This is a genomic window from Stutzerimonas stutzeri (assembly GCF_013522825.1).
Lineage (GTDB): Bacteria > Pseudomonadota > Gammaproteobacteria > Pseudomonadales > Pseudomonadaceae > Stutzerimonas > Stutzerimonas stutzeri_AK.
The window spans coordinates 1-56,525 of the sequence record NZ_JAAMQZ010000032.1; the positions used below are offsets into that span (position 1 = coordinate 1).

The 56,525-nt window shown below is 61.4% G+C and carries 47 protein-coding genes, 3 tRNA genes and 2 pseudogenes; 38 read left to right on the plus strand and 14 right to left on the minus strand.

The window, feature by feature from the left end; translation table 11 throughout:
• Positions 1-455: pseudogene (locus G7020_RS17840) on the minus strand (IS30-like element ISPsp7 family transposase); the annotation flags it as partial.
• A gap of 485 nt (positions 456-940) precedes the next feature.
• Here G7020_RS17840 and G7020_RS17845 point away from each other — a divergent pair.
• The 5 genes from G7020_RS17845 (at position 941) to fliT (ending at position 5,432) form a co-directional block, all read left to right on the plus strand.
• Positions 941-2,122: a flagellin gene (locus G7020_RS17845; protein ID WP_181086488.1), complete on the plus strand. Its 1,182-nt coding sequence runs from the start codon at positions 941-943 to the stop codon at positions 2,120-2,122.
• Positions 2,123-2,157: 35 nt separating this feature from the next.
• Positions 2,158-2,571: a flagellar protein FlaG gene (locus G7020_RS17850; protein ID WP_423835666.1), complete on the plus strand. Its 414-nt coding sequence runs from the start codon at positions 2,158-2,160 to the stop codon at positions 2,569-2,571.
• 66 nt (positions 2,572-2,637) lie between these two features.
• Positions 2,638-4,023 carry a flagellar filament capping protein FliD gene (gene fliD / locus G7020_RS17855; RefSeq protein ID WP_181086489.1) on the plus strand — a complete coding sequence of 462 codons (1,386 nt, stop codon included), beginning with the start codon at positions 2,638-2,640 and terminating at the stop codon, positions 4,021-4,023.
• 674 nt (positions 4,024-4,697) lie between these two features.
• Positions 4,698-5,078, plus strand: a complete 381-nt coding sequence (gene fliS / locus G7020_RS17860; protein WP_181086490.1) for a flagellar export chaperone FliS — start codon at positions 4,698-4,700, stop codon at positions 5,076-5,078.
• A gap of 66 nt (positions 5,079-5,144) precedes the next feature.
• Entirely contained in the window at positions 5,145-5,432 is a 288-nt protein-coding gene (gene fliT, locus G7020_RS17865) for a flagellar protein FliT (RefSeq protein WP_181086491.1), read from the plus strand.
• Positions 5,433-5,516: 84 nt separating this feature from the next.
• Here the strand turns inward: fliT and G7020_RS17870 are convergent, their stop codons facing one another.
• The 4 genes from G7020_RS17870 to G7020_RS17885 all read right to left on the minus strand — a co-directional run bounded on the left by G7020_RS17870 (position 5,517) and on the right by G7020_RS17885 (position 7,070).
• Entirely contained in the window at positions 5,517-6,215 is a 699-nt protein-coding gene (locus tag G7020_RS17870; RefSeq protein WP_181086492.1) for an RES family NAD+ phosphorylase, read from the minus strand.
• Positions 6,209-6,613 (minus strand): antitoxin Xre-like helix-turn-helix domain-containing protein, encoded by a 405-nt coding sequence (locus tag G7020_RS17875; protein WP_181086493.1) that lies wholly within the window; start codon positions 6,611-6,613, stop codon positions 6,209-6,211. The genes G7020_RS17870 and G7020_RS17875 overlap by 7 nt, the downstream gene beginning before the upstream one ends.
• A 131-nt stretch (positions 6,614-6,744) precedes the next feature.
• Positions 6,745-6,821 (minus strand) — tRNA-Met (locus G7020_RS17880).
• A gap of 172 nt (positions 6,822-6,993) precedes the next feature.
• Positions 6,994-7,070, minus strand: a tRNA-Met gene (locus G7020_RS17885).
• A 198-nt stretch (positions 7,071-7,268) separates the two neighbouring features.
• On the opposite strand from G7020_RS17885, the gene G7020_RS17890 reads away from it, so the two are divergent.
• On the plus strand, positions 7,269-7,571 hold the full coding sequence (locus tag G7020_RS17890; RefSeq protein ID WP_181086494.1) for a hypothetical protein: 303 nt from the start codon (positions 7,269-7,271) through the stop codon (positions 7,569-7,571).
• Positions 7,572-7,639: 68 nt separating this feature from the next.
• On the plus strand, positions 7,640-8,608 hold the full coding sequence (locus tag G7020_RS17895; RefSeq protein WP_181086495.1) for a tRNA dihydrouridine synthase: 969 nt from the start codon (positions 7,640-7,642) through the stop codon (positions 8,606-8,608).
• Positions 8,609-8,690: 82 nt separating this feature from the next.
• Here the strand turns inward: G7020_RS17895 and G7020_RS17900 are convergent, their stop codons facing one another.
• Positions 8,691-9,437 (minus strand): SDR family oxidoreductase, encoded by a 747-nt coding sequence (locus G7020_RS17900; protein WP_181086496.1) that lies wholly within the window; start codon positions 9,435-9,437, stop codon positions 8,691-8,693.
• Between the two features lie 115 nt (positions 9,438-9,552).
• Between G7020_RS17900 and G7020_RS17905 the strand changes: the two genes are divergently transcribed.
• Entirely contained in the window at positions 9,553-10,002 is a 450-nt protein-coding gene (locus G7020_RS17905) for an Hsp20 family protein (RefSeq protein WP_181086497.1), read from the plus strand.
• Between the two features lie 30 nt (positions 10,003-10,032).
• Here G7020_RS17905 and G7020_RS17910 read toward each other — a convergent pair whose 3' ends face one another.
• A complete protein-coding gene (locus G7020_RS17910; protein WP_181086498.1) occupies positions 10,033-12,939 on the minus strand; it encodes an EAL domain-containing protein in 2,907 nt (968 codons plus the stop codon).
• Between the two features lie 72 nt (positions 12,940-13,011).
• Positions 13,012-13,923 (minus strand): LysR family transcriptional regulator, encoded by a 912-nt coding sequence (locus G7020_RS17915; RefSeq protein ID WP_181086499.1) that lies wholly within the window; start codon positions 13,921-13,923, stop codon positions 13,012-13,014.
• Between the two features lie 217 nt (positions 13,924-14,140).
• Here G7020_RS17915 and leuC point away from each other — a divergent pair, with 217 nt between their 5' ends.
• From leuC to G7020_RS17985, 14 genes and pseudogenes are all read left to right on the plus strand, one after another.
• Entirely contained in the window at positions 14,141-15,568 is a 1,428-nt protein-coding gene (gene leuC / locus G7020_RS17920) for a 3-isopropylmalate dehydratase large subunit (RefSeq protein WP_181086500.1), read from the plus strand.
• A gap of 11 nt (positions 15,569-15,579) precedes the next feature.
• On the plus strand, positions 15,580-16,230 hold the full coding sequence (gene leuD / locus G7020_RS17925; RefSeq protein ID WP_181086501.1) for a 3-isopropylmalate dehydratase small subunit: 651 nt from the start codon (positions 15,580-15,582) through the stop codon (positions 16,228-16,230).
• 118 nt (positions 16,231-16,348) lie between these two features.
• Positions 16,349-17,431, plus strand: a complete 1,083-nt coding sequence (gene leuB / locus G7020_RS17930) for a 3-isopropylmalate dehydrogenase (protein WP_181086502.1) — start codon at positions 16,349-16,351, stop codon at positions 17,429-17,431.
• Positions 17,432-17,495: 64 nt separating this feature from the next.
• The gene (asd, locus tag G7020_RS17935) at positions 17,496-18,608 is read left to right on the plus strand and encodes an aspartate-semialdehyde dehydrogenase (protein WP_181086503.1); all 1,113 of its coding nucleotides are present in this window, start codon (positions 17,496-17,498) and stop codon (positions 18,606-18,608) included.
• 138 nt (positions 18,609-18,746) lie between these two features.
• Positions 18,747-18,842, plus strand: a pseudogene (locus G7020_RS17940) (aspartate-semialdehyde dehydrogenase); the annotation flags it as partial.
• 131 nt (positions 18,843-18,973) lie between these two features.
• Entirely contained in the window at positions 18,974-21,727 is a 2,754-nt protein-coding gene (locus tag G7020_RS17945; protein ID WP_181086504.1) for a FimV family protein, read from the plus strand.
• A 2-nt stretch (positions 21,728-21,729) separates the two neighbouring features.
• Positions 21,730-22,590: a tRNA pseudouridine(38-40) synthase TruA gene (gene truA / locus G7020_RS17950; RefSeq protein ID WP_181086505.1), complete on the plus strand. Its 861-nt coding sequence runs from the start codon at positions 21,730-21,732 to the stop codon at positions 22,588-22,590.
• Between the two features lie 76 nt (positions 22,591-22,666).
• Positions 22,667-23,290 (plus strand): phosphoribosylanthranilate isomerase, encoded by a 624-nt coding sequence (locus G7020_RS17955; RefSeq protein ID WP_181086506.1) that lies wholly within the window; start codon positions 22,667-22,669, stop codon positions 23,288-23,290.
• A gap of 225 nt (positions 23,291-23,515) precedes the next feature.
• The gene (gene accD / locus G7020_RS17960; RefSeq protein ID WP_181086507.1) at positions 23,516-24,409 is read left to right on the plus strand and encodes an acetyl-CoA carboxylase, carboxyltransferase subunit beta; all 894 of its coding nucleotides are present in this window, start codon (positions 23,516-23,518) and stop codon (positions 24,407-24,409) included.
• On the plus strand, positions 24,406-25,710 hold the full coding sequence (gene folC / locus G7020_RS17965; RefSeq protein ID WP_181086508.1) for a bifunctional tetrahydrofolate synthase/dihydrofolate synthase: 1,305 nt from the start codon (positions 24,406-24,408) through the stop codon (positions 25,708-25,710). The genes accD and folC overlap by 4 nt, the downstream gene beginning before the upstream one ends.
• Entirely contained in the window at positions 25,676-26,326 is a 651-nt protein-coding gene (locus tag G7020_RS17970; protein WP_181086509.1) for an SPOR domain-containing protein, read from the plus strand. Before folC ends, G7020_RS17970 begins: the two co-directional genes overlap by 35 nt.
• Before the next feature lie 584 nt (positions 26,327-26,910).
• Positions 26,911-27,423, plus strand: a complete 513-nt coding sequence (locus tag G7020_RS17975; RefSeq protein ID WP_181086510.1) for a CvpA family protein — start codon at positions 26,911-26,913, stop codon at positions 27,421-27,423.
• Positions 27,424-27,511: 88 nt separating this feature from the next.
• A complete protein-coding gene (purF, locus tag G7020_RS17980) occupies positions 27,512-29,017 on the plus strand; it encodes an amidophosphoribosyltransferase (protein ID WP_181086511.1) in 1,506 nt (501 codons plus the stop codon).
• A gap of 46 nt (positions 29,018-29,063) precedes the next feature.
• The gene (locus G7020_RS17985; RefSeq protein WP_181086512.1) at positions 29,064-30,275 is read left to right on the plus strand and encodes an O-succinylhomoserine sulfhydrylase; all 1,212 of its coding nucleotides are present in this window, start codon (positions 29,064-29,066) and stop codon (positions 30,273-30,275) included.
• A gap of 14 nt (positions 30,276-30,289) precedes the next feature.
• On the opposite strand, the gene gspD is transcribed toward G7020_RS17985, so the two are convergent.
• The gene (gspD, locus tag G7020_RS17990; protein ID WP_181086533.1) at positions 30,290-32,551 is read right to left on the minus strand and encodes a type II secretion system secretin GspD; all 2,262 of its coding nucleotides are present in this window, start codon (positions 32,549-32,551) and stop codon (positions 30,290-30,292) included.
• 4 nt (positions 32,552-32,555) lie between these two features.
• Positions 32,556-33,164, minus strand: coding sequence for a type II secretion system protein N (locus G7020_RS17995; RefSeq protein WP_258189386.1), 609 nt, complete (start codon positions 33,162-33,164; stop codon positions 32,556-32,558).
• Positions 33,165-33,510: 346 nt separating this feature from the next.
• Here G7020_RS17995 and G7020_RS18000 point away from each other — a divergent pair.
• From G7020_RS18000 to G7020_RS18020, 5 genes are all read left to right on the plus strand, one after another.
• Positions 33,511-33,587 (plus strand) — tRNA-Asp (locus G7020_RS18000).
• Positions 33,588-33,767: 180 nt separating this feature from the next.
• A complete protein-coding gene (locus G7020_RS18005) occupies positions 33,768-35,207 on the plus strand; it encodes a cytochrome ubiquinol oxidase subunit I (protein WP_181086514.1) in 1,440 nt (479 codons plus the stop codon).
• A 2-nt stretch (positions 35,208-35,209) separates the two neighbouring features.
• On the plus strand, positions 35,210-36,217 hold the full coding sequence (gene cydB, locus G7020_RS18010; protein ID WP_181086515.1) for a cytochrome d ubiquinol oxidase subunit II: 1,008 nt from the start codon (positions 35,210-35,212) through the stop codon (positions 36,215-36,217).
• Between the two features lie 23 nt (positions 36,218-36,240).
• Positions 36,241-36,390, plus strand: a complete 150-nt coding sequence (locus tag G7020_RS18015) for a DUF2474 domain-containing protein (RefSeq protein WP_181086516.1) — start codon at positions 36,241-36,243, stop codon at positions 36,388-36,390.
• An 18-nt stretch (positions 36,391-36,408) separates the two neighbouring features.
• The gene (locus tag G7020_RS18020) at positions 36,409-36,561 is read left to right on the plus strand and encodes a hypothetical protein (RefSeq protein WP_181086534.1); all 153 of its coding nucleotides are present in this window, start codon (positions 36,409-36,411) and stop codon (positions 36,559-36,561) included.
• Between the two features lie 2 nt (positions 36,562-36,563).
• Here the strand turns inward: G7020_RS18020 and G7020_RS18025 are convergent, their stop codons facing one another.
• Together G7020_RS18025 and G7020_RS18030 are read right to left on the minus strand one after the other, a co-directional pair.
• Complete coding sequence (locus G7020_RS18025) at positions 36,564-37,601, minus strand: AraC family transcriptional regulator (RefSeq protein WP_181086517.1); 1,038 nt, start codon at positions 37,599-37,601, stop codon at positions 36,564-36,566.
• The gene (locus G7020_RS18030) at positions 37,598-38,608 is read right to left on the minus strand and encodes a carbon-nitrogen hydrolase (RefSeq protein WP_181086518.1); all 1,011 of its coding nucleotides are present in this window, start codon (positions 38,606-38,608) and stop codon (positions 37,598-37,600) included. The genes G7020_RS18025 and G7020_RS18030 overlap by 4 nt, the downstream gene beginning before the upstream one ends.
• A gap of 222 nt (positions 38,609-38,830) precedes the next feature.
• Here G7020_RS18030 and G7020_RS18035 point away from each other — a divergent pair, with 222 nt between their 5' ends.
• The 3 genes from G7020_RS18035 (at position 38,831) to G7020_RS18045 (ending at position 43,441) form a co-directional block, all read left to right on the plus strand.
• A complete protein-coding gene (locus G7020_RS18035; RefSeq protein WP_181086519.1) occupies positions 38,831-40,861 on the plus strand; it encodes an NADPH-dependent 2,4-dienoyl-CoA reductase in 2,031 nt (676 codons plus the stop codon).
• Between the two features lie 273 nt (positions 40,862-41,134).
• Entirely contained in the window at positions 41,135-42,487 is a 1,353-nt protein-coding gene (locus G7020_RS18040) for a chromosome partitioning protein ParA (RefSeq protein ID WP_181086520.1), read from the plus strand.
• Positions 42,488-42,490: 3 nt separating this feature from the next.
• Positions 42,491-43,441, plus strand: coding sequence for a 1-aminocyclopropane-1-carboxylate deaminase/D-cysteine desulfhydrase (locus G7020_RS18045; protein ID WP_181086521.1), 951 nt, complete (start codon positions 42,491-42,493; stop codon positions 43,439-43,441).
• 41 nt (positions 43,442-43,482) lie between these two features.
• Here G7020_RS18045 and chrA read toward each other — a convergent pair whose 3' ends face one another.
• Together chrA and G7020_RS18055 are read right to left on the minus strand one after the other, a co-directional pair.
• Complete coding sequence (gene chrA, locus G7020_RS18050; protein ID WP_181086522.1) at positions 43,483-44,694, minus strand: chromate efflux transporter; 1,212 nt, start codon at positions 44,692-44,694, stop codon at positions 43,483-43,485.
• 67 nt (positions 44,695-44,761) lie between these two features.
• On the minus strand, positions 44,762-45,706 hold the full coding sequence (locus tag G7020_RS18055; RefSeq protein ID WP_181086523.1) for a DUF1853 family protein: 945 nt from the start codon (positions 45,704-45,706) through the stop codon (positions 44,762-44,764).
• A 165-nt stretch (positions 45,707-45,871) separates the two neighbouring features.
• Here G7020_RS18055 and G7020_RS18060 point away from each other — a divergent pair, with 165 nt between their 5' ends.
• The 8 genes from G7020_RS18060 (at position 45,872) to G7020_RS18095 (ending at position 56,339) form a co-directional block, all read left to right on the plus strand.
• Entirely contained in the window at positions 45,872-46,759 is an 888-nt protein-coding gene (locus G7020_RS18060) for an NAD(+) kinase (protein WP_181086524.1), read from the plus strand.
• Entirely contained in the window at positions 46,759-47,718 is a 960-nt protein-coding gene (locus tag G7020_RS18065) for a metallophosphoesterase (protein WP_181086525.1), read from the plus strand. Before G7020_RS18060 ends, G7020_RS18065 begins: the two co-directional genes overlap by 1 nt.
• Complete coding sequence (locus G7020_RS18070; RefSeq protein ID WP_181086526.1) at positions 47,719-48,573, plus strand: rhomboid family intramembrane serine protease; 855 nt, start codon at positions 47,719-47,721, stop codon at positions 48,571-48,573.
• Between the two features lie 209 nt (positions 48,574-48,782).
• On the plus strand, positions 48,783-49,058 hold the full coding sequence (locus G7020_RS18075; protein ID WP_181086527.1) for a YeaC family protein: 276 nt from the start codon (positions 48,783-48,785) through the stop codon (positions 49,056-49,058).
• Positions 49,058-49,897 (plus strand): DUF2797 domain-containing protein, encoded by an 840-nt coding sequence (locus G7020_RS18080; protein ID WP_181086528.1) that lies wholly within the window; start codon positions 49,058-49,060, stop codon positions 49,895-49,897. Before G7020_RS18075 ends, G7020_RS18080 begins: the two co-directional genes overlap by 1 nt.
• Before the next feature lie 72 nt (positions 49,898-49,969).
• Complete coding sequence (gene pepN, locus G7020_RS18085; protein ID WP_181086529.1) at positions 49,970-52,627, plus strand: aminopeptidase N; 2,658 nt, start codon at positions 49,970-49,972, stop codon at positions 52,625-52,627.
• Between the two features lie 236 nt (positions 52,628-52,863).
• Complete coding sequence (locus G7020_RS18090) at positions 52,864-53,967, plus strand: YCF48-related protein (RefSeq protein ID WP_181086530.1); 1,104 nt, start codon at positions 52,864-52,866, stop codon at positions 53,965-53,967.
• Entirely contained in the window at positions 53,964-56,339 is a 2,376-nt protein-coding gene (locus G7020_RS18095; RefSeq protein WP_181086531.1) for an efflux RND transporter permease subunit, read from the plus strand. Before G7020_RS18090 ends, G7020_RS18095 begins: the two co-directional genes overlap by 4 nt.
• Positions 56,340-56,525: the final 186 nt, after the last annotated feature.

Consider the following 56,525-nt stretch of genomic DNA (forward strand, 5'->3'; position numbering starts at 1 on the left):
CCACCAGAGCGCGGCCGGCGCGTCGTCTTGCCTTGGCGCAGACAGATGATCAGCTCCTTACGCAGCTCACCCACTGGCAGGGCATAGATCGCGTTGTAGATCGTCTCGCGACAGACGTAGGCATCTCGCAGGTTGGGTATGTTCATGCTGCGCAGCTTGCCGGCAATCTGCTCGGGAGACAAATGCTCACGCAGCATATGGGTCACCAATTCGAAGCGCTCGCTACCCGGCAACAGTTTTCGCATCGGTCGACAAACCTGGCGGCGGGCCTGCATTTGCTGCTGGGCCAGGCGGGCCGAGTAGCCACCCCAAGCACCTCGGTTACGGCGCAGCTCACGGCTGATGGTCGAAGGGGATCGGTTGATCAAGCAGGCAATCCTGCGCAGGCTGAAGCCTTGGGTACGACCGATTTGAATGGTGGCGCGCTCTTCAACGCTGAGTTCGGTATAAGACATAGGGGCAGCACCGTACCGGAAAGGTCAGGTGTTGCACTCAGTTTTTGCCGCCGCCCGGTCTAAGCCTGGATCAGCTCCCTGAGGGGCTCCGGGTGTCGTCCTGCGACTTCCAACAAAGTCTGCGCCGCTCCAGATGGGGTCATTGGTAGGTTGAATGAGCCGAAGGCGTAATCCGACAATCCGCAGGCACGATCCGACGTTTTGACGTGGCCCTGCTCGTCGGGTCGGTGAAGCGTGACTCGACCTACGGGCTTGCTTACGATTTGGCTCAGGTTTTCTGCATGCCTGCCGAAATGCTGTATGCATGGCCGGCAGTCATGGGGAAGTCAAGCGAGCAGGAAAATTTTTCTCGCCACTCCCCTAAAGCTTTCGAGGTCAGCGCCGAAATAGAGATTGAATGCGAACTTTATGGGTGCCTGGGTAAGTTCCCTCCCCAAGGTCGCACACTCAGGCAAACAAGCTAGGTCCGATGGAGGACACATATCATGGCTTTGACCGTCAATACTAACGTTGCTTCCCTGAACACTCAGCGCAACCTCAGCAACTCCGCCAACTCCCTGCAGACCACCATGCAGCGCCTGTCCACTGGTAGCCGCATCAATAGCGCCAAGGACGATGCCGCCGGCCTGCAGATTGCCAACCGTCTGGGCAGCCAGATCAGTGGTCTGAACGTTGCGGTGAAGAACTCCAACGACGGCATCTCCATGGCGCAAACTGCTGAAGGTGCTCTGCAGCAGTCGACCAATATCCTGCAGCGTATGCGTGATCTGTCACTGCAGGCTGCAAACGGTTCTAACAGTGATTCCGAGCGTACCGCTCTGAATGACGAAGTCACCCAGCTGAAAAAAGAGCTGGATCGTATCAGCAATACCACTACCTTCGGTGGTCGTCAGTTGCTCAATGGCGACTTCGGAACTGCCAGCTTCCAGGTCGGTGCGGCTGCCAACGAGATGATCAGTGTATCCATCGGCGAGATGAGTTCCAAATCGCTTGAGGCCACGCACTTCGAAACGACGCTCGAAGCTGCGACGATTAGCGATACAGGCGGGAAACTGGCTGCAAGTGGTTCAGTCACGGTAGGGTTCTCGGTCAACGGTAAAACGTATAGTGTAGATGCCAATTTGAAGGCCGGTGATACTGCCAAAGACGTCAATCAGAAGATTGCTGCGGCAATCAACGATACCAACTCGGGCGTGGGTGCTTTCGTCAGTGATGCTGGCGAGATAACTATTGTCTCCAAAGGCAGCGATGCAGATGCTACTCAAGCAGCAGTAAGCGGTGTGACCGTTACCACTACCGGAGCTGCAACGGTTACAGCGGGTACCGCGACTGACCCGGTTGGCGGTACTCAGACTACGATAAAGGAAATCAATCTGACGACTGCTCAGGGGGCTCAGATTGCCGTATTGGCGATCGACGAGGCGATCAAGTCCATCGACTCACAGCGTGCCGAGCTCGGTGCGGTGCAGAACCGCTTCGAGAACACCATTGCCAACCTGCAGAACATCGGCGAAAACGTCTCGGCAGCAAAAGGTCGTATCCAGGATACCGACTACGCCGCTGAAACTGCTGCGCTGAGCAAGAACCAGATCCTGCAGCAGGCCGGTACGGCGATTCTGGCCCAGGCCAACCAGCTGCCGCAGGCGGTGCTCAGCCTCCTGCAGTAAGCGAACAGGTAGGTCTGCAATAACTGCGGGAGGAAGTGCTTGAGCGCTTCCTCCCGTTTTGCCGTTGCGAGGTGATAAAAATGGATATTGCGATTTCAACCCGGCTGCCGACCCAAACGGCCCAGGCGCAGGGGCAGCAGGAGGCGCCGCGAGGTGTTACGGGCAGGCAGAGCGATTCCGCGGTTGCCGGTAATGCTGCTTCAGCCGAACAGCAGCAGGCGGTTAGCGTCGAATCGCTTGGTGAAGCCGTTGCGAGCATCAAGGATTTCGTACAGACCATTCGCCGTGATCTGAATTTCGATCTGGATGATTCCAGTGGCAAGATGGTCGTCAAGGTGACGGATCGTTCTACGGGCGAGGTGGTGCGGCAAATTCCCACTGAAGAAGCGCTGCGTCTGGCCGAAAACCTGGAAGAGGCACGCAGTCTGTTGTTCAAGGCCCAAGCGTAGCGGCGCGATTCTTGCTGTTGCTGGGCTTTGGCTTTCAAGCGTCAACCCTATGACGAGGTGATGGAAATGGCAGGTATCACAGGTATTGGCTCAGGCATGGACATCGATGCGATGGTCGGTGCTTTGGTTGCAGCGGAGAAGGCGCCAAAAGAGGCGCAGTTGGCCCGCCTGGAGACTGCCAACACCACCAAGATTTCCGCATTGGGTACGCTGCGTACGGCCTTGAGCAGCTTCCAGACGGCGCTCAAGGATCTGAACGACATCAAACTGTTCGAGAACCGTTCCGCCAAATCGTCCAATACCGATCTGCTGACCGCTACGGCCAGCAAGACTGCCCAGTCGGGCACCTACAATGTCAAGATCGAACAGTTGGCCACAGGTAGCAAAACGGCTACTTCCGCGCTGGCCAGTGATTTCGAAACGTCCGCCGCCGGCACTTTGACGGTCAAGGTGGGTGACGGACAAGGCATTGATGTTGCAATCGGCGAAGGTGCTTCGCTGACGCAAGTGAAGGATGCGCTGAATGCGGCGCTCAAGGATTCGGGCGTTACCGCCAATCTGCTGACCGATCCCAGTTCGGGGGAGACGCGTCTGGTGATGTCTTCCACCAATACGGGGGTGGGCAAGGACGTTTCCATCAGCGCCAGCGAAGGGCTGGAAGAACTGGACATTGATACATCTGAAGGGTCGGCTCATGTGCTGGAGCGCGCGCAGAACGCCAAATTCAGCATTGACGGTTTGGCGATGCAAAGCGCGGCCAACAAGATTGAAAACGCCATTCCCGACGTGACGCTGAATCTGGTTGCGGCGGATGATAAAAAGACGATTAAGGTCACGGTTGCACAGGACAAGGATGGTGTGACCGCCAACATCAAGAAGTTCGTCGATGCCTACAACAATCTGATCAAGACAACCAACTCGCTGACCAGGGTGACCAAGATCGGTGAGGACGGTATACCGTCGACTGGGGGGCTGGTGGGTGACTCCAGCGTTCGCAGCATACTTTCCGGCATCCAGAACGAGCTGATTTCGGTTGGAGGGGAGAATGGCGGCGTGCGGATTTTGTCCGATCTCGGCATCACCACCCAGAAGGATGGTACGCTGGCGATCGATGACAAGAAGTTGAAGACTGCGCTCGAGAATAATTTCGATGCCGTCGGGAGCTTCTTTACCGGTGAAGCAGGGTTGATGAGCCGTCTGAATAATCGGGTCGATGGTTTCAATCAGACCGGGGGTATTCTGGCGCAGCGGGTTTCCGGCCTGGAGGCAACCAAATCCGATATCGCTGCCCAGCGCGAGAAGCTGACGCTGCGGATCGAGTCGATGACTGCTCGTCTCTATTCCCAATTCAACGCCATGGACAGCATGGTCGCGCAGCTTTCCAATACCAGCAGTTGGTTGGAATCTACTCTTTCCAGCCTGCCAGGCGTGGTCAAGAAGAGCAGTAAATAAGCGCTCTCGACCGTAAGGCGTAGCGCCGCTCTTGCCCTTGTAGGCGCGAGCTGGCCTGTTCCCACGGAGCCCTGCGCGCACCGCACATCCTGTGCAAGCGGAGGCCACTTGGGTGCTTTGGGCTTTTTGCTGTCGCCGCGCAATCTTCGGGTTTTCTGTAGGGCCGAATTCATTCGGCCACGGTTTCGAGAAGGCCGAACAAGTTCGGCCCTACGAGGCTCGTCGGGAGTTGGACGAACTTGTCTGCGAAGCGGTGCCCGAAGCATCGGTGTGGTTCCGTTCGCGGCCAAGGCCTCTCCCACGAAGGCCACGTGTATACCGATCCTGTGTGAGAGACTCGTAGCCTGGATTAGCCGAAGGCGTAATCCGGGGAATTGGTTTTTGTAGCCCGGTAGGGTGGATCACGCTTTACCGATCCACCGAGGCGGAGTCGCGGTGGATGTAAAAAGCGACATCCACCCTACGCGTTTTGTAGGAGCGAGCCATGCTCGCGAACAAAAGCCCATACTTCGATACGGAATCACTTCGCGGGCATGGCCCGCTCCCACGAAGGCAAGAGCCCAGCATGTCTGTAGCGTGAAACCTGCTCCGGAACTTTATTGACCGCCCCGTTAAAGCTACGGTGAGGCATGCCGATAAAGGGTTATTCCCGCCACAAATGGAGCGCAATTCCCATGTATGCAATGGCAGCCATGAAGCAGTATCAATCGGTCAATACCAATGCGCAGCTTGTGGATGCGAGCCCGCACCGTCTCATTCAGATGTTGATGGAGGGTGGCCTTACTCGTCTTGCCCAGGCGCGTGGTGCGATGGAGCGGGGCGATGTGGCGCTGAAGGGCACACTGATCGGCAAAGCAGTGGATATCGTTGGAGGGCTGCGTGAGGCCCTGAACCAGGAGGCGGGCGGCGAAGTGGCGGCTAATCTGGATAACCTCTACGCTTACATGACTGCTCGCTTGCTCGAAGCGAACCTGAAAAACGATTCGACAATTCTCGATGAGGTAGCCGGGTTGTTGCGTGAAGTCAAAGCCGGCTGGGACGGTATTGCCCAATAGGGCTGGATATCAGCGACCTGTTAATGACGAGCGCATCGTCAACTGTTGGACTCTCGGAAGGCACGTATGCAACCTATTATTCAGTCACTTGAAGCGCTCCAGGCAGATTTGCGTGAAGCGCTGGCTCAGCGGGACTGGGAAGCGATAGGCGCGCTGGATGTGCAATGCCGCGAGCTGGTTGGCGAAGTAGGTGACAATGGCGACCCTGCACTGCGCGAGCAGGTCGAGGCCCTGTCGAAACTCTATGCCGAGCTGCAGCACGCAGCTCGGGAAGAGCGTGAAAGAATCGCCGCTGATCTGACCAGGCTCAATCAGTCAAAGCAGGTCAATCGGGCATACGAGAGCCTTGGCTGAAGGCTGCCGAAACTATCGTCCCTGTAGCTCGGATTAGCCGTAGGCGTAATCCGACAGCTATGCCGGCTTCAGAGAGATGAAGGTCTACAGGGTCAGTGTCGTGATTTGATTGACACTGATGATTTGGCCGCTCCAGATCATCTCGTAATGGGCGGTCTGAATCATCGATGTCACAGGCCTTGGGGTCATCAGAGCCCAGCAGACGTTGCCTGGAGAGCGGACCGAGTTGTAGCGCAAGCCAGGGCATCCTTCCCGTTTTGTTTCGTGCCCCAGTCGTCGAGAGTGACTGTAGTCATCCGGGGCGTATACCGGATCGGTCAGCGGTATCACCGTGGCGTCTCTCATCCGGGCATCGCTAAAGCTGCAGCTCAGGCCTCTGAAGGTAAATCGCTCGTAATTCAGCCCCTGCACCTTCGACCAGTAGCGCCCTTGATGATGACGCACCTCGGCAATCGCGGTGTCCATCCTGTCGGCCAGATAAAGTATGCCGAAGCTACCATCGCTGAAGCGTGACCCGTCCGGGTTTACGTGGGTGAAAGGGGCTGTTGCATAGGAGCAGCCAGGAATGTCGAAAGGGATTTCGTCGCGAGCAACCAGCTCCAGTCGGCCAATTTCGTTCTGCAGCCTTGGGTTCGTGATTGCCTGCAGCTGGTATATCGCGTCGAAGTCCCTGGCATCAGCGACATCATCGAACAAGGCAATGGGCGGAAACCTGGAGTTGACCAGGCGGTAAGCCTGCAGGCTCTCGCCGCTTGAAACGGCGAGGCTGCCAAGAGTCACCATTGAGCGCTCCTCAGGGCGTCGATCCGCCTGAACGTTTCGTACAGGGAGATCATGTCGCCCTGAGCCATGATGTCCAGCGGCGTGCGCCCATTGAAGAATTCATTGTGGTTTTCCATCGAAGGGAAACCATAGACATTTTCGGGATTATCGAAAATGAGGCGAAGCGCTGCATGGATATTCAACACCATGCTGATGCGCTGCAGTTGGTCGGCGTCCAGTCCGACGGACCACTCGGAATCCCGTTGCCTGGCGCGGGTGTAGGTGCTGCGTGAAATACGCAGGATCCGGCAGGCCTGCTCGGACGAGGCGGTCCATTTGTCCAGGATATGCAGTGCTGCACGCAGGCCGGCAACACATTGCTCTTTTGAAAAGTCGAGAGCTTGAATGGCTGTTGTCATGGCTGCCCCTTGGTAATGCTCTGTAGACTCGAAAGTATATTAAATGAGTCTATAGATCAATTGCCGGGGTGCTCTAGAGTATTCATTGCCCAATAAAAAAGGCCACCCATTTCTGAGTGGCCTTTCGTATTTGGTTGCGGGAGCCGGATTTGAACCGACGACCTTCGGGTTATGAGCCCGACGAGCTACCAGACTGCTCCATCCCGCGTCTGTGGGCCGGCATTTTACAGGCTGCCGTGCTTCTGTCAACTCACTTTCGCCGGAAAGCGTTTCTTTTCAGGCGCTTAAGCTTAGCGTTCAGTCGGGATGCAGGTGCATTGTTCGACCTGGCGCACCCCGAAATGCAAAAGGCCACTCATTTCTGAGTGGCCTTTCGTATTTGGTTGCGGGAGCCGGATTTGAACCGACGACCTTCGGGTTATGAGCCCGACGAGCTACCAGACTGCTCCATCCCGCGTCTGTGGCCGGCATTCTACAGCTTTCCGAACTGTTGTCACGGTTTATGTTTGGAAAAGTATTTAGCCATCAAATGCTTGGATGATTGCCGAGCCTTCGTTACGGCAAAGTGCTGCGCCGATCAATCCGATCTGGTGCGTGGCGCACTTGCTGGCCGTTTGCTTGCCTAAGCATTCAGGTGAATGGTGGAGGTGTGCTCATGCGACGCTTTCTTGTATGTACGTTTGGCTGTGCAGCGATGCTTGCGGCCATGGGGATAAGCGCTCAGGAGTCTGTGGCGCAGAATACTGGACCGGTCGACCGTGGGGCAGGCAATGGTTCGATGGGGATGGGGGACGGTATCGGTTATCCCGCCGAATCTTCCAGGGATGCAGATGCCCCTGACAGACAGAAGCCTAAATGGATCGATGCGCAGAATCCTGACCCCAAGGCCGAGACGGGCCATGGTGGTAATGAGACGGATATGGAACATCGTCGTCGCCCGAGATTGGGCGATGACTGAGCGGATGAATTCAATCGCACAGGCAGACCCCGTACAATGCCGCTCTTTTTCGGCGAGCATCGTGACCCATGCAGATTGCCCTGGCGCCCATGGAGGGGCTGGTTGATGAGATCCTGCGCGACGTGCTGACCCGTGTGGGCGGTGTGGACTGGTGCGTAACCGAGTTTATCCGCGTGTCGGATCGGCTGTTGCCGAACTCAAGCTTTCGCAAGCTGGCAGCGGAACTCGATAGCGGTGCGCGAACACGCGCCGGTACGCCAGTGCGGGTACAGTTGCTGGGCTCCGATCCGGCCTGCGTTGCCGATAATGCGGCGCGCGCATGCAGCCTTGGCGCCCCGGCTATCGATCTCAATTTCGGCTGCCCGGCCAGAACGGTGAACAAGTCCCGTGGTGGCGCCGTGTTGCTCAACGAGCCCGAGCTGTTGCATGCGATCCTGCGCGAAGTGCGGCGGGCCGTGCCGGCGGATATTCCGGTTACGGCCAAGATGCGCCTGGGTTTCGACAGCCCGGACGGTGCACTGGATTGCGCGCGTGCCCTGGTTGCCGGGGGCGCCGAGCAACTGGTGGTGCATGCGCGCACCAAGACCGATGGCTACAAGCCGCCGGCGCACTGGGAGTGGGTGGCGAAGGTGCAGGAGGTGGTTGCGGTGCCGGTGTTCGCCAATGGCGATATCTGGTCGCTGGATGACTGGCGGCGTTGCCGGGAAGTGAGCGGCGTGGAGGACATCATGCTGGGGCGCGGGCTGGTCTGTCGGCCTGATCTGGCGCGACAGATCAACGCCGCCAGAAAGGGTTTGGAAGTCGAGCCCATGAGCTGGACCTGCCTTCAGCCTTTACTGGCCGATTTCTGGCTGCAGGCGCGGCGCAAGATGTCCCCGCGCTATGCGCCGGGCCGGTTGAAGCAATGGGTTTCCATGTTGACGCGCAGTTATCCGCAGGCCGTTGCGCTGTTCGATCAGTTGCGCCGCGAGAGCGATTGCGAGCGAATCGACCGGCTGCTGGGGCTGGAGGAGAGTCCTGTGGGGCATTACCCGTAGGGTTGAATTCATTCGACCGCAGAGGCGAAGGCCGAACAAGTTCGGCCCTGCGAGCCCTGCCTAAGTCTGCCTTCGGAATCACTTAGCGCCCACCGCTGACATCCAGCAATGCTCCACTGGTGTAGCTGGCCTTTTCGCTGGCCAGCCAGAGAATCGCTTCGGCCACTTCTTCAGCGCTGCCACCGCGACCCATGGGCACGCTGGTGCTGACGCGCGCAACGCGGCCCGGTTCGCCACCGCTGGCGTGAATGTCGGTGTCGATGACCCCCGGTCGCACGGCATTGACGCGGATGCCCTCGGTGGCGACTTCCTTGGCCAGGCCCAGGGTCATGCTGTCGATGGCGCCTTTGGCAGCGGCGTAGTCGATGTATTCGTTGGGTGCGCCAAGCCTGGCGGCGATGGAGGACACATTGACGATGGTGCCGCCGTTGCCGCCATGCCGGCTGGACATGCGCTTGACCGCTTCACGGGCGCAGAGAAAACTGCCGGTGACGTTGACGGCGAAGACACGCGCCAGGCGTGCGGCGTCTATTTCGTCCAGGCGCATCTGACGCTCCAGCATGCCGGCGTTGTTGACCAGGACGTCGAGCCTGCCGAATTCGGCGTCCAGGGTGGCGAAGAGCCGGATGACCTGAGCTTCGTCCGCCACGTCGGCGGCTACCGCGATGGCGTGTGCGCCGGTGCTTTTCAGCTCTTCGAGCAATTGCTGTGCGGCATCCTGGCGATGATGGAAGTTCAGGCACAGCGCATAACCTTCAGCGGCAGCGCGCCTGGCAGTGGCGGCGCCAATCCCGCGGCTGGCACCTGTGATCAGCATGACTCTGGGCATAAAAAGCTCCGACGAACGGTCTTGAAATGAACCGAGCAGTTCCTATCTAGGGCAACACAGGATGCCGAATTCGGGTTCTGTGGCAACCACTCGCTGAATATCAGGAGATCGCAAAATGACCAGTTTTTCCATGGCTCCACTGTTTCGCCAATCCATCGGCTTTGATCGTTTCAACGATCTGTTCGAGTCTGCCCTGCGCAACGATGCGAACAGCTCATTCCCGCCCTACAACGTGGAGAAGCACGGTGACGACCAGTACCGCATCATCGTAGCAGCTGCAGGCTTTCAGGAGTCCGATCTGGACCTGCAGGTCGAGCGGGGCGTGCTTACCATCAGTGGCGGCAAGCGTGAGAGCGGTGCGGAAAATGTCACCTATCTGCACCAGGGCATCGCCCAGCGAGCCTTCAAGCTGTCGTTCCGCCTGGCCGATCACATAGAAGTCAAAGGCGCAGCGCTCGACAATGGCCTGCTGAGCATCGACCTCGAACGCATCGTGCCGGAAGAGGCCAAGCCCAAGCGCATTCCGATCAGCGCCGCTGGCAAGCGTCCTGCGCTCGAAGGCTGAACTGTCGAAAGGGCGTCGCAAGACGCCCTTTCAGTTTTGAATGTCTGACTGCGTACGCAGCAACTCCGCGAATTGTGTGTATGGCAGCGGGTGGCTGAACAGATAGCCTTGATACAGATGGCAGTCCTGCAATTGCAACAGGTCCAGTTGCCCCTGCTGCTCGACGCCTTCGGCAATCACTTCCAGCCCCAGGCTTTTGGCCATGCTTACAATGGCACGGATGATCTCGGCGTCGTTGCCATCGTCCAGTGCGTCACGCACGAAGGATTGGTCGATCTTCAGCAAATCAACCGGCAGCCGTTTGAGGTAGGTAAGGGAGGAATAGCCCGTGCCGAAGTCGTCCATGGCAAAGCTCACGCCGTGCCTGCGCAGGCGATGCATCTTGACGATGGTGTCGTCCAGATTCTCGATGACGATGCCTTCGGTGATTTCCAGTTTGATCATCTGCACCGGCAAGGCGGTTTCATTGATTGCTGCGAGAATACGTTCAACGAAGTCGTTCTGTCGGAACTGGCGCGGGCTGATGTTGATGCACAGGCTGAACGCATCGGCGCGGACCAGACCAGACGCCAATAGCGAGGCCGTCATCCGACAGACTTCGCCGATGACCCAGGCGCCGACCTCGATGATCAGGCCGCTGTCTTCCAGCACATCGATGAAATGCGCAGGTGAGCGCAGACCCTGCTCGGGATGCTGCCAGCGCAACAGTGCCTCGGCTCCGATGATCGTTCCTGAGCGCGAATCGACCTGTGGTTGCAGGTACAGCTCGAACTCGTTGTGCAGCAGCGCCAGGCGCAGTTCTCCTTCCAGCTGCAGACGGGTGCTGGCGGCTTCCTGCATGGTGCTCTGGAACAGTTGAATGGCGTTGCGCCCGGCATCCTTGGCCCGATACAGCGCGATATCGGCTCGTTTGAGCAGGTCAGCCGGCGTCTCGCCGTGATCAGGAATCAGGGCGATGCCGATGCTGGGCGTGACCTGCAGCCGGTTGCCCTCGCAGACCATGGGGTCGGCCAGCAGTTTTCGCAGCTTTTCGGCGACCTCGCGTACGTAGCGAGTGATTTCTGCGCGTTTACCGCTGAGGCCAGTCAGTAGAATCACGAATTCGTCGCCACCGAGGCGGGCAACGGTATCTTCCTGGCGAATGCTGGTTTGGAGGCGTGCGGTAATGGTCTTCAGCACTGCATCGCCAACCGGATGGCCGAGCGAATCGTTGATGTGCTTGAAATGATCGAGATCGAGGAACAGCAGTGCGCCGCGCAGGCTGTGGCGTTTGTGCAGTGCGATCTGCTGCACCAGGCGATCCATGAGCAGCGCACGGTTGGGAAGGTTGGTCAGTGGGTCGTGATAGGCCAGGTGATGAATCTGCGCGTGGGCGGCCTTCAGTTGGCTGGTGTCACGTGCCGTCAGCAGGATGCATTCGGTGCCGTTGAGCTCGATGACTTCTACCGATACCTCGATGTGCTTGAGCTGGCCATGACGGTCCTGGGCATGTATTTCCTGGTTGCATACGCGACCGTCACGCTCAAGCACTTCGAGAATCTGCTGGCGCTGCTCGCCGGGCCAGATGGCGAGTTCGGCGGCGGTGCGTCCGATGACTTCGTGCGGACGGTAGCCGGTGAGGCGATGAAAGCCTTCGTTGACTTCGATGAAACGCCCGCTGCTGCGCTCGCTGATGGTGATGGCGTCGGGGCTGGAATGAAACGCCTTGGCGAATTTGGTCTCGCTGGCCCTGAGCGCTGCCTCGGCCCGCTGCCGCGTGGTGATATCACGAAAAGTGGTGATGATGCAGAGCCGCCGCTCGATGCGAATGAAGCGGCTGGATACCACACAGGTGACGGCAGCCCCATCGCGGGTGCGGAACTGGGCCTCGACGTTGTCCAGATGCTGGTCGCGGCTGAGCTGTTGGTAGAGGACCTGCCGTTGCTCGTCGTCCTGCCAGAAACCGATCTGTGGCGCGTCGAGCCCGATGATTTCGCTGGCTGGCCAGCCGAAGGTCCGGGTGAAGCTGGGGTTGACCTCAAGGAAAATGCCATCGCGAATGCGCGACAGACTGATGGCGTCCGGGCTGCCCTGGAATAGGGTCGCGAACTTGGCTTCCGAGGCTGCCGCTTGCTGTTCGCGCAACACCCGCTCGGTGATGTCCATGACGATGCCGGCCATGCGCAGAGGCGCGCCGTGCTCGTCATAGTAGAGTTTGGCGATACTCTCCAGGTGGCGCACCGTACCGTCGCACAGCTGTGCCTGATAGATGACCTGGTAATCCCGGCGCTGACCGGCCAGCAGCTCGCGATAGGTCTGGCGCATGGTCTGACGGTCTTCGGGAAGAATGCAGGCGAAAAAATCCCTGAAAGGCCCGTGATAGGGGCCTTCGATAACACCCTGCAGTTCGGAGGCGCGGGCTGAGGCATAGAGGGTATCGCTGGGAATGTGCCAGTCCCAGGTACCCAGTTCGACCGAGTTGAGCGCCAGGCTGAGGCGCTCCTGGCTGTCTTCCAGTTCTTGCGCCTGGTGAATTTCTTCGCTGATGTCGCGCACTACACCGACCAGTATGGGCTGGCCAGTTTCGTTGCTCTGACGTTGCCCGCGCAGCTCCAGCCAGCGCTGTGAGGCATCGGGCCAGTGGATGCGGTGACGGATGATGAAATGTGCGTTCTGCTCGCTCAGCGCCATGCGAAAGCGCTCGCGGACCATCGGGCGATCCTCCGCAGCTACCAGGTGTGAATATTCGGTGTCGATGGGGATCTGCCGCTCGGCACCAAACCCGAAGAGCCTCTGGGTGCCTTCAGACCACAACACCGACCCGGTATACGGGTCCCATGACCAGACACCGAGATTGGCTCCATTGAGTACGCTGGCAAGGTGAGCGGTATTCTGAAAAGCCTCGCTTGATCCGGTCGTGCAGAGGTAAGAGCGGGGCGAGCGTTTGTCGAGGGGCATGAGTAACGATTCCGTGATGTGCCGCACCAACGCATCCCGGCGGCTACGGCGCGGCCATACGCCATATTTATTCTAGTGCGCGACGTTAGCCGTAGATGATGGCAATATGCAAGCATCCCGTTCAGAGTCGAGCAACGCCATGAATGCTCTGGCAGCATTGGACAGGGTTCGTTCGGTATGGACGATGTAGCCGAGCTGGCGTTCAAGCTGCACGCTGGGGACAGACAGGCGCACCACCTGTTCGTCCAGCATGGTACGCGGCAGCACGCTCCAGGCGATGCCGATGGAGACCATCATCTTGATGGTCTCCAGATAATTGGTGCTCATGGTGATATTCGGTTGCAGCTCTTCGCGCTCGAAAAGTCGTTGAGCGATATGGTGGGTAAAGGTGTTGTCGCCCGGGAAAACCGCTGGATGGTTGGCCACGTCTGCAAGCGAGACCTCGGGCATCCGCGCCAATGGATGTTCGGGCGCCACGACGAAATCCAGCGGATCGTCCCATACCCGGCTCGCACGTACCGGTGGTGCGGTGTGTGGCGCTAGGGTAATGACCGCCAGTTCGGCGCGGCCATGCAGCACGTCTTCGTAGGCGATTTCCGAGTCGAGAAAGCGAATGTCCAGCGTCACTGCAGGATGGGCGCGGGTGAAGGTGCGCAGCAAGGGCGGCAGGCGATGCAGGCCGATGTGATGGCTGGTCGCCAGGCACAGCCGACCGCTGACGTCACCGTTGAGGTTGGTCAAGGCACGCCGCGTGTCGTCCAGTACGCTGAGAATCCGGTAGGCGCGCGGCAGCAGGGCGCGCCCGGCTTCGGTCAGGCCGATCTCCCGGCCCAGGCGATCGAACAGGCGCACGCCGAGTTGGGATTCCAGGGCCGCAAGACGTTTGCTCACGGCGGGCTGAGTCAGGTGCAGGCGCTCGCCGGCCAGGGAAAAGCTGCCGGTTTCGGCGATGGCGATAAAGGCGTTGAGGTTGGCCAGGTCCATGTTTCCCTCATATCTCCCACTTGCTCGGCCTATTTGTAGGTCGAATTAGCCGCAGGCGTAATCCGACGACTTCTGCGCCCAAAGCCTATACCGATTCCCTAATGGAATGCATCGGATAAAAAATATGAATTTGAGTAATCGCGTGTAAACCCATAGCATCACCCCATAAGCGAAAGGGCTATTTGCCCCGCATAAAAAAGCAGATGAGGAAAGTCCGATGGCCGGCAAAACGCTCTACGACAAGCTCTGGGAAATGCACGAAGTGAAGCGGCGCGACGATGGTTCGTCGCTGATCTATATCGATCGTCACATCCTCCATGAAGTGACTTCGCCGCAGGCGTTCGAGGGGTTGCGTCTGGCCGGGCGCAAGCCGTGGCGCATCGACGCCAACATCGCCACCCCCGACCACAACGTCCCGACCACCAGGGGCGAGCGCCAGGGCGGCCTGGAAGCCATTGCCGATGAGGTTTCGCGTATTCAGGTGCAGACCCTGGACGAGAACTGCGACGAGTTCGGCATTCTCGAATTCAAGATGAACGACGTGCGCCAGGGCATCGTCCACGTGATCGGCCCGGAGCAGGGCGCAACGCTGCCCGGCATGACCGTGGTCTGCGGTGACTCGCACACCTCCACCCACGGCGCGTTCGGTGCGCTGGCGCACGGCATCGGCACTTCCGAAGTCGAGCATGTGCTCGCGACCCAGTGCCTGGTGGCCAAGAAGATGAAGAACATGCAGGTGCGCGTCGAAGGCAAACTGCCATTCGGCGTCACTGCCAAGGACATCGTGCTCGCCGTGATCGGCAAGATCGGCACCGCTGGCGGCAACGGTCATGCTCTGGAGTTCGCCGGTAGTGCCATCCGCGAGCTGTCCATGGAAGGCCGCATGACCATCTGCAACATGTCCATCGAGGCCGGCGCCCGTGTGGGTATGGTGGCCTGTGACGAGAAGACCGTCGCCTATGTCGAAGGCCGTCCTTATGCGCCCAAGGGCGCGGACTGGCAAAAGGCGGTCGAGGCCTGGAGGGATCTGGTGTCCGACGAAGACGCGGTGTTCGACACCGTCATCGAACTGAAGGCCGAGGACATCAAGCCGCAGGTCAGCTGGGGCACGTCCCCTGAAATGGTTCTGGCCGTCGATCAGCAGGTGCCGGACCCGGCTGCCGAAACCGATCCGGTCAAGCGTGATTCCATCGAGCGCGCCCTGAAATACATGGGCCTGCGCGCCAGCCAGCCGATCACCGATATCCAGCTGGACCGCGTGTTCATCGGTTCCTGCACCAACTCGCGCATCGAGGATCTGCGTGCGGCTGCCGAGGTGGCCAAGGGGCGCAAGGTAGCCGCCACGGTCAAGCAGGCGATGGTGGTACCGGGCTCGGGCCTGGTCAAGCAGCAGGCCGAAGCCGAAGGGCTGGACAAGGTTTTCCTCGAAGCCGGCTTCGAGTGGCGCGAGCCGGGCTGCTCCATGTGCCTGGCGATGAATCCGGACAAACTGGGCAGTGGCGAACATTGTGCGTCCACGTCCAACCGCAACTTCGAGGGCCGTCAGGGCGCTGGCGGGCGTACCCACCTGGTCAGCCCGGCCATGGCCGCGGCTGCGGCGGTGACCGGTCATTTCATCGACGTTCGCGAACTGATCCAGGCCTGAGGAACAACAGCATGAAAGCATTCACACAACACACCGGCCTGGTCTGCCCGCTGGATCGTGCCAATGTCGATACCGACCAGATCATTCCCAAGCAGTTTCTCAAATCCATCAAGCGCACCGGTTTCGGTCCGAACCTGTTCGACGAGTGGCGCTATCTGGATGTTGGCCAGCCGAATCAGGACTGCTCCAACCGCCCGGTGAACAAGGAGTTCGTGCTGAACTTCCCGCGCTACCAGGGTGCCAGCGTGCTGCTGGCACGTGAGAATTTCGGCTGCGGCTCGTCGCGTGAACATGCGCCCTGGGCACTGGATGAATACGGCTTCCGCGCGATCATCGCGCCGAGCTTCGCCGATATTTTCTACAACAACAGCTTCAAGAACGGTCTGCTGCCGATCATCCTCGCCGAAGCCGAGATGGATGAGCTGTTCGAGCAGGCCGAGGCGACCGAGGGTTATCAGCTCACCGTTGACCTCGCCGCCCAGACCGTGACCCGCCCGGACGGCAAGCAGTACGGCTTCGAGGTCGACGCCTTCCGCAAGCACTGCCTGCTCAACGGTCTGGACGACATCGGCCTGACCCTGCAGGACGCCGACGAGATCCGCGCGTTCGAGGAAAAACACCGTCAGAACCAGCCCTGGCTGTTCGGCGCAATCAAGGCGTGAAGCCGAAGCCTTCGGCTTTTAGGGCTGAAGGCTGGAGGCTGGACGAGAACGCGGACAGCTCTTTCGTTCAGCCTTCCAGCCTCCAGCGACATAACTCATCGAGATGACGGATAGCGATATGGCAAAACAGATTCTGATCTTCCCCGGCGACGGTATCGGCCCGGAAATCATGGCCGAGGCGGTCAAGGTGCTGCAGCTGGCCAACGACAAGTTCCAGCTCGATTTCGAACTGAGCTATGACGAGCTGGGCGGGGCGGCCATCGACAAATACGGCGTGCCGCTGGCTGACGAAACCCTGGAGCGTGCGCGTGCCGCCGATGCCATTCTACTGGGGGCTGTCGGCGGCCCGAAATGGGACACTATCGACCCGGCCATCCGCCCGGAGCGCGGCCTGCTGAAGATTCGATCGCAGCTGGGGCTGTTCGGCAACCTGCGTCCGGCGCTGCTGTATCCGCAATTGGCCGAAGCGTCGAGCCTGAAGCCGGAGATCGTTGCCGGCCTGGATATCCTCATCGTGCGTGAGCTGACCGGCGGCATCTATTTCGGTCAGCCGCGCGAGAGCAAAGTGTTGGAAAATGGCGAGCGCATGGCCTACGACACGCTGCCCTACAGCGAGAGCGAAGTTCGGCGCATCGCCAAGGTCGGTTTCGACATGGCCATGGTGCGTAACAAGAAGCTCTGCTCGGTGGACAAGGCCAACGTGCTGGCGTCCAGCCAGTTGTGGCGCGCGGTGGTCGAAGAAGTCGCCCGGGACTACCCGGAGGTGGAGCTGAGCCACATGTACGTGGACAACGCCGCCATGCAACTGGTCCGTGCACCCAAGCAGTTCGACGTGATGGTCACCGACAACATGTTCGGCGACATCCTCTCGGATGAGGCTTCCATGCTTACCGGTTCCATCGGCATGCTGCCGTCCGCTTCGCTGGATGCCAGCAACAAGGGCATGTACGAGCCATGCCACGGCTCGGCGCCGGACATCGCCGGTCAGGGCGTCGCGAATCCGCTGGCGACCATCCTCTCGGTGTCGATGATGTTGCGTTACAGCTTCAGTCAGGCGGCTGCAGCGGACGCCATCGAGCGGGCAGTCAGCGATGTGCTCGACCAGGGTCTGCGTACCGGAGATATCTGGTCCGAAGGTTGCACCAAGGTCGGTACCCAGGCGATGGGCGATGCAGTAGTCGCGGCGCTCGCGAAGTTGTAATCTCTTGGCCCGCCTCGACGGTCTGTGAAGTGGGCGGGCCACTTTTTATATAGGTGTAGTTGCGATGAAACGTGTAGGTCTGATCGGTTGGCGCGGCATGGTCGGTTCCGTGCTCATGCAGCGGATGCTGGAAGAGCGGGATTTTGACCTGATCGAGCCGGTGTTCTTTACCACTTCCAACGTGGGCGGTCAGGGACCTTCCATTGGCAAGGACATCGCGCCGCTGAAGGATGCCTACAGCATCGAAGAGCTGAAAGGCCTCGACGTTATCCTGACCTGTCAGGGGGGCGACTACACCAATGAAGTCTTCCCCAAGCTGCGTGAAGCCGGCTGGAAAGGCTACTGGATCGATGCGGCTTCCGCCCTGCGCATGCAGGATGACGCGGTAATCGTGCTCGATCCGGTCAACCGCAAGGTCATCGACCAGCAGCTCGATGCCGGTACTCTCAATTATATCGGTGGCAACTGCACCGTCAGCCTGATGCTGATGGGGTTGGGTGGTCTGTTCGAGAATGGCCTGGTCGAGTGGATGAGCGCCATGACCTATCAGGCCGCATCCGGTGCCGGTGCGCAGAACATGCGTGAGCTGATCCGGCAGATGGGCAGTATCAACGCGGCGGTGGCCGACGAACTGGCCGATCCGGCCAGTGCGATTCTGGAGATCGACCGCAAGGTTGCCGAGTGCCAGCGCTCGGAAGCCTTCCCGGTGGACAATTTTGGCGTGCCGCTGGCCGGCAGCCTGATTCCCTACATCGACAAGGAACTGCCGAATGGCCAGAGCCGTGAAGAGTGGAAGGCGCAGGCTGAAACCAACAAGATTCTGGGACGCTTCAAGAACCCGATTCCGGTCGATGGCATCTGCGTACGCATCGGCGCCATGCGCTGCCACAGCCAGGCGCTGACCATCAAGCTGAACAAGGATGTGCCGATCTCGGATATCGAGGGAATGATCAGCCAGCACAACCCCTGGGTGAAGCTCGTTTCGAACCATCGGGACACCAGCATGCAGGAGTTGAGCCCGACTGCCGTGACCGGTACCCTGAGCGTACCGGTAGGGCGTCTGCGCAAGCTCAACATGGGTTCGCATTATCTGGGTGCCTTCACCGTCGGTGATCAATTGCTGTGGGGAGCGGCCGAACCGCTACGCCGCATGTTGCGCATTCTGCTGGAACGATAAAAAACAGTGGTTAACAGAAAAGCGCCCTGGCTTTGCCATGGCGCTTTTTTTATGTGAAGCCGGTCGATAGTTTTTTGCAACCTTGGGGCAGAATGCCATCCCGTAGGGGGCAATGCCTTCCAGTGGTTGTCAGGGCGTGAACTCAATTTGTGGATTGTGTCTGATAACGTGGCAAAAGGCGCAGCGGGCAACGCCGTGCGGTCCGGGCAGTTGTTGATAAAACACTATCTGTAAAAGATACTTGCTGGAAATTCGAAGAAATTTTCTAGCTGACATACTGTTCAGGCTTGTCGCTGACGGGGACCGTCTCTGGCAGTACAAGGCCCCTCTCGAAAGTCCGAGAAAGCAAAACAAGGGATTACATAATGGTTCGGGTTCGCAATCTGGTGCTGGCAATCGCGGCTGCTACCGCACTGACATCCGAAATGGCATATGCGCTGGGAGTGGGGGAGGTCACGCTGAAGTCGGCGCTGAACCAACCCTTGGTTGCTGAAATCGAGCTGCTGGATGCGAAAACATTGGCCCCAGGCGAAGTGATTCCGGGGCTGGCATCCGTCGAGGAGTTCAATCGGGCGGGTATCGATCGTCCGTATTTCCTGACCGACCTGACCTTTACCCCTGTTTTGCGTCCGGATGGCAAGAATATCATCCGGGTTTCATCGACCAAGCCGGTTCGCGAACCCTATCTGAATTTCCTGGTTGAGGTCCTCTGGCCAAGTGGTCGTCTGCTGCGCGAATACACGCTGTTGCTGGATCCACCGCTCTATTCACCCGAAACGGCTGCAGCTGTCGCGCCCCAGTTGCCTACTGCTGCACCGGTTGCCCGGCCAACTGCAGCGCCGCGGGCGGCGTCTCAGCCAGCTCCGGTCCGCTCATCTGCTGGGGCTTCTTCGCCAACCGGCAATGAGTACCGGGTCACCCCGAATGACACGCTCTGGGAAATAGCCGAACGCACGCGGCAGGGCGGCACGGTCCATCAGGCCATGCTGGCCATCCAGGACCTGAACCCGGACGCTTTCATTGGCGGCAACATCAACCGGATGAAGAATGGCCAGGTGCTGCGCCTGCCCAGTGCCGAGCAGATCGCCAATCGCTCCCAGGCGGAAGCTGTCGAGCAGGTCGCTCGGCAGAATGCCAGCTGGCGTCAGGGGCGTGCCCAGCCTGCTGGCAGTGAACGTCAGCTCGATGCCAGGCAGCGCAGCGCAGCGGGTGCCGCGCCTTCGCGCAGCGAGACAGGTGACAGTCTGCGCCTGGTGGCGCCGGAAACCGGCAGGTCTACTACTGGCAGCGATACCGGCACCGCCGATGATGCCAGGGCACTGCGAGACCGGCTCGCAGGTGCGGAAGAGAGCCTCGACTCCAGCCGTCGCGAGAATATTGATCTCAAGGATCGCTTGAACGATCTCGAAGGCCAGCTGGAAAAACTGCAACGACTCATGCAGCTCAAGGACGACCAGCTTGCCAAGTTGCAGGCACAGCTGGCCGGCGGTGGCGAGCCCGGTGCCGAAGCCGCCATGCCAGAAAATACTGTACCCGATGCTTCCGAAGAGGCCGGAGTGCCCTCGGCAGACGGCGCAGCCGAGCCTGAAGCCGCAGCTGAGCCCGAGGCCGGCGTTACCCCTCCCGCGGCAGAGCCGGAGCCAGCCGCCAGGCCCGCACCCGCCGCTACACCAGCCCCGGCCACGCCTGTCAGCCCCTCCGCAGAGCCAGCGTCTGACAGTTATCTCCAGCAACTGATGGCCAACCCCTTGCTGCTTGCCGCTCTGGGTGGAGGCGCCCTGCTGCTGTTGCTGGTCGCTTTGATGGCCCTGTCGCGCCGTAACGCCATGAAGGAAGCCGAGCTTCAGGAGAGCCTGCTGGTCGAAAGTGAGCCGGATAACCTTTTTGTAGACAAACCGGCCCTTTCCGTTGCTGATCACGAAGTTGCCGGTCAGAGTGCTGTGCCTGCTGCTGATGATGCGATGGACTCCATTGCCGGCCTGGCCAATGACCCGATTGCCGAGGCGGATATCTACATTGCCTACGGTCGTTTCAACCAGGCCGCCGACTTGCTGCAGAACGCACTGAACGACGAGCCACAGCGTAGCGATCTGCGTCTGAAACTGATGGAAGTCTACGCAGAGCTTGGTGATCGTGACGGGTTCGCCCGGCAGGAAGCGGAGTTGCGTGATATCGGTGGCTCTTCCGCAAGTATCGATCAGCTGAAAGCCCGCTACCCGGCGATGGGCTTCGCGGCAGTGGCAGGTGTGGCGGCAGCAGCCGCGACCGACAATACCGATTTCGACAGCTTCAATCTGGATGACCTTGAACTTGATCAGCCTGCGCCAGCCGCAGGCCAGGACCTCGATGATTCGTTTGATCTGAGCCTGGATGATCTGGAGCTCAGCGATGACTTTGCGGCGCCGGCTGCATCGCTGGCCGAGACCCGCGACGAGAGGCTAGATGCGCTGGACGAACTGAGTTTTGACGAGCTGAATCTTGAAACTGCGGCAGACGAGCAGGCTGCGGACGATTTCTCCTTTGATCTGGACGAGCTTTCCAGTCCCGCCGGTAACGCTTCCCTTGCAGACGAACTGGCCAGCTTCTCGCTGGAGCTGGATGAAGACCTGCCGGCTGCATCGGACAGCGATTTCAATCTGGATGATGTTGCTGCTGAGCCTGCTCCGGTGGTATCTGAGCCGGTCGACTCCCTTGACTTCGATCTGCCCGAGCCTGAACAGCCCCAGAGCATGCCCGAGGAGTTCGATCTTTCTCTGGAAGAGGAGTTGAGCGAAGATGCGCAGTCAGAAACTTTCGTCTCCGAGTTCGACGAGATAGAGGCTGAACTTGGGAATATCTCTCGCGATCTGGAAGTGCCGCTCCAGCCGGAAGTCAGTGCCGAACCGGCCCCGATGAATCTGGCTGACGAGCCTGCGAGCGAGCCGCTCGAAGAAATGGGCGACGATGATTTCGACTTCTTCGCTGAAACCGACGAAACCACGACCAAGCTGGACCTGGCTCGCGCCTATATCGATATGGGTGATGCCGAAGGCGCACGCGATATCCTCGATGAGGTGATGGCCGAGGGCAGCGACACACAACAACAGGAGGCGCGCGAGATGCTCGCCAAACTCGCCTGATCATGACTGAAGCAGTACCTGAAGCGGCAGCCACCTCGGCTGCCGCTGGCGTTTCCAGAATCGCTCTGGGCGTCGAATACAAAGGCTCGCGCTATCGTGGCTTTCAGCGCCAGCGCGATGGTGTGCCTTCCATCCAGCTGTCACTGGAAAATGCGCTGAGCAAGGTTGCCGGTGGTCATCCGGTCACCCTGAGCTGCGCCGGGCGCACCGATGCGCTGGTGCATGCCTGCGCGCAGGTCGTGCACTTCGATACCCCGGTGACGCGCTCCATGCATGCTTGGGTGATGGGTGCGAACATGAACCTGCCCGGCGACATCAGTGTGACCTGGGCCAAGGAGATGCCGAAGCATTTCGATGCGCGCTTCAGCGCCATGGCCCGGCGCTATCGCTATGTCATCTACAACGACCAGATCAGGCCGGCGCACCTGGCCGAAGAAGTGACCTGGAACCATCGCCCGCTGGATGTCGCGCGCATGCGCGAGGCGTCCAGAGCGTTCGTCGGTACCCATGACTTCAGTGCATTCCGTGCGCGCCAGTGCCAGGCGAAGTCGCCGATCAAGACCATCCACCATCTGGAATTGCTGGAGTTCGGGCGGCTGATCGTTCTCGACGTGCGGGCCAATGCTTTTCTGCACCATATGGTGCGCAATTTTGCCGGAGTGCTGATGACCATCGGCGCGGGCGAGCGCCCGGTGGAATGGGCGCGGGAAGTGCTGGAGACACGCATCAGGCGTACAGGCGGGGTCACGGCGCATCCCTACGGGCTGTATCTGGTACAGGTGGATTATCCCGAGGAGTTCGAGTTGCCCGACCGCTATCTGGGGCCGCATTTCTTGTCGGGACTGCCTGATGTGCGCGGCTGACAGCGGCTGATGATGCCACTTGCAGCAGGCGACGCTTTTGTTACCATCCGGGGTCTTTTCTCGCAGGTATCTGCCGTTGCCTATCGTCCGTAGCAAGATATGTGGAATCACCAGCGTTGCAGACGCGCTTGTGGCTGCCGAAGCCGGTGCCGATGCCATCGGCCTGGTGTTCTACAGCAGGAGCCCGCGAGCCCTGAGTATCGCTCAGGCGCGTGAAATCGTCGCCGCGCTGCCTCCCTTTGTGACTACCGTCGGATTGTTCGTCAACGCATCGCGTTGTGAAATCAACGAAACCCTCGATGCCGTTGCGCTGGATGTGCTTCAGTTTCACGGTGATGAAACGCCAGCCGATTGCGAGGGCTTTCACCGGCCCTGGTACAAGGCGCTGCGGGTTCGGGCTGGTGACGATATCCGCGCTGAGGCTGCGCGTTATGCCGGAGCCCGTGCGGTTTTGCTGGATACCTTCGTTGCCGGCGTTCCGGGTGGGACAGGCGAGATGTTCGACTGGTCGCTGGTGCCTGCCGATCTGCCCAAACCACTGATTCTTGCAGGTGGGCTGACCCCGCAGAATGTGCAGCAGGCCATCGAGCGGGTGCGCCCGTTCGCGGTGGATGTCAGTGGTGGGGTGGAGTTGCGCAAGGGAGTGAAGGATGCCGCCCGCGTGCGTGAATTTGTTGGCCAGGTTCGCGCCAGTATGTGACGAGCAGGGAGTCCTTGCCGTCCAGTTACCATTCGCTGGTTGGCGAATCCCTCTGTTTGATTGATACCCGTCATGTCCGGCGGGGTCGAGTTTCAGCGATAGCGCCTTCTGGCGTATCGCCCAGGCGACGCAGTGAGCTCCGGTTGGAGGCTGGTCGCGATGATGAATCCGCCTGATGCGTGCAGTGATTACGCGCGGGACTGACAAGCTGTGGAGAATAAGAGCATGAGCAACTGGCTGGTAGACAAGCTGATCCCTTCGATCATGCGTTCGGAAACGCAGAAGAGCTCGGTACCTGAGGGGCTGTGGCACAAGTGTCCATCCTGCGAGGCGGTCCTGTATCGCCCGGAACTGGAGAAAACCCTGGATGTCTGCCCCAAGTGCGAACATCACATGCGTATCGATGCGCGCGCGCGCCTGGATATCTTTCTCGACAAGGAAGGCCGTGAAGAGATCGCCGCCGACCTTGAGCCGGTGGATCGCCTGAAATTCCGCGACAGCAAGAAGTACAAGGATCGTCTGTCCGCTGCACAGAAGCAGACCGGAGAAAAGGACGCGCTGATCGCCATGCGCGGCACCCTGATGAACAACCCGGTGGTGGCCTGTGCCTTCGAATTCTCCTTCATGGGCGGCTCCATGGGAGCCATCGTCGGTGAGCGTTTCGTGCGTGCGGCGAACGTCGCCCTTGAGCAGCGCTGTCCGCTGGTCTGTTTCTCGGCTTCCGGCGGTGCGCGGATGCAGGAAGCACTGATTTCCCTGATGCAGATGGCCAAGACCTCGGCGGTACTGGCACGTATGCGTGAGGAAGGCCTGCCGTTCATTTCGGTGCTCACCGATCCTGTTTACGGTGGTGTGTCGGCCAGTCTGGCGATGCTCGGCGATGTCATCGTGGCCGAGCCCAAGGCGCTGATCGGCTTTGCCGGCCCACGTGTGATCGAGCAGACCGTGCGTGAAAAACTTCCGGAAGGTTTCCAGCGCAGCGAGTTCCTGCTCGACCATGGCGCCATCGACCTGATCATTCCGCGTGCCGAGCTGCGTGCTCGCCTGTCCCGTCTTCTCGCTCAGTTGCAGCGGCTGCCGGCCATCGCCGAACCGGCTCTGGTAACGGCTGACGCATGACCTCCCGGCGTTTGCAGGACTGGCTCGACTATCTCGAGCAGCTGCATCCCACGGCCATCGACATGGGGCTCGATCGCTGCCGCGAGGTGGCGACAAGGCTTGGCCTGACGAGGCCGGCGCCACACGTCGTGACGGTCACCGGTACCAATGGCAAAGGTTCGACCTGTGCCTTCATCGCGCAGATGCTGGCGGGGCAGGGCAAGACCGTCGGTCTCTACAGCTCGCCGCATCTGCTGCGCTATAACGAACGCGTGCGTATCAATGGCGCCGAAGCCGCCGATGAGGCGCTTTGCGAAGCTTTTGCCGCCGTCGAGGCCGCGCGCGGCGAAACCTCTCTGACCTATTTCGAGATGGGCACGCTGGCAGCCTTCTGGCTGTTCGAGCGCGCGAGGCTGGATGCCGTGGTGCTGGAAGTCGGCCTTGGCGGACGTCTCGATGCGGTGAATCTGGTCGATGCCGATGTGGCGGTGGTGACCAATATCGGCCTGGATCATGCTGACTGGCTGGGTGACAGCCGCGAAAGCGTCGGTTTCGAGAAGGCTGGGATCTTCCGCTCGGCGAGGCCTGCCGTGTGTGGTGACCTTGAACCGCCTGCAACCCTGATCGACGCTGCGGCCCGTCTGGAAGCACCCTTGCTGCTGCGCGGTCGTGATTTCGATCTGCTGGTCGAGACGGATCGCTGGCATTGGCATGGCCGAGATCGTTCCGCTCAGCCACTGGAATTGCGTGACTTGCCTCTGCTCGATCTGCCCCTGGAAAATGCCGCGCTGGCGCTGCAGGCCTTTGCCCTGCTCGACATGCCCTGGCAGCCGGGCTCGCTGGCTGCGGCGCTGCTTGCTACGCGGGTTGTCGGCAGGCTCGATCGCCGGGTGATTCAGCACAGGGGCCGCGAGCTGTCGATCCTGCTGGATGTCGGGCACAACCCGCATGCAGCGACCTTTCTGGCCCACGCTCTGCAAAGACAACCACTGGGCGGGCGGCGGCTTGCGGTGTTCGGCCTGCTGGCGGACAAGGATCTGCACGGCGTGATCGGGCCATTGCTGCCTGTCGTCGATGACTGGGCCGTTGCGCCCCTGTCCACGCCACGTGCGCGTTCTGGTGCGCAATTGAGTGAGGCATTGATGGAACACGGAGCCTCGGTCACTATCTACTCCTCAGTATGCGAGGCGCTCGACGCGCAGTGCGACCGGGCGGTTGCCGGGGACGAAATACTGTTGTTCGGGTCTTTTTATTGCGTGGCCGAAGCGCTGGACTGGCTTGATCGGCATGCGACGGAGCGAGGGCAGGGCATTGGTGGATAAAGGGCTGTTGCAACGTATCGTGGGGGCGCTGGTGCTGTTGGCGCTGGCGGTGATCTTCGTGCCGATGTTGCTCAATCGTGAGGATGACGGTCCCCAGGTGAGCATGGATGCTCCGGCGATGCCCGATACGCCCGCAGCCCCGGTTATCGAACCGCAGCCAGTCGAGGTGCCGATACCCGAGAGCGAGCCGTTCCCGGAGGAGTTTGAAATCATCGAAGAGGCGCCGGTAGCGGCTGTTGAAGCCCCGGCAGCCCCGATTGAGCCGGCTCCGACCCTTGCCGAGCCGCCGGTTGCGCCTGCCGAGCCGCAAGCCACTCCGGCTCCGAGTACTCCGCCAGCTGCCGCGACACAGGAGCAGCGGCTGGATGCGGCCAATCTGCCAGTCAGCTGGTCGGTGCAGCTGGCCAGCCTGTCCAGCCGCGAGAATGCCGAAAAGCTGCAGACCACCCTGCGCTCCCAGGGCTATAACGCCTACATACGCACAGCAGGTGGGATGAACCGGGTATTCGTCGGCCCGCTGGTCGAGCGCGCCGAAGCCAATCGATTGCGCGATGTGCTGCAGCGCCAGCAGAAACTGGATGGGTTCGTCGTGCGCTTCGAGCCAGAAAAGGGCTGAAGAGCGCTTGTTTTCAAGGCTGCGTCGGCATGTGAGTGTGCACCTCTGTAGGGGCGGGCCATGCCCGCGAATCGATACTCTTCACCGGCCCGACGGGCAGAGTCGAGGTCATTCGCCGAGTTGTGCCCCGCAACGTCGGATTACGCCTTCGGCTAATTCGACCTACAAAGCCAAAGCGGGCTCTGCGTTGTCGTAGGTCGGGTCACGCCTTATCGACCCGACGGGCGGAGTCGAGGTCACTCGCCGGGTTGTGCCCCGCAACGTCGGATTACGCCTTCGGCTAATTCGACCTACAAAGCCAAAGCGGGCTCTGCGCTGTTGTAGGTCGGGTCACGCTTCACCGGCCCGACGGGTGGAGTCGAGGTCATTCGCCGGGTTACGCGCAATGTCGGATTACGCCTTCGGCTAATTCGACCTACAGGAGTCTGCACCTCGGATATTCGCGCTTGAAGCCGTTTCCACAAAGAACTCCTCCCTCACAGGCCCGCATCACATCATCGGGACATAGCCTTTTTCAACGACCTGTTACTCCTCGGCAGTCGCTCTGCTAAAATGCGCCGCTTTTCCCCTGTGCAGGAAACCCCGTGACGTTCACCTGGGTCGATTGGGCGTTTGTCGCCGTTGTAGTCATCTCCAGCCTGATCAGTTTGAAACGCGGTTTCATCAAGGAAGCGCTTTCCCTGCTCACCTGGATTGTCGCTGGTGTGGTTGCCTGGATGTTCGGCGGTGCGCTGTCTCACCATCTCGCCGCATACATCAGCACGCCTTCGTTCCAGGTCATCGCGGCTTGCGCGATTCTGTTCGTGGTGACACTGCTGGTAGGGGCGCTGATCAATTTTCTCATTGGTGAACTGGTTCGAGTGACCGGGCTGTCCGGCACGGATCGTTTTCTTGGAATGGTTTTTGGCGCGGCCCGAGGCGGGCTGCTGATCGTGGTGCTGGTGGGCCTGCTGAGTCTTGCACCTGTACAGCAGGATCCCTGGTGGCGCGAGTCGGTGCTGCTACCGCATTTTCTGTTGATTGCCGACTGGTCGAAGAACCTGATTCTCGGGTTCGGTAGCCAGTGGATGACCGGCTCGCTCGATACCTCCGGTTGAGACGAGCATCTTTTTTACCACGGCCCGCCGCCGGGTTTGCGCCCGGCGTCCTGTCCGGATCAGCCTGTAATAACTGAGAGGTCCCTGCATGTGTGGCATTGTCGGCATTGTCGGTAAGTCGAACGTCAACCAGGCGTTGTACGACGCACTCACCGTATTGCAACACCGCGGACAGGATGCCGCCGGCATCGTGACGAGTGACGGCGACAAACTGTTCCTGCGCAAGGACAACGGGCTGGTCCGCGATGTCTTCCAGCAGCGTCATATGCAGCGCCTGGTCGGCAACATGGGCATTGGCCATGTCCGCTATCCCACCGCTGGCAGCTCTACTTCGGCGGAGGCGCAGCCCTTCTACGTGAACTCGCCCTACGGCATCACCCTGGCGCACAACGGCAATCTGACCAATGTCGATCAGCTGACCAAGGAGATCTACGAGTCGGACCTGCGGCATGTCAATACCAATTCCGACTCGGAAGTGCTGCTCAACGTCTTCGCCCATGAACTGGCGGTGCGCGGCAAGCTGCAGCCCACCGAGGAAGACGTGTTCGCCGCCGTGGCCAAGGTGCATGAGCGCTGTGTCGGCGGCTATGCCGTGGTGGCCATGGTTACCGGCTATGGCATCGTCGGCTTCCGTGATCCCCATGCGATCCGCCCGATCGTGTTCGGCCAGCGCCACACCGATCAGGGCGTCGAATACATGATCGCCTCCGAAAGCGTCTCGCTGGATGTGCTGGGCTTCTCCCTGATTCGCGACCTGGCGCCCGGCGAGGCGGTCTATATCACCGCCGATGGCAAGCTCCATACGCGCCAGTGCGCGGCCAACCCGCAGTATGCGCCGTGCATTTTCGAGCACGTCTACCTGGCGCGCCCGGACTCTCTGATGGATGGCGTCTCGGTCTACAAGGCGCGCCTGCGCATGGGCGAGAAGCTGGCCGACAAGATCCTGCGCGAGCGCCCCGAGCACGATATCGACGTGGTGATCCCGATTCCCGATACCAGCCGCACCGCAGCCCTGGAACTGGCCAACCGCCTGGGCGTCAAGTTCCGCGAAGGCTTCGTGAAGAATCGCTATATCGGTCGGACTTTCATCATGCCCGGTCAGGCGGCGCGCAAGAAGTCGGTGCGGCAGAAGCTCAATGCCATCGACCTCGAGTTCCGTGGCAAGAACGTGATGCTGGTGGACGACTCCATCGTGCGCGGCACCACCTGCAAGCAGATCATCCAGATGGCGCGCGAGGCCGGGGCGAAGAATGTCTATTTCTGTTCCGCGGCGCCTGCCGTGCGCTATCCGAACGTGTACGGTATCGACATGCCAAGCGCCCACGAGCTGATCGCCCATGAGCGCAGCACCGAGCAGGTAGCCGAGCTGATCGGTGCCGACTGGCTGGTCTATCAGGATCTGGAGGATCTGGTGGATGCAGTGGGCGGCGGCAAGGTGAAGATCGAGCACTTCGACTGCGCGGTATTCGATGGCAAATACGTGACGGGTGATATCGACGATGCTTACCTGCACCGGATCGAACAGGCCCGCAACGACCTGAGCAAGAGCCAGGCGGCGGTCAGCAGTGCCATCATCGACCTGTACAACAACTGAATGCGAGCGGGCGGTAACCGCGCTCGCTCCCGAGTGGAATGAAATCATGACTGACGAATGGGACGCGGGTCGGCTGGACAGTGACCTGTCGGGCGTCGGCCTCGACACGCTGGCGGTGCGCGCCGGCCAGTATCGCTCGCCCGAGGGCGAACATGGAGAGCCGCTGTTCTTCACCTCCAGCTACGTCTTTCGCAGTGCTGCCGATGCGGCGGCACGCTTTGCCGGCGAGGTTCCGGGCAACGTCTATTCCCGTTACACCAACCCCACCGTGCGCGCCTTCGAAGAGCGCATTGCCGCCATGGAAGGGGCCGAGCAGGCCGTTGCCACGGCATCCGGCATGGCGGCGATCATGGCGATGGTGATGAGCCTGTGTTCGGCGGGCGACCATGTGCTGGTGTCACGCAGTGTCTTCGGCGCCACTGTTTCGCTGTTCGAGAAATACCTGAAACGTTTCGGGCTCGAAGTCGATTACGTACCGCTGATTGATGTGGATGCCTGGGAGCCGGCCTTCAAGGCCAATACCAGGCTTGTCTTCGTCGAGTCGCCTTCCAACCCCCTGGCCGAGCTGGTGGACATCGAGGCGCTGGCGCAGCTGTGCCATGCCAAGGGCGCCATGCTGGCGGTGGACAACTGCTTCTGCACGCCGGCCCTGCAGCAGCCGCTGGCGCTGGGTGCTGACATCGTCATTCATTCGGCGACCAAGTACATCGATGGTCAGGGTCGCTGCCTGGGTGGTGTGGTTGCCGGTCGTGCCGAGCAAATGAAGGAAGTGGTGGGTTTCCTGCGCACCGCCGGACCGACCCTGAGCCCGTTCAACGCCTGGGTGTTTCTCAAGGGGCTGGAAACCCTGCGTCTGCGCATGCAGGCTCATTGCGCCAGCGCGCAGGCGCTGGCGCAGTGGCTGGAACAGCAGCCAGGCATCGAAAAGGTCTATTACGCCGGCCTGCCCAGCCACCCGCAACATGAACTGGCCAAGCGGCAGCAAAAAGGCTTCGGCGCCGTGTTGAGTTTCGACGTGGTCGGCGGCAAGGATGGGGCCTGGCGTTTCATCGACGCGACCCGGCTGATCTCCATCACGGCCAACCTGGGGGACAGCAAGACGACCATCACCCATCCGGGTTCGACCACCCACGGTCGTCTCTCGCCGGAAGAGCGTGCCACGGCGGGAATTCGTGACAGTCTGATCCGTGTCGCCGTGGGTCTGGAAGACCTGGCCGATCTCAAGGCCGACCTGGCCAGGGGATTGGCTGCGCTCTGATACCCAGGGGCCCGTCAATCGCTGGCGGGCCCTAGCTTTACGACAAACCCATCCAGCCTCTGCTCGTCAGACAGCTGCGTGCGCAGGCGATTGGCCTCGGCACGTTCGCTGAAGGGGCCGACGAATACGCGATACAGGCCCATGGATGTCTGGATATAGGCATCGAAGCCCTCTGCGGTCAGCTTGTCCCGAAGCGCTGTCGCATTATCGAGATTCCTCAGGCTCGCCAGTTGTATGGCCCATCCGCTCCGTGCGGCTGCAGGTTCCGTGGCGCGGGCCGGCGTGCTGAAGGCTGGCGCTGCCGGTTGCGTTGCGGGTGCAACGCTGCGGCGCTCGGGCTCGCTGGAGCGCAGGTCGATGGCGGGTGCCGGCTGACCCTGTCCGTCGAAGAGCCTTTCGGGCGTTGCGGGCAGGATGCTCGGGCTGCCGGAGTCGGTCTCGATAACCCGTATGTCGCTGTATTTCTTTCCGGAAAGCGCCGCCAGCCCTGCGCGGTCACGAATGACAGTTGGCCGCAGGAACACCATCAGATTGCGTTTGACGTGGGTTTCCTGGGTCGAGCGAAACAGCGCGCCCAGCAGCGGAATGTCACCCAGCAGCGGCACCTTGGAATTGGTCTGGGTCACGTCGTCCTGAATCAGCCCGCCGAGCACGATCACCTGGCCGTCTTCGGCAAGAATGGTGCTCTTGATCGAGCGCTTGTTGGTGACCAGATCGACCGCCTGCGCCGTCAGGCTGGCGCTGGGGGCGATGGAGGAGATTTCCTGCTCGATCTGCAGCCGCAACGTGGCGCCCTCGTTGATATGCGGCGTGACCTTGAGTGTGACGCCGATATCCTGCCGCTCGATGGTGGTGAAGGGGTTGTTCGCTCCGGAGGCGTCGGTGGTGTAGCTGCCCGTCTGGAAGGGGACGTTCTGGCCGACGAGGATTTCCGCCTCCTGGTTGTCCAGCGTCAGCAGGCTTGGGGTGGAGAGCAGGTTGCTTTTGCTGTTGGCCGACAGCGCGGTGATCAGCGCGCCGAAGCTGCGTGTGCCGATGCCGATGATGGCGCCGTCGGGCAGGTTGCTGGGAATCTCGTTGTCGTTGATCGCATTGAGCACGCGCCCGATGGAGAGCCCGGTGTTGCCGAAGCTGACGCCGCCGGCGCCGCCCGTGCCGCCGCGTGCATCCACCGCCCATTGCACGCCGAGGGCGTCGGTGATGTCGCCGGAGACCTCGACGATGGCCGCTTCGACCATGACCTGCGCGCGCGGGATGTCGAGCTGGCGGACGATGGATTCGAGCATGCCGAGCAGCTCCGGTTCGGCCAGCATCACCAGCGCATTGAGGCTTTCATCGGCGCGAATGAGGGTGTTCTGGATGCGTCCACTGGTCATCTCGCCTTCTGCGGGCGCGGCGAGGCTTTCAGAGAAGTCACCGAGGGTTTCGGCCAGTGCTTTTGCATCATTGTGGCGCAGGCGGATCACCCGCGTGTTGGCCGAGCGGGTGCTGGGTGTGTCCAGTGTCTGCGCCAGGCTGGCGAGCTTCTGCCGGGCCTGTTCCGGGCCGGTAAAGACCAGCCGGTTGGTGCGTGAGTCCGCGATGATCTGCGCGCCCGCCGTATCCTGGGCCTCGCCGCGTGCCAGGGTGTTGCGCAGCACTTCGGCAATATCCGTCGCCCAGCCGTATTGCAGATCCACGATGCTGTGCTCGCCGCTCTGGGCGCGATCCAGTTGGCGAATCAACTCTTCCAGGCGGGCGATGTTGGCACTGCGGTCGCTGATGATCAGTGCATTGGCGGAGCTGACGGCTGCCAGATGGCCATATTGCGGAACCAGAGGGCGTATCAGCGGTAACAATTCCGTCGCGGAGGAATGCTGCACCTGGATGACGCGGGTTTCCAGCAGGTCGCCACCGCTTGGCCCGCCGCCCGCTTCGGTCTTGGCCTCGGCATTGGGCAGGATGCGCGCCACGTTGCCCTGGGTCAGCACGCTGTAGCCGTGCGTGGCCATCACCGAAAGAAACAGCTGGTAGACCTCGGCCAGCGATAGCGTGGTCGATGACACCACGCTGACCTGCCCTCTGACACGCGGATCGACAATGAACGTTTGTCCGGTGAGCTGGCTGATATGGTCCACGAAGGCGCGAATATCGGCGTCCTTGAGGTTGATCGTCCAGCCATCCTGCTGTGCTTCGGCAGGCTCGACGCCGGGCTCGGCGGCCAGCGACGGCAGGGGTGCGCAGAGCAGGCCTGCGGCGATCAATGCGATGAGCGAGCGAGAGGAAAAAGGCGGCATCAGTTCAGTCATCTTCCGTGGAGAGTTGATCGGCGGGCGCGTTCTCTGTCGGTGTGGCGACGCCTTCCATCTGCTGGCGAAGGGAGTCCAGCAACTGCGCTTGCGGATCCGGTTGCTCCGCTGGCATGGCCTCTTCACTGTAGTCCGTCATGGCGGAGGCGGAGCGCGTGCTGGGGAAATGCAAGCTCTCGATTCGACCCTCGCGCAGCACCTCGATCCTGTCTGGGTGAACGCTGTGCAGACTCAGGCCGGGTTCAAGTTCTTCGCCGATCCTGTAGAGCTGTGGTAGCTGGCCCGCCCGCTGGATGATGGCTGTGGAGCGTTGAGGGTCGGCATGCACGAAGCTGCCATGCAGGGCGAGTTCGGAGCCGGAAAAGGTGCTGGTGTGGGCCTGTTCGGGTGGTGCTCCGAACAGGCTTTCCATACGCTGGATATCCGGCGCGACGCCTGCTGGCTGGCTGTTGCCGGCGACCGGTGCGGGTGGTGTGCGTTCAAGCTGCAGCCAGTCATTGATGCGGCCTGCGAGGTAGAGGCCGAACAGCACGACGATAACCGCGCTCGCGATCAGCGGCGCGTGCCGGTTTGCCTTGTGCAGTGCCGTAGGGAAAGCCAAGCCGGGCGCTCCGTAAGCCGGATTGTGACAACCCATGCCAGGCAGCCGGGTGCGAGACCGCGCTGACGCTGGAAGAGGCGTGCGGGCATTGCTGGCAATCGAGAGCGAATAGAGGGAACGCTGAAGGTGCTGGCCATGCCAGTGCAACTGACTGTTTTTCCGGCAAAAGGTGCCCGATACAGGGTGAATCCCGGCGGTGATTGCAAAAGGCCGTTGTTTTGAATAAAAAAATCGGTCGGGCTGTTGACTTGGTTCGGGTGGATGCGTAAATTGCGCGCCTCACAAGGTGATAGCCAGTTGCAACAGCTGACTGGTCTTGTGAAACGGACGCAAGTCCGACCGACGCGCAGCGGTAGTTCAGTCGGTTAGAATACCGGCCTGTCACGCCGGGGGTCGCGGGTTCGAGTCCCGTCCGCTGCGCCATATTCGCTTTCTCACGCAAGTGTTGGAAGCTACGAAAAAGCGACCTTCGGGTCGCTTTTTTCGTTTTCCACTTCCCCCATTCATGCCTCTCTGCCTTCGACGGATCGGCGCCTGCGGTGCACCCTTGCCGTTTTCCGCTGTCAGTAATGCCTAGGTGGCTCACTGACGAGGGGGATGGCAATGTTTGGTTTGGAAGCGCTTGAGCTTGCGCGTATCCAGTTCGCTTTCACCATTTCCTTTCACATCATCTTTCCGGCGATCACCATCGGGCTGGCAAGTTTTCTCGCTGTGCTGGAAGGCTTGTGGCTGAAGACCCGGCATGAGGTGTACCGCGACCTCTATCACTTCTGGCTGAAGATATTCGCCGTCAACTTCGGCATGGGCGTGGTCTCCGGCATCGTCATGGCGTATCAGTTCGGGACCAACTGGAGCGCCTTTTCGGAGTTCGCCGGCAGTGTGACCGGGCCGCTGCTGGCGTATGAAGTGCTGACCGCGTTCTTTCTCGAAGCGGGTTTTCTGGGCGTCATGCTGTTCGGCTGGAATCGCGTCGGGCCGGGGCTGCATTTCTTTTCCACGGTGATGGTGGCGGTCGGAACGCTGATTTCCACCTTCTGGATTCTGGCCTCCAACAGCTGGATGCACACCCCGCAGGGGCACGAGATCATCGATGGCATCGTGGTGCCGGTGGACTGGTTCGCGATCATCTTTAACCCCTCGTTTCCCTATCGTCTGACGCACATGGCGATTGCCGCGTTTCTCGCCACGGCCTTCATGGTGGGCGCTTCGGCGGCCTGGCATCTGTTGCGTGGCAACGACAACCCGGCCATCCGCAAGATGCTCTCGATGGCGATGTGGATGGCGCTGATCGTGGCACCGATTCAGGTCTTGGTCGGCGATTTCCACGGCCTCAACACGCTGGAGCACCAGCCCGCGAAGATCGCTGCGATGGAGGGGCACTGGGATAACTCCTCGGGTGAGCCGACCCCCCTGTTGCTGTTTGGCTGGCCGGACATGGAGCGGGAAGAGACCCGCTTCAAGGTGGAGATTCCTTACCTGGGCAGCCTGATTCTCAAACACAGCCTGACCGAGCCGATTCCAGCGCTGAAGGATTTTCCTCCCGAAGACCGGCCCAATTCGACCATCGTGTTCTGGACGTTCCGGATCATGGTCGCGCTGGGCCTGCTGATGATCGTGACCGGCGTGTGGAGCTTCTGGCTGCGGCGACGCGGCAGGCTGTTCGAGTCGCGGCCCTTTCTGCGGTTGGCGCTGTACATGGGGCCGTCCGGGCTTATCGCGATACTGGCCGGCTGGTTCACCACCGAGATCGGGCGACAGCCCTGGGTGATCTATGGGCTGATGCGCACTGCCGATGGCGTTTCCAGCCACAGTGCCGAACAGCTGGGACTGACGCTGGCGCTGTTCGTGCTGATCTACTTCGCGGTGTTCGGCGTCGGTTTCGTCTATGTGCTGCGCCTGATCGGCAAGGGGCCGGTGCCACACCAAGGCAAGAGCACGGGCACTGGCGGACCGGGTGAACAACGCACACCGGCCAGGCCTATCTCGGCTGCGGATGAGGCGATTGGCCATGAGCAGGGCGACCAACTGGGCGAGAGGAATTGAGCATGGGTATCGATCTTTCGCTGATCTGGGCCGTGATCATCATCTTCGGCATCATGATGTACGTGGTGATGGATGGCTTCGACCTGGGCATCGGCATTCTTTTTCCCTTTCTGGCCGATAGCTCCGAACGCGATGTGGCCATGAATACCGTGGCGCCGGTCTGGGATGGTAACGAAACCTGGCTGGTACTCGGTGGGGCGGGGCTGTTCGCGGCCTTTCCGCTGGCTTACTCGGTGGTGTTGTCGGCGCTCTACCTGCCGATCATCTTCATGCTCATGGGGCTGATCTTTCGTGGGGTCGCCTTCGAGTTCCGTTTCAAGGCGAGTGCCGCCCGCCAGCATGTCTGGGACAAGGCATTTGTCGGTGGCTCGCTGGTGGCGACGTTCTTTCAGGGGGTCGCGCTGGGAGCCTTCATTCACGGTTTTCCGGTCGTGGATCGCGCCTATGCCGGCGGCCCGCTGGACTGGCTGACGCCGTTCTCGGTGTTCTGCGGCATTGCGCTGATCGTCGCCTATGCCTTGCTGGGCTGTACCTGGTTGATCATGAAGACCGCCGGTGACCTGCAGAAGCGCATGCACGATATCGGCATTCCGTTGGTCTGGGCGGTGCTGGCCGTGACCGGGGTGGTGAGCCTGTGGACGCCCCTGACACATCCAGACATCGCCGAGCGCTGGTTCAGCATGCCGAACCTGATCTTCTTCATGCCGGTGCCGATCCTGGTGCTGCTCTGTACCTTCGGGCTGCTGCGCTCTATCGCGCGCTACGCTCACTATTCGCCGTTCCTGTACACCCTGGCGCTGATCTTCCTGGGCTACAGCGGGCTTGGCATCAGCCTCTGGCCGAACATCATCCCGCCCTCGGTGAGCATCTGGGAAGCCGCCGCGCCGCCCCAGAGCCAGGGCTTCACGCTGGTAGGGGCGTTGCTGATCATTCCGCTGATCCTGATGTACACCGCATGGAGCTATTACGTGTTTCGCGGCAAGGTCAGCGCCGAGGATGGCTATCACTGATCTGCCCCATGATGGAGCCTCGTATGCCGGAAAAACACTCCAATGGTGCAAAGCCGCTATGGCAGCGCATGGCCTGGCTGGTAACGATCTGGTGCGCCAGTGTGCTGGCGCTGGGTGTGCTGGCCTGGTTGCTGCGTCAGTTCATGACGGCTGCCGGGCTTACTGCGCCGTGAGCGAATCATGTTTCTGTCATGAAGGTTGGTCAGGATGGCATGGACCTTGTTAGTACCAAGACGACCAACTTGGAGGAATCCACTATGGATGATTATCTTGACGAACTTCTCGAATGGCACGCGGCTGAGCAGGATGGGCCGGAGCCGGCTGAGGATGCCTTCGAGCTGTGAGTTCACTCGGCGCGCCGCTGTGTGCGTCGATAGTCACCGGGCGTCTGCCCGCTCCAGCGCTTGAAGGCGCGCTGGAAGGCTTCGGCTGAAGAGAAGCCGAGCAACCAGGCGATTTCGCCGAATGCCAGTTCGGTATCGCGAATGTAGGCCATCGCCAGGTCGCGGCGGGTGTCGTTGAGAATGGCGCGGTAGCTGCTGCCTTCCTCGGTCAGCCGGCGGCGCAGCGTCCAGGGCGGCAATTGCAGGCGCTGGGCGATCTGCTGCAGATCCGGCTCCTGCCCCTTGAGCATCTGCGCCAGTATCTGTGCGACTCGCTCGCGCAGGCTGGTGGTGCGGGTGCGTTGCTCCAGGGCCGCTTCGCACAGCTCCAGCAGCTGCTGCCAGGTGCCGGGGCAGTGTTCCGGGTTGCGTCGGGCGAGGGCAGCCTTGTCCAGCCGCAGCTGGTTGTGTTCGCTGGCGAAGAGCACGGGCTGCGCGAAAAAGGCCTCGTGGCGGGCGGCGTAATCGGGGCGTTCGAACTCGATCTGTACCGCACTCGGCTGCAGCGGGCAGTCTGCCACAGCGCTCAGCTGGGTGATCCAACTGGCCAGTACGGTATCCACCACGAAGCGGTTGTAGCTGTTGTAGGGGCTGATGGAATAGAAGCGCAGCCAGGCACCTTCGGCATCCTCGTGAAACTCCGATGCGCCGCGATAGTTGGAGGCATACAGCAGCTCGTAGCGGATCAGGGCTCGCGCCGCTTCACGTACGGTGGGTGCCTGGGTCGCGGCGATGCCGGCCAGTCCCAGGTGGCCGGCCTTGCGCAGTCGGCCCATTTCCAGTCCCAGCGCCGGGTCGCCGGTCAGTTGCATGGCGGCATGACCGAGGCGCATGTAGCGCGGAATGGATAGCCGCGCATGAGGCTCGGCCAGCCGTGCGGCGTCCAGGCCATAGGCTTCCAGCAAAGGCCGCGGGTCGATCTGCCTTTCCCGCAGGGCGCTGTCCAGGCTATGCACGAAGCCCACCGAGAGATCGCCGAGGCGTATGCGTGGCTGCTTCATGGCCGCTCCGGCAGCCAGAGATTGTGCAACTGGACCGGCTCGCCAGAGGTACGCTGTGCCGGCTTTCGCGGTGAACCGAGCAGGTTCCAGGGCAGCCCAAGGGTGCGCACGGCCATGCGCGGCAGGTTCGTATCCTGCGGTTCTAGGGGCACGCAGGCGTTCGCTTCCCGCTCATCGACGCCCGGCAGGGCGAGCAGTTCGGTGGTGGCGGGCAGGCTGCGCGTGTAGCCGTCGCAACCGAGCAGTACCGCCAGGCGTCCCGCCGGGGTATGCAGCAGCGTGACCTCCTGGCTTTCGGGGGCCTGGCTGTAGCGGCGTTCATAACGGCTGAGGGCCGTCTTGTAGTGCAGTGGCCCGATGGGCTCGCCAGCAGGCGTAAAGACCAGGCTGACCTGCCGCAGGGGGCCTGTACCGGCCTTCAGTCGGCCCGCTTGCAGCTGGGGTTCGGGCAGCACGATGGAGCCGGCCACCAGCGTTACACCGTATTCCCTTGCCAGACCGGCGAAGATGCGCTGGTAGTCCTCGGCCATCTGTGGCGCCTTGATACGCAACACCGCTTCGGTGCGGCGATCTTCGCTGGTGTTGTCGAACAGGGCACGCAAATAGTCCCAGGGATTGCTCAGGGCCATCCATTGCATCGCATCGCGCAGGGTTCGTGCCTGCTGGACTTCGGGTTTTTCACCCAGGGCGAACAGACCCGTGCCTACATGCTCGGGCAGTACGACGATGGTCCGGGGGCCGATCAGGCCGGCGTCGCGGGCCTGATCGAGGTAGGTGGCGAACTTCATATGCAGGCGTTCGCGGCTCTGGTAATCGGCGGGCAGCAGACGGGTTTCGATCCCCAGCAGGTTGCCCGCTGCTCCTGGCAGCCCCTGGCTGCTGATCGGCAGTGTGCGCAGGTCCGACAACAGCGGCCCGCTGCGCCGGTCGTCAGTCCAGTTCAGATAGACCACCAGCGCGGCTAAGGCGAGTACGGTCAGGATAAGCAGCTTGGTACGCAGACGCATTGGATCAGGGCTTTTCAGTGAAGGGGATACGGCGAGCCTAGGCACTTGCCTGGCGATTGCCAAGCCTTCCGGCTCGATTGGGTCAGGCAGTTGTCAGTTTCGATCATTGAGCCTGTGGCTGTGGCTGTTTATCTTCGTTGCATGGCGACCATGCCCCGAGAGTCTGGCGCCCCAACCGTTGGCTTCTGGCACGAGAGCACGTGCCCTTGATGAGGAATGAACATGAGTGCCTTCCCGCACCTGCTGGCCCCGCTGGACCTGGGCTTCACCACGCTGCGCAACCGCGTTCTGATGGGCTCGATGCACACCGGCCTCGAGGAAATGCCCAATGGCTTCGAGCGCATGGCGGCGTTTTTTGCCGAGCGCGCGCGGGGTGGTGTCGGCCTCATCGTCACTGGCGGCGTTGGCCCCAACGAGGAAGGTTCGGTCCGGGCCGGCGCGGCCAAACTCTCCACCCCGGAGGAGGCCGAAGAACACAGGGTCGTTACCCAGGCGGTACACGAAGCCGGCGGCAAGATTTGCCTGCAGATTCTTCATGCCGGTCGCTACGCCTACAGCCCCAAGCTCGTCGCGCCCAGTGCCATCCAGGCGCCGATCAACCCCTTCAAGCCGCGCGAGCTGGACGAGGCGGGTATCGAGAAGCAGATCCAGGACTTCGTCAATTGCGCCAGCCTGGCGAAGGAGGCCGGCTATGACGGCGTCGAGATCATGGGCTCGGAAGGCTACTTCATCAACCAGTTTCTGGTCGCCCACACCAACCATCGCACCGACCGCTGGGGCGGTAGCTACGAGAACCGCATGCGCCTGCCGCTGGAAATCGTGCGCCGCGTGCGTGAAGCGGTAGGCCCCGAGTTCATCATCATCTATCGCCTGTCGATGCTCGATCTGGTGGAAACCGGTAGCACCTGGGATGAGGTGGTGGTGCTGGCCAAGGCCATCGAGCAGGCCGGCGCGACCATCATCAACACCGGTATCGGCTGGCATGAGGCGCGTATCCCGACCATCGCCACCAAGGTGCCGCGCGCGGCATTCACCAAGGTGACGGCCAGGCTGCGTGGCGAGGTCGGCATTCCGCTGATCACCACCAACCGCATCAATACCCCGGAAGTCGCCGAGCAGGTGCTGGCCGAAGGCGATGCCGACATGGTGTCCATGGCGCGGCCCTTCCTTGCCGACCCGGAGTTCGTCAACAAGGCCGCCGCCGGTCGCAGCGATGCCATCAACACCTGCATCGGCTGCAACCAGGCCTGCCTGGATCACACCTTCAGCGGCAAGCTGACCAGCTGCCTGGTCAACCCCCGCGCCTGTCATGAAACCGAGCTGAACTACATCCCTGTCGCTGCAGCGAAGAAGATCGCCGTCGTCGGCGCTGGTCCGGCCGGGCTGTCGGCGGCCAGTGTCGCTGCCGAACGTGGCCATCAGGTGACCCTGTTCGACTCGGCCAGCGAAATCGGCGGCCAGTTCAATGTCGCCAAGCGTGTGCCGGGCAAGGAAGAGTTCTTCGAGACCCTGCGCTATTTCGACGGCAAGCTCGAGCGATCCGGCGTCGATCTGCGCCTGAACACCCGCGTCGGCGCAGGTGATCTGCTGGCCGGCGGCTACGACGAAATCATCCTCGCCACCGGCATCGTGCCGCGCACACCGGAGATACCGGGTATCGGGCATCCGAAGGTGATCAGCTACCTCGATGCGATTCTCCAGCGCAAGCCCGTGGGCCAGCGCGTGGCGGTGATCGGCGCCGGTGGTATCGGTTTCGATGTCAGCGAATTCATCACCCACGATGGCCAGTCCACCAGCCTGGACCGTGAGGCGTTCTGGAAGGAGTGGGGTATCGACCTGGGCCTGCAGGCCCGGGGCGGCGTTGCGGGCGTCCAGCCGATGCCGCAGGCTCCGGCGCGTCAGGTATATCTGCTGCAGCGCAAGAAATCCAAGGTTGGCAGCGGCCTGGGCAAGACCACCGGCTGGATTCACCGCACCGGACTGAAAAACAAGCAGGTACAGATGATCAACTCGGTGGAGTACCTGAAGATCGATGACGAGGGCCTGCATATCTCCATCGCCGGTGGCGAACCGCAGGTGTTGCCGGTGGACACCGTCATTGTCTGCGCCGGACAGGACCCCTTGCGTGAGCTGCAGGCCGAGCTTGAGCAGGGCGGCCTCAAGGTGCATTTGATCGGCGGCGCGGATGTCGCCGCAGAACTGGACGCCAAGCGTGCGATCGACCAGGGCTCGCGTCTGGCCGCTGCCTTGTAGAAGCCACTTCAAGCCACGAGCTTCATGCCTGCGCGGCCTTCAATCGAAGGCGGCAGGCACTGGTTTGCCGGTTGTTGGCAGGCTGGCATCCCGATTCGATCACAGTTTGTGACCGTCCATCTGCCGGCAGCCCCCGTTGCCCGGGTGCCTGCCAACCCAGTCACATTGCCGGTTGCGGCTTTTCCCCTACACTTGTCGGGCATGGGATGGCGACCGTACGCAGTCGCTGCCTCACATATTCACTGCCCCACCGAGCTGTTGAGGATGCCAAGCATGCAGAACAAACCGCAGACGGTCGAAGCCGTTCTGTTCTTCAACGATGCCGGTGTCTGCAAGGAAATGCTCTATCCCGAATTCGAGGCCATGCTCGATGGTGTGGTGACCATGCCCGAATTCGCCGACCAGCAGATGCGTGTCGTCTATGCGCTGGTCAATGCACGCCTGCAGATACGCGCGGCAGTGTTCTTTTATCTCGATTTCAACGAAGACGGTTCGGCGGACAGTGGCTGGAACATTCCGCTGCGCAGCCTGGCCGAGCGCACCGGGCGCGGGCCGGACCTGGGTGCCGGGCCGATTCGCCTGGCCTGTCGCAGCCAGTGTCCGGTTGCCTGGCACCAGATGCACCTGTGGGACCCCGAACTGACTCAGGCGCGAAATCATCTGCTCATGCTGCGTGATCGCATCAGGCGCAACCAGCTGGGTTTGCTGGTCGAGGAGGAAATACCGCAGGCAGTTGCCGCCGAGCGCCTGCAGGTGGTCGCCGAGGAAACCTGGTACGCCGCAGATTCCGCCAAGGTGCGGCGGGACGAAAAACTCGAACAGGAACAGCGACTCAAGGCTGCGCAACTGATCAAGCAGCAGCGGTTGCGTATCGCCAGCCTCGAACGCCAGCGTGAAATGGAACTCGGCAAGCTGCGTGAGCTGGCCGTTCAGCAGCAAGGCAAGCTGCAGCAGGAAAACGCCCGGTTGCGCCATGACCTGCTCGAACAGGAACAGGTCGTCGCCCGCCTGCGTGCGGAACTCGCGGCGCAGGCCGAGGGTTTCCAGAGTATGCGTGAGGAAATGAGCCGACAATTGCGCGCTCTGGAGCGCAACAGTCGGGCTGAAGCCGAGGATGCGCGGATGCAGTTCGACAGCGAGATGCAGGCTCAGGTGGCGGCAGCCGTGGCCGAGGCTCAGGAACAGATCGCCATACGCGATGTCGAGCTGGCCTATCGCAATGAGCTCGATGCCCAGTTGCAGGAAGAAATCGAACAGTTGCGCAAGCTATGCCAGACGCTCACCGAAAGCGGCAGCGAGCGGGTGCTGGCGCGGCTGTCGAAGCTTGGTGTGCTGTTCGTCGCCTATCATCCGGGCGCCGGTCACCTGACCATCCCGCTGCAGGATCTGACGCGTTATCAGCACAGTCCGCTGGCCTATGCCGCCGCCAAGTGTGGTGTCTCAGAGGAGCAGTACCGCCAGTGGGTGGAGCATTATCAGCAGCCGAGCTGCGTGGCGATGCTACCAAGCGGCGAGCGTTGCAACATGCCGCTGGACAAGGTGGATTCGCCCAGCCGCTTTGCCATCGGCGAGTCCAACTGCTGCGCCAGGCATCGCTCGCAGGAGCGCTTGCGTACCGGTAGCTGAGTCTTGTTATCCATACCATCCCTTGCCGATGTCCCGGATGCGCCACTGCAGCCAGTCGAGCTGCCCTGGCTGCATCAAGCGGGCGTGCAACTGGCCATTCTGCGTCTGGACCAGATCGACCCGGAGCTTTCCGGCAACAAGTGGTTCAAGCTTGCCCATCATCTGGAGGCGGCGCGTAACGCCGGCGCGCGCGGCCTGATCAGCCTCGGCGGGCCTCACTCCAATCACCTGCATGCCCTGGCTGCCGCTGGCAAGCGCTTCGGTCTGGCTACGGTCGGCCTGTTGCGCGGCACTGCGCAGACGACTCCGACTATCGATGACCTGCAAGGCTTCGGCATGCAGCTGCACTGGCTGGGGTATGGCGGTTATCGCGAGCGTCACCGGTCTGACTTTTTCGAACCCTGGCTGGAGCGCTACCCCGGTTACTACTGTGTGCCCGAAGGCGGCGGCGGGTTGTCCGGCGCCCTGGGCTGCACGCCGCTGGTGTCTTATGCACAGAAGCAGCTGATGGCGCTGGGCTGGGATGACTATGACGGCTGGTGGCTTGCTGCGGGCACCGGCACGACTCTGGCCGGGCTGGTGATCGGTGAACAGGGAGGGGGCGAGCATCCGGTTCACGGTGCTTTGGCGGGGCCTGCTGCGCACGGTGTTGCAGAGGAAGTCGGCAGGCTGCTGGGCGACGCGGGGATGACGAATCACGGCTACCGGCTGATCGATGCGAGTCGCGGTGGCTTCGGGCGTTTTGATGCGGAACTTGCGCACTTCATGACCGAAACCGAACACGCGACCGGCCTGCCGCTGGAGCCGGTCTATACGGCGAAAGCGATGATGGCGTTACGCCGTTGCGTGCTGGACGATTACTTCGCCAGGGGGGCGCGAATCATCTTCGTGCACACCGGTGGCCTGCAGGGCCGAAGGGCCGCTCAGGCATCGCTGGACAAGCTGTTGCGCTGATCTGAAAACCCCATGGCTGTGCCGAGCGCAGCGGTCGGGTCTCAGCCCAGCACCCAGCCCATGATCCCGCCGGCCAGTACCACCAGCCAGGGCGGTAGCTTCCAGAGCATCAGCGCCGCCAGGGCGATCAGGCCCAGGGTAAAGTCCTTCAGACCGTGAATGGCACTGGTCCAGACCGGATCGTAGAGGGCCGCCAATAGTAAGCCGACGACCGCGGCATTCACGCCGGCCAGGGCCGCCTGTATGCGCCAGTTGGCGCGCAGCCGCTCCCAGAATGGCATGACGCCGAAGACCAGCAGGAATGAAGGCACGAAGATGGCGAAGAGGCACAGGGCTGCGTTCAGCACAGGTCCGTTGCCGCCAGCCATGGAGCCGCCGAGGAAGGCCGAAAAGGTGAATAACGGACCCGGCACGGCCTGGGCCGCACCATAACCGGCGAGGAAGACGTCATTGCCGACCCAGCCACTGGGTACCACTTCGGCCTGCAGCAGCGGCAGCACCACGTGACCGCCACCGAACACCAGCGCGCCGGCGCGGTAGAAGGCATCCAGCAGAGCCAGTGCCTGGCTGCTCGAAGCGGCGGCCAGCATGGGCAGGACAGCCAGCAGAGCAAAGAACGAAGCCAGCGCCATTACGCCGATCAGGTTGCGGGTACGCGGCTGCAAGGGTGTGGCGGTGACGGGCGTTGCGGGACGAAACAGCATCAGGCCGATGAGTCCGGCCAGGGCGATCACGCCCAGCTGTGCCCATGCACCGGGCAGGGCAAGAATTGCAAGGGCGGCGATCAGCGCCATCGCGATACGCAGAGCGTCTGTGCAGAGGCTGCGTGCCATGCCCCATACCGCCTGGGCCACGACCGCCACCGCGACGATCTTCAGGCCGTGCAGGACGCCTTGCGGCAGGCCATTGCCCCAGCTGGCGATGCCCAGTGCGAACAATAGAAGCGCTATTGCCGAGGGTAGGGTGAAACCGGCCCAGGCGGCTATGGAACCACCGTAACCGCCGCGCAGCAGGCCGATGGCGATGCCCACCTGGCTGCTGGATGGGCCGGGCAGGAACTGGCAGAGCGCGACCAGATCGGCATAGTTGCGTTCGTCGAGCCATTGGCGGCGGTGGACTAACTCCTCGCGAAAATAGCCAATATGGGCAACCGGGCCACCAAAGGAGGTCAGGCCCAGGCGCAGGAAGACCAGAAAGATGCTCCAGGCGCTTGAAGAGTGAGGGCTGTGCGAGGTGTTGGTGAGCGGGGGCATCTGTAGACCGGTGCAGTGGCAGGTGTTCAGTATGCAACAGGCAGATGACAGGCGTATTTGGGCCAGTTCAATCAGGCCAGTTATCAGGTACTAGAAACAGGCGCTCCCGCTCAGTCCAGTACGCCTCGGCATTGGCTTCGAGGCGCACCAGCAGCCAGGGCTGCGAGCGGGTCGGGGTGGTATTGACCCAGTTGTCGAAGTCCGACGGCTGCCAGACCGCAGCGCTCTCCAGCTGTGCCGGCGCCAGCCAGGCATGGCGAGGCAGGGGCTGCCAGCGTGTTTCCTGATCGCGCTGCGGGTGGTTGCGGGCAAAATCGGGCCAGTCGCGCTGGCGCAACCAGCGCCCGCTCAGGTGCGTGGTATTGGCGCCTACGGGTGAGACCCGGACTTCGCCACAGGGCTGGAACAGATAGCCGCCGAGCCAGAACGCACTGTCGATTGCGCAACAGGTGAGCTCACTGAGGATGCTACGGGCGCAGGGGGTGGAGCACAGCTGCAGTTGATGCGCGCAGAGGCGCTGCAGCTTGAGGGACAGCCGATCATGGCTGCCGGGGCCGAGCCAGTGATCGTGTCGGCTGCGGTCGCCGTTTTCCAGCCCCAGGTAGAACTTCACCGCCAGTTCCAGATGATGCACACCTTCGGCGTCGCGGAAGATCAGGTCGAGTTCGCCAAGCGTCTGGCCGTCCTGGCGGATCGGCAGGTTGGCGCCCAGCAGTTCGATATCTGGCGCCTGGCTTAGCGCGAATTGCCAGAGGCGCTCGTAATACAGCCCCAGCCGACGATTGCTGCGCTGTTCGAGCCAGGCGCGCAGCACCGCCGGCTGAGCGTCCAGCAGGTGCAGCCAGCCGGCCAGCTCATCGGGATTGCTGGCCCAGCGGCTGGCCGTGAGCGGATGTCGCTGCGGTGCAGGCGTGTTGCTCAGCAGCGGCGGTGAGAGCAGCGTCCAGGCGAGATCCCGCACCTGTGGGTGCAAGAGTCCGGGCAGCAGTTCGGCAAGGCTGGGCAGGTTCATGCAGCAAGCATAGCCCAGGGTGGGTCGATGCTCCGGCGCACGCACTCGGCAGATAGACTCTGGGTCCGTTTGCCGCCCCTTGCGCCTTTCACCCATAATCGTTCACCGCACTGCGGCGCGAGCAGCCCGCCACCACCCGCCACCTCTGTCCGTCAGGGAGCCTCAATGGATCAGTTCCGCAATATCGGCATCATCGGCCGCCTGGGCAGCTCCCAGGTGCTGGATACCATCCGCCGGCTGAAGAAATTTCTCGTGGAGCGCCATCTGCACGTGATTCTCGAAGAGAACATTGCCGAGGTGCTGCCGGGGCACGGCATGCAGACTTCCTCACGGCAGCGGCTGGGCGAATCCTGCGACCTGGTGATTGTGGTGGGCGGCGACGGCAGCCTGCTCGGTGCGGCGCGGGCCATGGCCAAGCATCGCGTGCCGGTGCTGGGAATCAACCGGGGCAGCCTGGGCTTTCTCACCGATATCCGTCCTGACGAGCTGGAAGAGAAGGTGGCCGAAGTGCTCAGCGGGCAGTACACGCTGGAGAACCGCTTCCTGCTGGAAGCCCAGGTGCGACGCTTCGAGGAGTCCATCGGCGAGGGCGATGCGCTCAATGACGTGGTGCTGCATCCGGGCAAGTCGACTCGGATGATCGAATTCGAACTGTATATCGACGGTCAGTTCGTCTGCTCGCAGAAGGCCGACGGCCTGATCGTCGCGACGCCCACCGGCTCCACGGCCTACTCGCTTTCCGCTGGCGGGCCGATCATGCATCCGCGCCTGGATGCCATCGTCATCGTGCCGATGTATCCGCATACGCTGTCCAGTCGGCCCATCGTGGTCGATGGCAACAGCGAGCTGAAGATCGTGGTGTCGCCGAACATGCAGATCTACCCGCAGGTCTCCTGTGATGGGCAGAACCATTTCACCTGTGCCCCCGGTGACACCGTGACGGTGCGCAAGAAGCCGCAGAAGCTGCACTTGATCCACCCGCTGGGCCACAACTACTACGAGGTCTGCCGTACCAAGCTGGGCTGGGGCAGTCGCCTCGGTGGAGGCGAATAGTGATTGTCGATCCGGACCGTAGCTACGACCTGATCGGGGACGTACACGGTTGCGCCCGTACCCTGGCGCGCCTGCTCGATCAGCTCGGCTATCGGCAGCAAGGCGGTATCTGGCGGCACAGGCGTCGGCAGGTGATCTTTCTCGGCGACATCATCGACCGTGGCCCGCGCATCCGTGAGGCATTGCATCTGGTGCATGGCATGGTCGAGGGGGGGCAGGCCCATTGCATCATGGGCAATCATGAGTTCAACGCGCTGGGCTGGTATGCCGAGGCGCCAGCGGAAAGCGGCCAGAAATTCGTGCGTGAACACACGCCGCGCTATGCCATGCTGCTGCAACAGACCTTCGAGCAGTTCGAGCGTTATCCAGAAGAGTGGCAGGCTTTTCGCGAGTGGTTCATGGAGTTGCCGTTGTTCCTGCACAGCGAGCGCTTCCGCGTGGTGCATGCATGCTGGGACAACGCGGTGATCGATCAGCTGCGCCAGCGCCTGCCGCAGGGCCGGATCGATGCCGAGTTTCTGCGGGAGGCGGCCTTCTCCAAGGGGTTCGCCGCCAAGGCGCTGGATCGTCTGTTGCGCGGCACCGACATGCCGCTGCCGGAGGGCCTGACGCTGACCAGCGCCGAGGGCTTTACGCGCAATTTCTTTCGCACCAAGTTCTGGGAAGAAAATCCCAAGACCTATGGCGACATTGTCTTCCAGCCCGATGGCCTGCCGGAAAAAGCGGCCTGTCTGCCGCTCAGCGAGAGTCAGAAGAGTCGCCTGTTTCTCTATGGCCCCGATGAGCCGCTGCTGTTCGTCGGTCACTACTGGCGCAGCGGGCAGCCGGCGCCGATCCGTCACAACCTGGCCTGCCTGGACTACAGCGCGGTGAAGAACGACAAGCTGGTGGCTTATCGGCTCGATCAGGAAACCCTGCTCGATCCGGCGAAATTCTTCTGGGTGAACGTGGAGCGCTAGATGTCCGCAGTCGAGGCCTTGCGCCTGCCGTTGTCGGTTGATTTGAGCGGTTTCGTCGCGCTGCTGCGACGGCTGCAGGTGCCGTGTCGCGTCAGCGAAGAAGCGGGCGAGCAGGTGCTGCGCGTGCCGGCGGAAACCGCCGAGCAGGTGCGCGAGTTGTACCAGCGTTATCCCCAGGGCGATCAGACCGTGGTGCTCGAACAGCCGCCAAGCCGGCGCGGTGGCTTCGTTGCGAGCCTGCGCCGCAGCCCTCTGACCGCGGCGATGCTACTGCTCACGCTGGTGGCGGCGGCGGTGACGATGCTGGGCGACAACTTCGCTGCCATCCGTTGGCTCAATTTCAGCGATTTTCATATCGAGGGCGAGTACGCCTATTTCGCCACCCTGGAACAGACCCTGGCGACGCATCAGTGGTGGCGGCTGATCACACCGATCTTCGTCCACTTCGGCTTTCTGCATCTGGCGATGAACTCGATGTGGTACTGGGAGCTGGGACGGCGCATCGAGTATCGCCAGGGCGCGCTGATGTTGCTCGGGCTGACGCTGCTCTTCGCGCTGGTGTCCAACACCAGCCAGTATGTGTTCGGCGGCCCCGGCATCTTCGGCGGCCTGTCCGGCGTGCTTTACGGACTGCTGGGCCATTGCTGGCTGTTCCAGAAACTGGCACCGGACGAAGCCTACCGTCTGCCTTCGGGCGTGGTGGTGCTGATGCTGATCTGGCTGGTGGTGTGCCTGACCGGAGCCATCGAGGTGCTCAGCTTCGGTACTCTGGCCATCGCCAATGCGGCGCATGTCGGTGGGCTGGTAGCGGGTTGCGTCACCGGCATCATCGGCGGCTTGCTGACGCGTAAATAAAACGATGCTGGCATCCACCGTCGTGCGCTTCCGTAGGTCGAATTAGCCGAAGGCGTAATCCGACGATCCGCAGGCGTAATCCGACGATGCGTGGCACAAATCCTTGCGAACGACCTCGACCCCGCCTGCTAAAGCATGACCCGACGGCCTGGCTTCCAGCTTCCGGCTGCCAGTTCCGCTAGAATGCCCATTTTCACCGGGAGCAGGCCATGTCGTCCTTTATCGAAGCCATCGAAAACATCACCCCCGAAATCTATGAAAACCTCAAGCTTGCCGTCGAACTGGGCAAGTGGGGCGATGGGCGCAAGCTGACCGTCGAGCAGAAGGAAACCTGCTTGGCGGCAATGATCGCCTGGGAAATGCAGAACCTTCCCGAAGAGCAGCGCACCGGCTACCTGGGTGGCCAGGAATGCGGCTCCAAGAGCAAGAACAAGGCGCCCATCGATACCAGTCTGTTCGCTCCCGCTTCAGGGACCCGTCACTGATGGTTGAATTGGGACGCGGCGCACTGAGCAAGATGTCCGTGCAGCTCGAAACCGGCGTGCCGGCGCAGTACGCCTTTCGCCTGAACGACGAACGGGTGCCGGTCAATCCTCTGCTCGGCAAGACCCTGCGACTGGAATATCTCGGCGCGATCAACTGCACCCATTGCGGGCGCAAGACCAACAAGAGTTTCAGCCAGGGCTACTGCTACCCCTGTTTCAAGAAGCTGCCGCAGTGCGACGTCTGCATCATGAGCCCGGAAAAGTGCCATCATGATTTCGGCACCTGCCGCGACCCGCAGTGGGGCATGGACTTCTGCATGACCGACCATGTGGTCTACCTGGCCAATTCGTCCGGCATCAAGGTGGGCATCACCCGCGCCACGCAGTTGCCGACCCGCTGGCTCGATCAGGGCGCCAGCCAGGCGCTGCCGATCATGCGCGTTGCCACGCGCCAGCAGTCGGGGCTGGTGGAAGACCTGCTGCGTAGCCAGGTCGCCGACCGCACCAACTGGCGTGCGCTGCTCAAGGGTGATGCCGAGGCGATGGATCTGGTGCAGACCCGCGAGCGCATTTTCGATGCCTGTGCCGAGGGTTTGCAGGCGTTGCAGCAGCGCTTCGGTCTGCAGGCGATCCAGCCAGTGGCCGATGCCGAAGTCGTCGAGATCCGTTATCCGGTGGACGCCTATCCGACCAAGATCGTCAGCCTGGACCTGGAGAAGACTCCGATGGTCGAGGGCACGCTCAAGGGCATCAAGGGTCAATATCTGATCCTCGATACCGGCGTGATCAACATCCGCAAGTTCACCGCTTATCAGTTAGCCATCAGCTGCACGGCATAAGCTGCAAGCTGACGCAATCCTACTTGCAGCCTGAAGCTCGCCGCTTGCCGCTGCCCAGAAGAGGTCCAACCCATGCGTACCGAACAACCGAAAGTCATTCATCTCAAGGATTATCAGGTACCGGCGTACCTGATCGATGAAACCCACCTGACCTTCGAGCTGTATGAGGACCGCACTCTGGTGCATGCCCAGCTGGTGATGCGCCGCAACCCCGAGGCCGGTGCCGGCTTGCCGCCGCTGGAGCTGCATGGTCAGGATCTGGAACTGCTGTCGCTATCACTCAACGACCGCGAGCTGGGCGCCGGCGACTACCAGATCGGCGAAGAAATCCTGACGCTGCAACCCGACAGTGAACAGTTCACCCTCGACAGCAGCGTGGTCATCCACCCGGAAACCAATACCGCGCTGGAGGGCCTCTACAAATCCGGCAAGATGTTCTGCACCCAGTGCGAGGCCGAGGGCTTTCGCAAGATCACCTGGTACCTCGACCGCCCGGACGTGATGAGCATCTTCACCACAACGGTCAGCGCCGACAAGCAGCGCTATCCGATCCTGCTGTCCAACGGCAACCCGATTGCCAGCGGCAGCGAAGACGATGGCCGCCACTGGGCGACCTGGGAAGACCCGTTCAAGAAGCCGGCCTATCTGTTTGCGCTGGTGGCTGGCGATCTCTGGTGCGTCGAGGACAGCTTCACCACCCTGAGCGGGCGTGACGTGGCGCTGCGCATCTATGTCGAGCCGGAAAACATCGACAAGTGCCAGCACGCCATGGACAGCCTGAAGAAGTCGATGAAATGGGACGAGGAGGCCTATGGTCGTGAATACGATCTGGACATCTTCATGATCGTCGCCGTCAACGACTTCAACATGGGGGCGATGGAAAACAAGGGCCTCAACATCTTCAACTCCAGCGCCGTGCTGGCCCGCGCCGAAACCGCCACCGACGCCGCGCACCAGCGTGTCGAGGCCATCGTCGCTCACGAGTATTTCCACAACTGGTCGGGCAACCGCGTGACCTGCCGCGACTGGTTCCAGCTGTCGCTCAAGGAAGGCTTCACCGTCCTGCGCGATGCACAGTTCAGCGCCGACATGAACTCGGCGACCGTCAAGCGCATCGAGGACGTGGCCTACCTGCGCACCCACCAGTTCGCCGAAGATGCCGGCCCCATGGCCCATTCGGTGCGCCCCGAATCCTTCATGGAAATTTCCAACTTCTACACCCTGACCGTCTACGAGAAGGGCGCGGAAGTGGTGCGCATGATCCAGACGCTGCTGGGCAAGGAAGGCTTCCGCAAGGGCTGCGACCTGTATTTCGAGCGTCACGATGGCCAGGCGGTGACGGTGGATGACTTCGTCAAGGCCATGGAAGACGCCAACGGCGCCGACCTCAGCCAGTTCAAGCGCTGGTACAGCCAGGCCGGCACGCCGCGCCTGACGGTCAGCGAGCGTTATGACGAGGCCGCGCACACCTACACCCTGAACTTCCGCCAGAGCTGCCCGCCGACACCCGGCCAGGACAGCAAGGAGCCCTTCGTCATTCCGGTGGAACTGGGCCTGCTGGCCGCCGATGGTTCGCAGATGCCGCTGCGCCTGCACGGCGAGGCTGCACCGGTCGGCACCAGCCGTGTGCTGGCCGTGACCGAAGCCGAGCAGAGCTTCACGTTCGTCGATATCGCCGAGCGCCCGCTGCCGTCGCTGCTGCGAGACTTCTCGGCTCCGGTGAAGCTGGAGTTTCCCTACAGCCGCGACCAGCTGATGTTCCTCATGCAGCATGATTCCGACGGCTTCAACCGCTGGGAGGCCGGCCAGCAACTGTCGGTGCAGGTGCTGCAGGAACTGATCGGCCAGCATCAGCGCGGCGAGCCGCTGGCGATGGACGAGCGCCTGACCGGGGCGTTGCGCAGTCTGCTGCAGGACGAAACCCTCGACCCGGCGATGGTGGCCGAAATGCTCTCGCTGCCCAGCGAAGCCTATCTCACCGAAATCAGCGAAGTGGCCGATGTCGACGCCATCCACGCCGCACGCGAATTCGCCCGGCGCGAACTGGGCAGCCGACTGTTCGAGCCGCTCTACCAGCGCTACATGACTCATCGCGAAGTCTCGCGGCAGACGCCCTACGTAGCCTCGGCGGAACACTTCGCCCGCCGCGCGCTGCAGAACATCGCGCTGGCCTACCTGATGTTCAGCGAGCGTTCGGATATCCTCTCGCTATGCCTGGATCAGTTCGACACCGCCGACAACATGACCGAGCGTCTGTCGGCGCTGGCTTCGCTGATCAACTCGCCGTTCGAAGAGAAGCGCGCGCTGGCGCTGCAGACCTTCGCCGAGCACTTCAGGGACAACCCGCTGGTGATGGACCAGTGGTTCAGCGTGCAGGCGGCCAGTCCGTTGCCCGGCGGCCTGGAGCGCGTGCAGGCGCTGATGCAGCATCCGGCCTTCACCCTGAAGAACCCCAACAAGGTACGCGCGCTGATCGGCGCCTTCGCCGGCCAGAACCTGGTCAACTTCCACCGCGCCGATGGCAGCGGCTACCGCTTCCTGGCCGATCAGGTCATCACGCTGAATGCCATGAACCCGCAAATTGCCTCGCGCCTGCTCGGGCCGCTGACCCGCTGGCGCAAGTACGACAGCAGCCGCCAGGCGCTGATGAAGGCCGAACTGGAGCGCATCCTGGCCTCCGGCGAGCTGTCCAGCGATGTCTATGAAGTGGTGAGCAAGAGCCTGGCTTGAGGTATCGAGCCGGCTTTTCCAGAAGCCAGTGGGTCATGGCGATGGCTTGCGCAGCATCGCCAGCCGGTGGGTTTCTGGAGCCGGCACCGTCAACCTGATCCGGTCCTGTGATCAGGTCTCGAGAGTTAACAAAAGATAACGTCCCGTCGATTGTAAGTGCTTTCCAAAGCTGGCTAGGATGGCTGCGCCCGTCGTTTGGTTACGGGCCCTTGCTAATAAGAACAAAGGGGATTGTTATGACTGAGCCCGTCTTCTGGCGTGGCCAGGCTGGCCCTGTGCCTGCCGCGTCCTGTAGGCCGAAGCGCAACTGCTTCTCGTCCTTGGTCCGTTTATTTTCGGCATGCAGCCTGTTTGCACTGCTCTGTGGCGGTGCTTCGCTTCATGCACAGCCTGGCGATCCCCAGATTCGCTATTCCATCGAGTCCCCGAAAGCGGCTTCCAGCCTGCTCCTGGACGTAACCCATGCAGGGTCTCGTCTGGTAGTTGCGGGTGACCGGGGCCATATCCTCTACTCCGACGATGGTGGTGCCAGCTGGACCCAGGCGAAGGTGCCCACCCGGCAACTGCTTACCGCCGTCTATTTCACTGATGATCGGCATGGCTGGGCCGTCGGCCACGATGCGTTGATCCTGGCAACCACCGATGGTGGGGAGACCTGGGCACCCCAGTACGAGGATCGTGAGGGCGAAGTGCCTCTGCTTGACGTCTGGTTCGAGAATGCCGAACACGGGCTGGCGGTGGGTGCCTACGGGACGTTGCTGGAAACCCATGACGGTGGTCAGCACTGGGAGGACATCAGGGATCGGCTCGACAATGAAGACGGCTACCACCTGAACGCCATCACCGCGATCAAGGACTCCGGTCTGTTCGTCGTCGGCGAGATGGGTGGAATGTTCCGCTCTCCGGATATGGGGCAGACCTGGGAGCGAGTCGAGTCACCTTATCAGGGCTCGCTGTTCGGCGTGATCAGTGGCAGCGAAGCGGGCCTTGTGGTTGCCTTCGGACTGCGTGGGCACCTGTTCCGTTCGATGGATTTCGGCAGCAGCTGGGAAACGATATCCCTGGGCAACCGCGATAATCCGCTGGAAGCCGGCCTTGCCGACGGCAACGTTCTCGGCGATGGCCGCATGGTGGTTATCGGTCACGGTGGTGTGGTCCTGAGCAGCGATGATCAGGGGCGTTCGTTCGAGATTTACAACCGCCCTGATCGACGCTCCCTGTCCGGTGTCGTGGCCAATGCCCACGGCAACCTGATCCTGGTAGGGCAGAGTGGTGTACGCATCGCTTCGCCGTCGGGCGCGGATCTGCCCAACAAAAACAATAAGCCGGAGCAGCCATGACCAAGCATCAACAGAAACCAGCTTCCTTCCTGGAACGTCTGATTTTCAACAATCGGCCGCTTGTGGTCCTGATCTGCCTGCTTATCAGCGTATTCCTGTTTTATCAGGCCGCGCAGGTACGGCCTTCGACCAGCTTCGAAAAGATGATTCCGTTGGGGCACCCTTATATCCAGAACATGCTCGAGCATCGTGATGATCTGGCCAACCTCGGCAATACGGTGCGTATTTCGGTGGCGGCCAAGGATGGCGACATCTTTTCCAGGGAGTACATGGAAACGCTTCGCCAGATCCATGACGAAATCTTCTATATCCAGGGTGTCGATCGCTCGAACATGAAGTCGCTCTGGAGCTCCAGTGTTCGCTGGACCGAAGTGACCGAGCAGGGCTTCGCTGGCGGTGAAGTGATCCCCCAGACCTACGATGGCTCTGAGGAGAGCCTGGAAGACCTGCGCAATAACATTCTCAAGTCGGGACAGGTCGGGCGTCTGGTCGCTAACAACTTCAAGTCGAGCATCATCGATGTGCCGCTGATGGAGTCCTATTCCGATCCTGAAGATCGCAGCAGACTGATCAACCTCGACTATCAGCAGTTCTCCCATGAACTCGAGGAGAAAATCCGCGACAAGTACCAGACACAGAATCCCAACGTGGAAATCCACATTATCGGTTTCGCCAAGAAGGTTGGCGATCTGATCGATGGGCTGGCGGGCGTGGTGCTGTTCTTCTTCGTCGCCATCGGCATCACGCTGGCGCTTTTGCTGTGGTTCACCCGCTGCGTGAAGAGCACCATCGCGGTGGTGGTGACGACGCTGATCGCGGTGGCATGGCAGCTCGGCCTGCTGCACACCTTGGGTTTCGGTTTGGATCCGTACTCGATGCTGGTGCCGTTCCTGGTGTTCGCCATCGGCATTTCCCACGGCGTGCAGAAAATCAACGGCATTGCCATGGCTTCGGGCGAAACCGACGATCCCCTGATTGCGGCGCGCCTGGCGTTCCGCCAGCTGTTCGTGCCCGGCATGGTGGCGCTGGCTTCCGATGCCGTGGGCTTCGTGACACTCCTGCTGATCGACATCGGGGTGATCCGCGAGCTGGCCATCGGTGCGTCGCTCGGCGTGGCGGTGATCATCCTGACCAACCTGATCCTGCTTCCAGTGGCGATTTCCTACATGGGAATCAGCCAGCGCGCGGTCAAGCAGGCGCGTGAAGACGCCTCGCGCGAACATCCGTTCTGGCGGCTGCTGTCCAATTTCGCCAATCCGGTTGTCGCACCGGTTTCCATCGTGATTGCCCTGCTCGCTGTCGGTGGCGGCCTCTGGTACGGGCAGAACCTGAAGATCGGCGATCTCGACCAGGGTGCCCCGGAACTGCACCCGGACTCGCGCTACAACCTGGATAACGATTTCATCATCAACAATTACTCGACCAGCTCCGATGTGCTGGTGATCATGGTAAAGACGGCGCCCGAGGGCTGTGCCCACTACGACACGCTCGCCGCCATGGATGAGTTGATGTGGAAGATGGAAAACACCGCAGGCGTACAGTCGGCGGTATCGATGGTGACCGTGGCCCGTCAGAGCATCAAGGGTATGAATGAGGGCAGCCTGAAATGGGAAACGCTGTCGCGTAATCAGTTTGTGCTCAACAATTCCATTGCCCGCGCCGAAGGCATGTACAACGGTGATTGCTCGCTGGCTCCGGTATTGGTGTTCCTTAACGACCACAAGGCGGAAACCCTGGATCATGTGGTTTCTGCTGCCAGCGAATTTGCCGAAGCGAACAATCGCGAAGGGCTGGAGTTCGTGCTCGCAGCAGGCAACGCTGGTATCGAGGCGGCGACCAATGAGGTTATCGCGGCATCGGAAACCACCATGTTGATTGCCGTCTATGCGGCGGTGAGCTTCATGTGTCTGCTGACCTTCCGATCAGTCGCGGCAACCCTGTGTGTCATTCTGCCGCTGGTGCTGACGTCCATTCTGGGCAATGCGCTGATGGCGTATATGGGTATCGGGGTGAAAGTGGCGACGCTGCCGGTAATCGCCCTGGGCGTGGGTATCGGCGTGGATTACGGCATCTATATCTACAGCCGTCTCGAAACCTACCTGCGTCAGGGTATGACGCTGCAGGAAGCCTACTACCAGACACTCAAATCGACCGGCAAGGCTGTCATGTTCACCGGTGTGTGCCTGGCAATCGGCGTCTTTACCTGGGTGTTCTCGGCGATCAAGTTCCAGGCGGACATGGGCCTGATGCTGACCTTCATGTTCATCGTCAACATGTTCGGTGCCCTGTGGCTGTTGCCGGCGCTGGCGCGCTTCCTGATCAAGCCGGAGAAACTGGCGGGCAAGACGGGAGGGTCGTTGCTGGCGCATTGATTTTTGGAAGGTTGTTACGAAAGGTCCGCATTTTTGATGCAGGCCTTTTTTGTTGGTGCTGTCCCGTCCTGAATAAGGTTTACACCTTTCCCCCGAGAACCTGGAGACCTCGATGGATCAAGGTGTTAAGCGAACCCAGCGTGATTACTCACTGACTTTTAAATTGGCTGTGGTCGACCAGATCGA

Excerpts from the sequence above, each read along its gene's own strand:
- G7020_RS17845 (WP_181086488.1), top strand. The coding sequence starts at position 941 with ATGGCTTTGACCGTCAATACTAACGTTGCTTCCCTGAACACTCAGCGC.
- fliD (WP_181086489.1), top strand. The coding sequence starts at position 2,638 with ATGGCAGGTATCACAGGTATTGGCTCAGGCATGGACATCGATGCGATG.
- fliS (WP_181086490.1), top strand. The coding sequence starts at position 4,698 with ATGTATGCAATGGCAGCCATGAAGCAGTATCAATCGGTCAATACCAAT.
- fliT (WP_181086491.1), top strand. The coding sequence starts at position 5,145 with ATGCAACCTATTATTCAGTCACTTGAAGCGCTCCAGGCAGATTTGCGT.
- G7020_RS17870 (WP_181086492.1), bottom strand. The coding sequence starts at position 6,215 with ATGGTGACTCTTGGCAGCCTCGCCGTTTCAAGCGGCGAGAGCCTGCAG.
- G7020_RS17875 (WP_181086493.1), bottom strand. The coding sequence starts at position 6,613 with ATGACAACAGCCATTCAAGCTCTCGACTTTTCAAAAGAGCAATGTGTT.
- G7020_RS17890 (WP_181086494.1), top strand. The coding sequence starts at position 7,269 with ATGCGACGCTTTCTTGTATGTACGTTTGGCTGTGCAGCGATGCTTGCG.
- G7020_RS17895 (WP_181086495.1), top strand. The coding sequence starts at position 7,640 with ATGCAGATTGCCCTGGCGCCCATGGAGGGGCTGGTTGATGAGATCCTG.
- G7020_RS17900 (WP_181086496.1), bottom strand. The coding sequence starts at position 9,437 with ATGCCCAGAGTCATGCTGATCACAGGTGCCAGCCGCGGGATTGGCGCC.
- G7020_RS17905 (WP_181086497.1), top strand. The coding sequence starts at position 9,553 with ATGACCAGTTTTTCCATGGCTCCACTGTTTCGCCAATCCATCGGCTTT.
- G7020_RS17910 (WP_181086498.1), bottom strand. The coding sequence starts at position 12,939 with ATGCCCCTCGACAAACGCTCGCCCCGCTCTTACCTCTGCACGACCGGA.
- G7020_RS17915 (WP_181086499.1), bottom strand. The coding sequence starts at position 13,923 with ATGGACCTGGCCAACCTCAACGCCTTTATCGCCATCGCCGAAACCGGC.
- leuC (WP_181086500.1), top strand. The coding sequence starts at position 14,141 with ATGGCCGGCAAAACGCTCTACGACAAGCTCTGGGAAATGCACGAAGTG.
- leuD (WP_181086501.1), top strand. The coding sequence starts at position 15,580 with ATGAAAGCATTCACACAACACACCGGCCTGGTCTGCCCGCTGGATCGT.
- leuB (WP_181086502.1), top strand. The coding sequence starts at position 16,349 with ATGGCAAAACAGATTCTGATCTTCCCCGGCGACGGTATCGGCCCGGAA.
- asd (WP_181086503.1), top strand. The coding sequence starts at position 17,496 with ATGAAACGTGTAGGTCTGATCGGTTGGCGCGGCATGGTCGGTTCCGTG.
- G7020_RS17945 (WP_181086504.1), top strand. The coding sequence starts at position 18,974 with ATGGTTCGGGTTCGCAATCTGGTGCTGGCAATCGCGGCTGCTACCGCA.
- truA (WP_181086505.1), top strand. The coding sequence starts at position 21,730 with ATGACTGAAGCAGTACCTGAAGCGGCAGCCACCTCGGCTGCCGCTGGC.
- accD (WP_181086507.1), top strand. The coding sequence starts at position 23,516 with ATGAGCAACTGGCTGGTAGACAAGCTGATCCCTTCGATCATGCGTTCG.
- folC (WP_181086508.1), top strand. The coding sequence starts at position 24,406 with ATGACCTCCCGGCGTTTGCAGGACTGGCTCGACTATCTCGAGCAGCTG.
- G7020_RS17970 (WP_181086509.1), top strand. The coding sequence starts at position 25,676 with ATGCGACGGAGCGAGGGCAGGGCATTGGTGGATAAAGGGCTGTTGCAA.
- purF (WP_181086511.1), top strand. The coding sequence starts at position 27,512 with ATGTGTGGCATTGTCGGCATTGTCGGTAAGTCGAACGTCAACCAGGCG.
- G7020_RS17985 (WP_181086512.1), top strand. The coding sequence starts at position 29,064 with ATGACTGACGAATGGGACGCGGGTCGGCTGGACAGTGACCTGTCGGGC.
- gspD (WP_181086533.1), bottom strand. The coding sequence starts at position 32,551 with ATGCCGCCTTTTTCCTCTCGCTCGCTCATCGCATTGATCGCCGCAGGC.
- G7020_RS18005 (WP_181086514.1), top strand. The coding sequence starts at position 33,768 with ATGTTTGGTTTGGAAGCGCTTGAGCTTGCGCGTATCCAGTTCGCTTTC.
- cydB (WP_181086515.1), top strand. The coding sequence starts at position 35,210 with ATGGGTATCGATCTTTCGCTGATCTGGGCCGTGATCATCATCTTCGGC.
- G7020_RS18015 (WP_181086516.1), top strand. The coding sequence starts at position 36,241 with ATGCCGGAAAAACACTCCAATGGTGCAAAGCCGCTATGGCAGCGCATG.
- G7020_RS18020 (WP_181086534.1), top strand. The coding sequence starts at position 36,409 with ATGAAGGTTGGTCAGGATGGCATGGACCTTGTTAGTACCAAGACGACC.
- G7020_RS18025 (WP_181086517.1), bottom strand. The coding sequence starts at position 37,601 with ATGAAGCAGCCACGCATACGCCTCGGCGATCTCTCGGTGGGCTTCGTG.
- G7020_RS18030 (WP_181086518.1), bottom strand. The coding sequence starts at position 38,608 with ATGCGTCTGCGTACCAAGCTGCTTATCCTGACCGTACTCGCCTTAGCC.
- G7020_RS18035 (WP_181086519.1), top strand. The coding sequence starts at position 38,831 with ATGAGTGCCTTCCCGCACCTGCTGGCCCCGCTGGACCTGGGCTTCACC.
- G7020_RS18040 (WP_181086520.1), top strand. The coding sequence starts at position 41,135 with ATGCAGAACAAACCGCAGACGGTCGAAGCCGTTCTGTTCTTCAACGAT.
- chrA (WP_181086522.1), bottom strand. The coding sequence starts at position 44,694 with ATGCCCCCGCTCACCAACACCTCGCACAGCCCTCACTCTTCAAGCGCC.
- G7020_RS18055 (WP_181086523.1), bottom strand. The coding sequence starts at position 45,706 with ATGAACCTGCCCAGCCTTGCCGAACTGCTGCCCGGACTCTTGCACCCA.
- G7020_RS18060 (WP_181086524.1), top strand. The coding sequence starts at position 45,872 with ATGGATCAGTTCCGCAATATCGGCATCATCGGCCGCCTGGGCAGCTCC.
- G7020_RS18070 (WP_181086526.1), top strand. The coding sequence starts at position 47,719 with ATGTCCGCAGTCGAGGCCTTGCGCCTGCCGTTGTCGGTTGATTTGAGC.
- G7020_RS18075 (WP_181086527.1), top strand. The coding sequence starts at position 48,783 with ATGTCGTCCTTTATCGAAGCCATCGAAAACATCACCCCCGAAATCTAT.
- G7020_RS18080 (WP_181086528.1), top strand. The coding sequence starts at position 49,058 with ATGGTTGAATTGGGACGCGGCGCACTGAGCAAGATGTCCGTGCAGCTC.
- pepN (WP_181086529.1), top strand. The coding sequence starts at position 49,970 with ATGCGTACCGAACAACCGAAAGTCATTCATCTCAAGGATTATCAGGTA.
- G7020_RS18090 (WP_181086530.1), top strand. The coding sequence starts at position 52,864 with ATGACTGAGCCCGTCTTCTGGCGTGGCCAGGCTGGCCCTGTGCCTGCC.
- G7020_RS18095 (WP_181086531.1), top strand. The coding sequence starts at position 53,964 with ATGACCAAGCATCAACAGAAACCAGCTTCCTTCCTGGAACGTCTGATT.